This is a genomic window from Sphingopyxis sp. HIX, assembly GCF_001468285.1.
Taxonomy (GTDB): Bacteria; Pseudomonadota; Alphaproteobacteria; order Sphingomonadales; family Sphingomonadaceae; genus Sphingopyxis.
The window spans coordinates 1-54724 of the sequence record NZ_LNSB01000018.1; the positions used below are offsets into that span (position 1 = coordinate 1).

The window sequence follows — 54724 nt, forward strand, 5'->3', positions numbered from 1 at the left end:
GTACATCGTCTACTTCGACTGGGATCAGTCGAACATCACGCCCGAAGCGGCGTCGACGCTGGACAACGCCATCAGCGCCTACAACCGTGGTTGCACCGGCACGCAGGTGTGGCTCGCCGGTCACGCTGACCGCTCGGGCTCGGCGACCTACAACGTTGGCCTGTCGAACCGTCGTAACGACGCCGTTCGCAGCTATCTCACCGCTCGCGGTATCTCGGATAGCTCGATCAGCGCCGAAGGCTTCGGTGAGAGCCGTCCGGCCGTTGCAACCGCCGATGGCGTCCGCAACGACCAGAACCGCCGCGTGGAAATCAAGTACGGTCCGGGTTCGGGCATGTAAGATTTCCCCGTCCGGTTTCGGACAGAGAAAAGAGGGGCGGTACCGAAAGGTGCCGCCCTTTCTTTTTGCGTATGGGGCAGAGGGCGACCGGCGTCGGCACGCTTTTTATTTGCGCTATCGGAATAATGTTATACCATAACAATTGGATCGGTGATCGCTTGCGAGCGGCGCGAGGGGGCCGGTCCGCGGTGCGGCGCCGGCGGCTGCGATCGACGCGCTGGCGGTGCCGTATCCCGCGAGAGGGAGAGAGACGATGCGCCGACGCAGCCAGTTCCATCGCAGCATTTTCCGCGCCGACCCGAGCGGCGATCCCGACATCAACACCACCCCACTGATCGACGTGATGCTGGTCATGCTGGTGATGTTCATCATCACCATCCCGCCGCCGACGCACAGCGTCGATATCACGCTGCCCGGCATCGATGGCGGGGTGCCGAAGGTGGTCGACAAGAATCATGTTACCATCGGGACCGACGACGTCATCCGCTGGAACGCCGAGCCGATCGATCTCGCGCAGCTGGGCGTGCTGGTCAAAGCGGCGTCGGAGCGGACCGAACCCGCGACGATCCTGTTCGAGCCCGACGCGCGGGCGCGCTATCTGCGCGTCGACCAGGCGATCGGCGCGATCCGCCGCAACGGCGGGACGAGCCTGGCCTTTCCGGGGATCCAGCAATATGGCGGGCTGATTTAGGGCAAATTCGGGCCGAGCGGACCGCGCCTGCGGCGGGGATGGACGGAATCCCCGCCGCATCCGGTCCGCAAGATCCTCCGCATCAGCGGTTATAGTCGGGTTTGGGGAGCAGGATCGGCGCCGGGTTGCGCGCAACCCACGCGACGGCGAGGCGGCATAGCCCGGCGGTGTCGCCGCCGCGGCTGCTCATTTCGGCGACGGTCTTGCGGGCGGTTTCGACGTCGGGTGCGGGCAGGGGCTCGGCCGAGCCGAGATGGATGAGGAGGGCTTTCGCCATCTTGCGATAGTCGCCATCCCAATTGATGCCGCCATTGCGCTCGAGCTCGTCGTGGATACGGCCCGAGAGGCGGATGACCTCGCCCTGCACGGTCGCGGCCGCGCCGCTGGAGGGGACGAGCAGGTCCCACAGATGTTGATGCTGGTCTTCCCAGCGACCGGGACCGACGGCGATCGGCGCCTTTTTATCATGCAGTACACGGCGTGGGACCGGAGCGACGGCGAATAGCGCGTAGAGGCGGTCGAGCGCAGCGCTTGCTTCATCGACGCTCTTGGGATTGTAGCCCGCGCGGTGAAATTCGAACCTGGTACCGATCTCCCGGACGAGCTGTTGCATAACAGGCGTGATGCGCGGCACGGGCGTGGCGCCTCCCAGCAGGCGCGCGAAGAAGGAGCGGGGCTTCTCGCGTTCGTCGGGTAGGGCGTCGAGCAGCAACTCGGCCATCGGCGTCACGCGGGCGATGTCGGCGTTGCCGCAGCGGCGGAGCATGGAAATCAGCGCGGTGTCGCCATCGCGGTTTGCCGCATCGGCGCGCGCCCCAGCGTCGAGCAGCGCCCGCGCGGCACGCAGATTGCCGGTGGTCGCGGCGCGGTGGAGCGGGGTGGCGCGGCCGCCCGCGCCGTGGTTCGGATCGGCGCCGAGTTCGATGAGCAGTTCGACACACCCCTTCCAATGGCCGGCGCGCGAATGGAGCGGCGTCTCGCCATAGGCATCGCCGGCCGCGAGGTCCGCGCCCTGTGCAACGAGCCATCGGGTCAGTTCGTCGGGGCATTCGACAAAGGCCAGCGCCGTCTGTTTGAACACGCCGCCGCGGGCATCGAGGTTGCACGCGTCGAACACCGCTTTGAGTGCGTCGAGATCGCCCGCCGCGAGCAGGGCCTCGAAATCCTTGGGCAGGGTCTTGCGCTTGGTCTTGCCCATGACGGCGATCAGCCCGCCGGCGCCGTCCCGGGGCGCAGATATTGCATCATGTAGCTGACATAGTCGGCCTTGCCGAGCGGGACGCCCATGTGGCGGAGCACGCCGTAAGCGGCGACGAGGTGGAAGTAATATTGCGGCTGCGCCCAGTCGCGGACATAAGTGGCAGCGGTCATGTCGAAGGCCATGCCGTTGGGCAGGTCGAAGCCGACCGCGCGGCCGGGGTCGGTGTCGATCGTCGCGGCATCGACGCTGCCCAGCCAGGCCAGCGTTTCTGCAATCTGCGCCTGCAGGCCGGCGAAGTCGGTCGCGTCCTCGGCAAAGGCGGGGGCGCCGGTCGCGCCGAGGCGGGTCGGGGCCTGAATCGCCTGGAGGCACGAGAAGCGGACCTGCGAGGCGAGCGGGAACATATCGGGGGCCAGCCGCGCGGCGATGAACTGGAGCTCGCCGACGCCATTGTCCGCGCCCCAGGCGAGCGCCTTGTCGAGCTGGGCCGAGAGGGCCTTGAGGCCGTTGGCATAGGCGGGCACGGTCATGTCGTAGAGCATCGTCGCATCCTTCGTAGGGGTGAGCGGGCCGCGGTCAGGCGGCGGCGAGATTGTCCTGGAACTGGAGCCGCGCGAGGCGCGCATAGAGGCCGTCGGCGGCGACGAGCGCGTCGTGCCTGCCCTCCTCGACGATGCGGCCCTCGTCCATCACGACGATGCGGTCGGCGGCGCGCACGGTGGCGAGGCGGTGCGCGATGACGATCGTCGTGCGGTCGTGCATCAGCGTGTCGAGCGCGTCCTGGACGAGCTTTTCGGACTCGGCGTCGAGTGCCGAGGTTGCCTCGTCGAGCAGCAGCAGGGGGGCGCGGCGGAGCAAGGTACGCGCGATCGCGACGCGCTGGCGCTGGCCGCCCGAGAGGCGCGCGCCGCCCTCGCCCATGAAGGTATCGAGGCCGTCGGGCAGCTTGGCGAGAAACTCCTCGGCGTTGGCGGCGCGCGCGGCGTCCCAGAGTTCCTCGTCGGTGGCGGCCCAATTGCCGTAGCGCAGATTGTCGCGCGCCGAGGCGGCGAAGATCACCGTTTCCTGCGGCACCATCGCGATGCGGGCGCGGATGTCGGCGGGGTCGGCGTCGACCAGTGGGATGCCGTCGAGCAATATGCTGCCACCCTGCGGATCGTAGAAGCGCTCGGCGAGCTGGAACAAAGTCGACTTGCCCGCACCCGAAGGGCCGACGATCGCGACGGTCTCGCGCGGGGCGATGGCGAGGCTGAAATCGTGGAGCGCGGCGGCATCGGGGCGCGTCGGGTAGTGGAATTCGACGTTCCGGAATTCGAGCGTGCCGTGCGGCGGGTCGGGGAAGCGGCGCGCGTTGGCGGGCGGCGCGATGCTCGGTTCGGCGTGGAGCAGTTCGGAGAGGCGCTCGGCGGCGCCGGCGGCGCGGAGCAGGTCGCCATAGACTTCGGTGAGCGCGCCGAAGGCGCCCGCGACGAGTCCGCCGGTGAGCACGAAGGCGGCGATGGTGCCGCCGGTGATCGTCCCCGCCGCGACGCCGGCGGCGCCGTACCAGAGCAAAGTGGTGATCGCCCCGAAGAGCAGCCCGATGACGATCGCGGTCATGATCGCGCGCAGACGGATGCGGCGCTTGGCGGTCGCGAAATTGCTCTCGACCGCTTGCGTGAAGCGCTCGGCCTCGCGGCGTTCCTGCCCGAAGGCCTGGACGATCTTCATCGCGCCCAATTGCTCGGCGGTGGTGGCGCCGATGTCGGCGACGCGGTCCTGGCTCGAACGCGAGACATTCTGGAGGCGGCGGCCGAGCAGCACGATCGGCAGGATGATCACCGGGATGCCGAGGAGGATGCCGCCGGTGAGCCCCGGCGAGAGCGAGAAGAGATAGACGATGCCGCCGATGCCCATCACGGTATTGCGGAGCGCAACCGAGACGGTGGTGCCGACGACCTGTTCGATCACCGTGGTGTCCGACGTCATGCGCGAGGCGATTTCGGAGGGCCGGTTTTCCTCGAAGAAGCCGGGGGCGAGGCGCAGCAGATTCTGCTGCACCGCCTGGCGGATGTCGGCGACGGTGCGCTCGCCGAGCCAGCTCACGAAATAGAAGCGCAGCGCGGTGGCGAGCGCGAGCGCGATGACGATCAGGTAGAAGAGGCGGAAATGCGGCGCGACGTCGCCGCCGCCGGCGACGAAGCCGCTGTCGATCATTTCCTTGAACTGCCAGGGGATCGCCAGCGTCGCGAGCGCCGCGACGCCGAGCGCGACCGCGGCGACCAGGATTTGCAGCGGATAGCGGCTGGCGTAGCGCCAGATCATCCGGAGGCTGCCGAGCTTGCGGGGTCGCTTGTCCTGCGGGTCAGCGGTGGCCGTCTGGTCTGATCTTGTCGCCATGTGTCGGCCCTAGCAGCGGCGAAGGCGGCGCTCAACGGCGCAGAGTGGTGCGCTGGCTTCATGCATTATGAAGCCAGCGCGCATGATCGTGCCTAACGGTTATCGAGCTGCGCCCGCACCGCGCGCAGGCCCGCCTGGGTGATGCGGTACGGCGCGCCGCCGAGCGAGGCGATGAAGCCGCGGCGGCGGAGGCGCTGGAAGAGCGGCAGGCTCATATTGGCGAGCACGAAACCCTCGCGGGTGAAGCAAAGCGCCTCGACGATATGGCCCGCGTGGTCGCGGCGGTGGCGAATCGCACCGCCCTGCGCCAGCGCGTGAAGCACGCGCTGTTCGTTTTTCGAAATATTCATGCGGTAAGGTCCGGAAAATGGGCATGGCAACGGGCGCGCCGGCCCGAGGCCAGCGGCGTTCAGGACATCACACCTTGCGGGGATGTCAGCGGTTGCCCGCAATCTCCGGCATATTCACTCCATCGCGGCATGGTGCGCCGCGCGGGCAGAATATTCGCATATGAAGCGTCCCGCAACGGTTTTGATGCATTGCACAATGAGACGGAGCGCCTAGACTGGTCGGGACAGAAGCGCGCCGCAGAGCGCCGCCGGGGCTACGCAAGGAACATAGGAACATGCTGTATCACGCTTTCGACATGCAGAAGAGCTGGCTCGCGGGGGCCAGCGCGCTCGCGACCGCGGGGGCGCAGGTGATCCAGCATCCCGCCAACCCGCTCGGCTATTTCGGCGGCAGCCCGATGTTCGCCTCGGCGCTCGAGGTCTTCGCGCACGCCGCGGCACCGCGCGGCAAGCCGGGGTTCGAGCTGTATGAGACCGTCGTCGACGGCGAGACGGTGCGCGTGACCGAGAAGGTCGAGGCGCGCAAGCCCTTCGGTCAGCTCAAGCATTTCACCCACAAGGCGTCGAAGGGCGCGCCGAAGCTGCTGATCGTCGCGCCGATGTCGGGCCATTATGCGACTTTGCTGCGCGGCACCGTCGAGCGCATGCTGCCCGGGCACGACGTGTGGATCACCGACTGGCGCGACGCGCGCAACGCGCCGCTGTCGGCGGGCAAGTTCGACCTCGACGATTATGTCGACTATCTGATTTCGTGGCTCGAACATATCGGACCGGGCGCGCATATGCTGGCGGTGTGCCAGCCGTCGGTGCCGAGCCTCGCCGCCGCGGCAGTGATGGCGGCGAACAAGCACAAGTGCCGGCCGAAGACGCTGACGATGATGGGCGGCCCGATCGACACGCGCAAGGCGCCGACCGCGGTCAACGAACATGCGATGACGCGCCCGCACGCCTGGTTCCAGGAAAATGTCATCGTCACCGTGCCCGCCTGGTATCCGGGCGCCGGGCGCCGCGTCTATCCGGGCTTCCTACAGCTTGCGGGCTTCATGTCGATGAACCTCGGCAACCACATGATGAGCCATTGGGAGATGTTCAAACATCTGGTCGACGGCGACGGCGAGAGCGCGGACAAGACCAAGGAATTCTACGACGAATATCGCGCAGTGTGCGACATGACCGCCGAATTCTATCTCCAGACCGTCGACGTCGTGTTCCAGCGCCATTTGCTGCCCAAGGGCGAGATGCTGCATCGCGGGCAAAAGGTCGACCTCAATGCCATCGAGGATATCGCGATCCTGGCGATCGAGGGCGAGCGCGACGACATCTCGGGCATCGGCCAGACCAAGGCGGCGCTGACGCTGGCGAAGTCGTTGCCGGCGGAGAAAAAGAAATATCTGATGGCCAAGGCCGTCGGCCATTATGGCATCTTCAATGGCCGAAAATGGCGCGAGGAGATCGCGCCGGTGGTCGAGGGGTGGATCCGCAGCAACGGATAGGCGCGTCGTAATCGCAGACGTGGAGCGGTAGCTGAGCCGGCCTCTAAATCCCGTTCGTGTCGAGCGAAGTCGAGACACGCAGAGTTCGCGCACGCCTTCAGGTCTCGACCACGCTCGACACGAACGGGGAGGGAAAGCGCTGTTACAACGCCACCTCGGCGTGCTTGCCGAGATCGCCGTCCCTCATCGTCAGCCCGGTCGCCATCTTGAACAGGCCCTTGATGCCGGGATCGGCGGTCCAGATCTCGGCATTGTCGAGATCGAAGCGCAGCAGCACCAGCTTGGGGTCGCTCTTGCCGCCCTCGTACCAAGCCTCGATGCTGTTGTTCCACAGCCGGTCGAGCACCGCGCGGTCGGTCTCGGTGCGCAGCGTGCCCGAGATGCAGGCGAACAGGTCGTGGCCCTTCGACGCGAATTGCGCCATCGCGGGGCCGCCGGCCGAGAGACGGTTGTCGGTCGCGGTGAAGAACCAGAAGGCGCTGTTCGCGTCCTTGTCGAGCTGCGCGTTCATCGGGATGTGATGGTCGCGCTCGCCGGTTAGCCCGACCATCACGAAAGGACTGGCGTCGAGCGCCTTCCAGAATGATTTCTTGATATCCTCGCTCATGGGGAAACTCCTGATTTCCCCCTCGAATATGGGCACAACGCGGCAAGCCCGCGCGCGTTGCCCGGTTCAGCGCAGGCGCGGCTCATTATAGCTGACGACCTCATATTCGATGCCGTCGGGATCGAGGAAATAGAAGCGGCGGCCGGGGTCGTAGTCTCCATGGTTGAAGGGAGTGAGCCCGACCGCCTTCACGCGCATCTCGATCGTGTCGAGGTCCTCGACCTGGACGCCGAGATGGTTGAGCGGCTCGCCCTTGGGGTAGGCGATGTCGGCGTGCTCGCCGTCGGGGCCGGTGTAGAGCGCGACATAGGCGGCATCGCTGCCGAGGTGGATCGTGCGCCCGCCATCGCGCGCGGGGCCGCGCCAGCGCTCGTGCCAGCCGAAGATCGCCGACAATATGCCGGCGGTGCGGTCGGGGTCGCTGACGGTCAGATTCACATGTTCGATGAAGGGGTGCGTCATGGTCTGGCTTTCGTGATTCGGGTTGACGCCGCGACTTATGAAAGCTCAACTGAGGTTTAGATCAAGAGGAAAGACGAAGGAGCGCCAATGCACCGCACCGACCTCATCGCGATCGGCGAACTCGCCGCGCGCACCGGCGTCGCGGTGTCGGCGATCCGCTTCTATGAGGCCAGGGGCCTGCTCGAGGCGCTGCGCACCGGCGGGGGGCAGCGGCGCTTCCTGCGCGCCGACATCCGCCGCGTCTCCTTCATCCTGATCGCGCAGCAGATGGGATTGAGCCTCGAGGAAATCGCCGCCGAGCTCGCGCGGCTGCCCGCCGGACGGACGCCGAACGGCGCCGACTGGACGCGGATCAGCACGGGCCTTCGCGCGCGGATCGACGCGCAGATGGCGGCGCTGATGCGCACGCGCGACCTGCTCGACCAATGCATCGGCTGCGGCTGCCTGAGCCTCAAGAAATGCGGGCTCTACAACGCGAGGGACAAGGCGGCGCAGCGCGGCGCGGGGCCGCGCTATCTGATCGGCGACCGCGCGGGCGAGATCGCCGAGGTCGACGCGGACGAACCCTTTTCACGCGCGTAAAAGGAGGAGCGTCAGCGGCAGGCGGCGCCCAGCCATTTGCCGCTGCTCGCGGTGACGACCTTTAGCGGGCGGCCGTTGCGGGTCCCGGTCGTGACGCTGCGGGTGGTGTAGCCTTTGGCGTTGTACGTGCCCGTCGTGACGGTCTTCACCGGCGTCGGCAGGTCCTTGATCCGGCACAGCGACTGGCCGCGAATCTTGCCGGCTGCCAGTGTGTAGCTGCGCGATGAGCAGGTCGCGCCCGGCGCGTGGAGCAGGATCTGCGGCGTATCGGCCGCCTGCTTCGCGGTCAGGCAGCTGGTGCGCGGCGCGCGCGTGTCGGCGGCGCGGATCAGCGTTTCGGGGACGCCGGGGATGTCGGCGCTGACCAGCTGGGTCACATGCGTCCACTTGCCCGCCTGCGGGCCCGGCGCACTCGCCGCCGCGGCGCCCGCGAAGGCGAGCGGGATGAGGAGGGCCGCGCCGTGCATAGGGGTCAGACCGCGGGCAGGCTCTCGATCTCGGGCGCGCCGGCGAGGCACGGGCCGAGCTTGGCGCCGAGGGTGCGGAAATGGTCCGACGCGCGGTGCGCTTGGACCGCCGCGTCATCGTCATAACATTCGAGCACCTTGTAGACGCCCGTCTCGTTGGTGCGGAACAGCTTGTAATAGCTGTTGCCGGGCTCGTTCGCGCGGACCGCGGGGGCGAGCTCGGCGAAGACGCCCTCGAATTCGGCTTCCTTGCCGGGCTGGACGCGCAAGGTCGCGATGACGCCGATGCCGCTCATGTCTTTTCTCCTTCGATCAGGTTTGTGAGGCCGCCTAGTCTACCAAGACGCCAGAACTTTCCCTTTTCAATCCGTCGGCAGCACATTGGGAAAGGCGCGACATTGCATCTTTCGAACCCGCCAACGGGAATGATCGCAGTTTTAGGCCATCGGCGTCGACCGAGAAACCGCTCGTCGATGACCAACTCGACAGGAAATTCGCGATATGCTCCTTGTTCCAACGAGCGACGATCAGCGAAACACCCACGTCTTCGACGTGATTAATGACTGCATTCTCGCTGGACCAACGATTATGCTTGCCATTTCCTTGGAGTTTGAGGGCGAGATCAACCCTTGCGCCGTCCGGTTTTGCCAATCTTATCCAGCTTGGATCGAACAGAAACAACGAAATTTGGTCGGTTTTCCAGTTGAGCACGACGTGGACTGCGGCGTCGCCATCATAGTTGGTCGAAGCGACGCAAAATCCATCGTCCGGCACAACCGACCACAACACTCTGGGTCCAATCTGCGGCTGTGCCGAGATGGCGACAGGCCGCAGAAGGGATAGAGCCGCGAACAGAATGATCACCGCACGCCAAGCCTTTGGAATCCAACGGCCGCCTGCTGTGGTCATCAGAGGACCTCGAACAGCCCTGCCGCGCCCTGGCCGCCGCCGATGCACATGGTGACGACGACATATTTGGCGCCGCGGCGCTTGCCCTCGATCAGCGCGTGGCCGGTGCAGCGCGCACCGGTCATGCCGAAGGGGTGGCCGATCGAGATCGAACCGCCGTTGACGTTGAGCAGCTCGTTCGGGATGCCGAGCTTGTCGCGGCAGTAGAGCACCTGGACAGCAAACGCCTCATTGAGTTCCCACAGGCCGATGTCGTCCATCTTGAGCTCGAAGCGCTCGAGCAGCTTGGGGATGGCGAAGACCGGGCCGATACCCATTTCATCGGGTTCGGTGCCCGCGACCGCCATGCCGACATAGCGGCCGAGCGGGGTCAGGCCGCGCTTCTCGGCGAGCTTGGCTTCCATCACGACGCACGCCGACGAGCCGTCCGACAGTTGGCTCGCGTTGCCCGCGGTGATCGTATTGCCTTCGCCCATGACGGGCTTGAGCGACGCGAGGCCTTCGAGCGTGGTGTCGGGGCGGTTGCAGTCGTCGCGGTCGGCGGTGACTTCCTTGAACGAGACTTCCTTGGTCTCCTTGTCGACGATCGCCATCGTCGCGGTGCAGGGCACGATCTCGTCGTCGAACTTGCCCGCCGCCTGCGCCGCGGCGGTGCGCTGCTGCGACTGGAGCGAATATTCGTCCTGATATTCGCGGCTGATGTTGTAGCGCTTGGCGACGACCTCGGCGGTGCCGATCATCGGCATATAGGTCGCCGGGTGCATTTCGAGCAGCGTCGGATCGGTCTCGATGAACAGCTTGTCGCCGCGGATCTTGCTGATCGATTCGACGCCGCCGGCGACGACCACGTCCATGCGGTCGACGATGACCTGCTTCGCCGCGGTGGCGATGGTCATCAGCCCCGACGAGCACTGGCGGTCGATCGACATGCCGGGGACGGTGACGGGCAGGCCGGCGCGCAGCGCGATCAGGCGCGCGACGTTGGGCGACTGCGACCCCTGCTGCATCGCCGCGCCGAAGACGACGTCGTCGATCTCGGCCGGGTCGACCCCGGCGCGCTCGACCGCGGCCTTGACCGAATAGGCGCCGAGCGTCGGCGAGGGGGTGTTGTTGAACGCCCCGCGGCCGGCCTTGACCAGCGGCGTGCGGGCGGTGGAAACGATGACGGCGTCACGCATGTCGATATTCCTTCTGCTTGGATCCGGTTGTCTTTTCGGGGGAGGTCGGCCGGATTATCCTGTCAAACGAAGAACTGGCTGATCCATTCGGCGATCAGCGCGGGCTTGTCCTCGCCCTCGATCTCGATCGTCACCTCGTTGGTCTGCTGCCACTGACCGGGGCGCTTTTCGTCGAGTTCGAGCAATTTGATGTGGCTGCGCACGCGCTTGCCCGAGCGGACGGGGGCGAGGAAGCGAACCTTGTTGCCGCCATAGTTGACGCCCATCTTGACGCCCGCAATCTTCGGGCCGTCGGTCTTCTGACCGAGCATCGGGATCAGCGACAGGGTGAGGAAGCCGTGCGCGATGGTGCCGCCGAAGGGGGTGAGCTTGGCCTTTTCCTCGTCGATATGGATGAACTGATGATCGCCCGTTGCGTCGGCGAACTTGTTGATCATGTCCTGGTCGACGAGCACCCATTCCGACGTGCCGATCGTTTCACCGACCCTGGTCTGCAGTTCCTGCGGCGTGATCGAGGCCATAGCCATCCCCTCCATTGCTGTTCGGGGCGCGTTCTAGGCCTGTCTTGCGGCCTTGCACAAGGGCCAAGCCCTGTGCCCGCGCCGCCGTAGCGTCAGGATGCCGCACCGCCGCGCGGTGCGCGCGCCTTGGGCTTGGGGGACTCGGGATAGGGCATAACCGGCGTGCCGTCGGGGGCGGCGGTGAAGCTGGTCTGGGTCGGATAGGCGAAGTCGTAACCCGCCTTGGTCATCGCGTCGAAGACGCGGATCGCGACGTCGGTGCGCGCCGCGGTGACGACCTCATAATCCTCGCTGAACACGTCGAAGAGCAGCTCGAAATCGAGGCTCGACGCGTTGAACATGACGAAGCTCGACCGTATGAATTCGTGCCCCGCGGCCTCGACCTGTTCGTGGAGCAGGTCGGGCAGCGCGCGCAGCTTCTCGGGCGCCGTCTGATAGACGACGCCCAGCATGAAGGTGACGCGGCGGCGCTGGAGATGCGCAAAATTGGTGATCTCCTTCGCCAGCAAATTGGTGTTGGAGATGATCAACTGTTCGCCGTTGACCGAGCGCAGGCGCGTGCTCTTGAGCCCGATGCGCTCGACCGTCGCGGTGCTGGTGTCGTATTTGATCGTCTGCCCGACGCGGAACGGACGGTCGAAGATGATCGAGAGCGAGGCGAAGAGGTCGGAGAAGATGCCCTGCGCGGCAAGGCCGATCGCTATGCCCCCGATGCCGAGGCCCGCGATCAGGCCGGTGACATTGACCCCCATATTGTCGAGGATGACGATGCCCGCGATCGCGAACAATGCGACGCTGATCAGCAGGCGGATGATGCCCATCGCGTTCGACAGCGTCTCGTTATTGCCCTCGGCGGCGCGGCGCTGGATCAGGCCGAGCACGATCTCGCGCGCCCAGATCGCGACCTGCATCACCACCGCGATGGTGAAGACGAACTGGATGATCTGCAGGATCAGCGCGGGCGGATTGGCATAGCCCGCGACGAGGCGGATCGCGACGATCGCGATCACGAAGGACTTGGTCTTGTGGATCACGCGGCCGGCGATGTGGCTGATCGTGAACTCGCCATCGGCCGACTGCGCGTGGCGCAGCGCGATGCCGCGCAGCAGCGACAGCAGAAAATAGATGATGAGGCCCGCGCCCACCGCGATGCCGATCTGCAGCCAGTGGCTGTTGATCCACGCGATGCTGGCGTCCCACCAGTAGCGCAAATCGTCGAGCGGGTTGGTCGCGGCGGCTTCGGTCGCGGGGGCCGCCTTGGTGGCAGCGCTCTTGGCGGCGGTCATCAGGGAGAAGGTCACGTCTATCCTTTTGGTCGGTCAGGCGGAGCGGAGCAGTTCGGCCGCGTCGGGCGTCTGCTCCAGATAGGCGAGGAATCCGCGTTCGACACGCGAAAGATATCGGGTCGCGCGCGGCAACTGGCCGATGGCCTCGGCAAAGTCGCCGCGCTCCTGCGCCGCGGCGATCATCGCGGGGTGGACATAGGCCTTGCGCGCGATCGCGGGGGTGTTGCCGAGATGGTCGGCGACATGCTGGAGCAATTGCTTGAGCGTTGGGGGCTCCTTGGCGTCGTAGAGAAAGGCGAAGGCCTCGACGCTCGCCGACCAGGTGCGGAAATGCTTGGCGCTGAAGGCGTCGCCCATCGCATCGCGGATATAGGCGTTCACCTCGTCCGACCCCACCGCGCAATAATCGCCATCGTCCTCATACTGGAAGAGATGCTGGCCGGGCAGGTCCTGCAGCCGGCGGACGAGCGTGGTCAGGCTGCGGTCGCTGATCACCACCTCGCGCTTCGCGCCGCCCTTGGCGCGATAGTTGAGGCGGAGCGACTTGCCCGTCAGCCTGGCGTGGCGGCGGCGCAGGGTGGTCGCGCCGAAGCTGTTGTTCGCCGCGGCATATTCCTCGTTGCCGACGCGCAGCGCGGCGAGGTCGAGCAGGCGCACCACCGCGCCGACGACGCGTTCCTGACAGAGCGTGCGGCGGCCGAGATCCTCCTCGAGCCGCGCGCGGAGCAGGGGCAGCGCATGGCCGAAGGCCGCGCAGCGGTCATATTTGTCGGCCTCCTGCGCGAGGCGGAAGTCGGGGTGATAGCGATATTGCTTGCGCCCGCGCGCATCGTAGCCGGTCGCGAGGATATGACCGTTGGGCGCGGGGCAATACCAGGCGTCTTCGTACGCCGGGGGCAGGGCGATGGCGTTGAGGCGCCGGATTTCGGCAGCGTCGCGGATGAGCTTGCCCTTGGCGTCGCGGTAGCGCCAGCCGTCGCCCGTGCGCTCGCGGCCGATGCCGGGCAGGCTGTCGTCGACATGGATGAGGCGGGCTGCGGTCATGGGGGCATAAAGTTTCGGGGGGCGGGATGGTTCCCCCCGCCCGTCATCCCGGCGAAGGCCGGGATCTCGCCGTGGCGTCCTTGTTTGCCGATGAGATCCCGGCCTTCGCCGGGATGACGATCAGCTTAAGACGGCGTGCCAGCTATCGCCGGATGCCGCGCGGGGACCTGCGCCGGGCGCGCGGTGAGCGGGCGCCAGCCGGCCTCGCGCTCGCGGCGGCGCACGTAAGTGGAAAGGCCCATCTGCAGCGCGAGCATCATGTAGATGAAGGGCTGGAAGGCTATGCCGACGAAGAGCGAGCCGATGAGATAGGTGATATGTCCGTGCTGGAGCGCGGTCGCGAGCGGGGCGATCCATTGCTCCTCGGCGCGGCGCGTCTTGAGATAGCGGCGCCGCAGCCGCTCCATCTGGATCAGGCCGGTGAGGTGGAGCAGCAGCCAGAGCGTCAGCCCCGGGTAGCCCTGTTCGCCGAGCATCTCGAAATAGCTCGAATGATAGGCGCGCGATTTTTCCTCATAGACCGTCGGCACGGCTTCCTGCGGCTTGTTCGGGTCATAGGCGCTCGCCGCCTTTTCGACGCGGACATGGTTCTGGATATAGGCCTCGAACCCGCCGCCGAAGGGATTTTCCTTCGCATATTCCCAGGTCCACGCCCACACCGCGACGCGCGTCGAGGCCGACTGGTCGGCCTTATGGTCGCGGATCGTCTCCATGCGCTCGGTGAAGCTCTGCGGCAGGAAGGGGATCGACGCGATGGCGAGCAGCCCCGCGCCCGCCATATAGAGGAAGCGGTGCTTGACCGCACGCAGCGACAGCACCGCGAGCACCGCGATGCAGACGAGCCCGGTGCGCGCCTGCGTGCCGATCGGCAGCAGCGCACAGGCGAAGACGAGCGCGAAGCAGAAGATCGAGACGCGCCAGTCGGGCGGGAAGATCGTGCCGTGGTTGCGATACCAGAGGATCAGCGGGATGATCGAGATGCCCACCGCCGACATGATCGAGCCTTCGTAGAGGCCGTAATTTTCGTTGAGCAGCAGCTGGAGCGTGCCGTAGCCGCCGCCGCCCGCCGCTGTCTTGATCCCGCCCGCGATCGCGATCGCCGCGGCCGAGAGCAGCATGGTGACGATGAGCGCCTCGATGCGCAGCTTGGTACGCAGCGTCAGCGGCAGGAAGATCGCCCAGACGAGCGCCTTCCACACCCAGCTCCATTTGTCCGCCGCCTCGACCGGGAAATCGGCGTTCACCGTCGTCATCCAGCAATAGAGCAACAGCGCGACGAGCAGGAATTGCCGGCTCGACCACCTGGTATCGCGCTTGTCGTCGACCGCGAGCCAGCCGACGATCGCCAGCCCGAAGACGATCAGCGAGATCGGGATCGAGTTGATCAGGAAGTAGGAGAGCCGCTGCGGCGCGACGATGTCGATGTAGCAGAAGCAGAGCACGAACAGGAACGGCTTGCGAAAGCCGATCCCGATGAAGGCAAAGAGAAAGGCGACAAAGGCGATGTCACGCATCGCCCTGTTCCTTTTTGGCCGCTTCCTCCTGGCGCCGCTGCCACAGCATGCGCGGGCTGACCTCGCGGTCGAGGTCGTCGCGGTAAAGCAGGCGCCACAGGGCGATCGCCAGCAGCACGTGCGTGAGCCCGATGGAGAAATTGTCGACCATGGGCAGGGGCCTAGCCTATCGGGGTTGACGGCGCGTTAAGGCTTGTGTGCCATATGCGCACAGGCCATGACCCGCATTCTCCACGTCCTCGACCACAGCCTGCCCACGCACAGCGGCTATACCTTCCGCACCCGCGCGCTGATGAAGGCGCAGGTCGCGAAGGGCTGGCAGGTCGCCGGCGTCACCGGGGTGCGCCACCCCGAAGCGGGCCCGGACGGCGAGATCGTCGACGGCCTCACCTTCTATCGCACCCCGCCGATCGCACCCGCGCGATCGCCGATCCGCGAGTGGCGCGAGATCGGCGCGCTCGCGGCGCGGATCGAGGCGCTGGTGAAGGACTGGCAGCCCGACCTGCTCCACGCGCATTCGCCGGTGCTCGACGCGATGGCGGCGCTGCGCGTCGGCAAGCGGCTCGGCATTCCGGTGCTCTACGAGATCCGCGCCTTCTGGGAGGATGCGGCGGTCGGCAACGGCACGGGGCGCGAGGGGAGCGCCAAATATTTCCTGACGCGCCAGCTCGAGACGCATGCGGTCAAGTCGGCCGATGCGGTCGCGGTGATCTGCGAGGGGCTGCGCGGCGACCTGATCACGCGCGGGGTCGATCCCGCCAAGATCGTCGTCTCGCCCAACGGCGTCGACCTCGAGCTGTTCGGCGATCCGCCGCCGCGCGACGCGGCGCTGGCGGCACAGCTCGGCCTGCAAGACGGTGATGCGGTGATCGGCTTCATCGGCAGCTATTATGACTATGAGGGCATCGACGACCTGATCGCCGCGATGCCCGCGCTGGTCGCGGCGCAGCCCGCGGCGCAGCTGCTGCTTGTCGGCGGCGGGCCGATGGAGGCGGCGCTCAAGGCACAGGCCGCGGCCTCGCCCGTCGCGCCCCGCATCCATTTCGTCGGCCGTGTGCCGCACAGCCAGGTCGAGCGCTATTATTCGCTGATCGATATCCTCGCCTATCCGCGCAAGAAGATGCGGCTGACCGACCTCGTCACGCCGCTGAAGCCGCTGGAAGCGATGGCGCAGGGCAAGCTGGTCGCGGCGTCGGACGTCGGCGGGCACCGCGAGCTGATCGAGGACGGCGTCACCGGCACCTTGTTCGCGCCCGACGACCCCGCGGCGATCGCCGCCGCGCTCGCGAAATTGCTCGGCGAACGCGACATGTGGAGCGAACGTCGCCGGACCGCACGTATTTTCGTCGAAAAACATCGTAACTGGTCGTCAAACATTTTACGTTACGAACCCGTTTACCAGCGACTGCTCGGCAGCGACCCCGGGTCGCTCGCCGCCTGACGCGACAGGTTTGGACGATATGGACGAGACACGCGAAAAATCGGTACGGGATGTCGCTGCGGCGCTGTGGCGCGGGCTGCGCCCGGCGGTGCCGGCGGTGATCGGCGCTGCGGCGCTGACCTTCCTCTTCGCCGCGGTGATGCCGCTCGCCTGGGTCGCCGCGATCAGCTGGAACCTCTATCTCGACCGCCTGTCCGACCTGTTCGTGCCGCCGGTCGGCAATGGCGGGCGGCTCGCGCTCGCGATCGGCATGACGGCGGTCGCCGCGCTGCTTGCGGGGCTGATCGCGCTCGTGCTTGCCAAGCCCGCCGTGAAGGGCAATGGCGCGATGAACCGCCGCGTCGCCGCGCGGGCCAAGAAACAGGCCGACGCCGAAGCCGCGCTGCCGCGCCGCCGCGCCGACATGCACCCCGACGATGCGCCGCGCCCGCCGATCCGCGCCGGCCGCGACCTGCCCGAAGGCGGGCTCGGGCCGCTGGTGGCGCCGGCGACGATCGACGCCGGCGACGAACTCGACCTGGCCGAAATGGGCATGGCGATCGCCGACGACGAAGCCGACGAGCTGGTGCTCGCCGACCTCGCGCCGGTCGATTTTGAAGAGGGCAGCGCCGACGCCCCCTGGCTCCAGCCCGCCGAGCTGTCGGGGCCGGTCATGCCCGATCCCGCCGACAACAGCCTCGGCGCCATGGTCGCGCGCTTCGAGGCGGGGCTCGCGCAGCGCCGCCGCACGGCGGCCGCGGCGCCCGCGACCCCGGCGCTGCCGACCGCCGTTCCCGCGAACGAGGACAGCGAGCCCGCGATCGACTTCGCGCTCGAAGCGGCGCTGAGCACGCTGCAGCGCATGACGCACCGCGCGGTGGGTTAATCCTCGACCGTCAGCACTTCGATCCTGAGCCCGCCTTCGTCCGCCGCCTCGACGACGAGGTCGGCGACGATATGCCCCGGCAATCGCCATTCGATCGTCTCGAGCCGCGCCTGCAGCAGCGGGCGCAGCGCCCCGGGATCATCGTCCGCGAGCGTGCACGGGAACATATGCCGCGCGCCGACGAAATTGGCGCTCGCCCAGGGCCGCAGCGTCGACGGTTCGAGCAGTACACCGTGCGGCAGCTCACGTGCCAGCAGGCGGCGCAGGCGCCCGTGCGGACAGCCGGGGCGCGGCGGCGCGGCGGGGGACCAGCGCATCATGCCTGCTCTCCCGCGCGGACGCTGTGCTTGCGGCGGTCGCCGCGCGGCCTGACGCGGCCCGCGCGATAGTCGGCGCGCCATTTGTTCATGAAATGTTCCACGCGGCAGGTCATGCGAAATCCGGCGATGCGACCCTCGCGCAGGTCGGCGACGAGCTTTGGGTCGCGCACCGCGTCGCGCCCGAAGACGCTCTGCGGGATCGCCGATTCGACGAGGAAGGCCTCGACCCGTTGCAACAGCGTCTGTTTCATAAATCCTCCCTGGTCGATCCGGTTTCCGGGCGACTCGCCCGATAGGATATTTCCTATTTGAGGATGATTTTCCTACTTGTCTAGGATAAATCCTATTGCTAGATACGAAATAGGAAGGACCGGCCCCGTGGCAGATTTTGGAGATGATCCGCGCGCCGCGCTCGACCGGCTGCTCACCGAGCGGGGCGTCGATTATGCGCAGCTATCGGCGCGCATCGGGCGCAACCCCGCCTATATCCAGCAATATATCAAGCGCGGCTCACCGCGGCGCTTGGCCGAAGAAGACCGCGCGCGCATCGCCGCCTATCTGGGGGTGCCCGAGGCGATGCTGGGCGGGCCGGTGCAGCGCGTCGCCGCGTCGGCGCGGCCGGGCGGGGCGGCGATGGTGCTGGTGCCCAAGCTCGCGATCGGCGCCTCGGCGGGCGCGGGGCGGACGATCGACGGCGAGCCGGTCGAGGGCGCGGTCGCCTTCGACCCCAAATGGCTGCGCGAGCTCGGCGCCGATGCGCGCGCGCTCAGCATCATCCGCGTCGAGGGCGATTCGATGGCGCCGACGCTGAACGACGGCGACGATATTTTGGTCGACGGCGGCGACGCGGCGACGCGGCTGCGCGACGGCATCTATGTGCTGCGCATGGACGACGCGCTGATGGTGAAGCGCATCGCGCGCGCGCCGGGACCGGGGCGGATCTCGGTGATCAGCGACAATGCGCAATACCGCAGCTGGGACGATCTGCCGATGAGCGCGGTACAACTCGTGGGCCGCGTCGTGTGGACCGGACGGCGAGTGCGGTGACCGCTAATCCTCCCTGTCGCGAAGCGATGGGGAGGGGGACCATGCGAAGCATGGTGGAGGGGTGGTGGCCTCAATCCACGGCCTATCGCATCGACCCCTCCACCACCCTGCGGGTGGTCCCCCTCCCCACGGCTACGCCGCAGGGAGGATTAGGAAGGGCCTCTCCTCACGCCAGCATCCACCCATCTCAATAAGGCGTCGCCATCTCCGCCTCGATCTCATGCTCGAGCACTTCCGCCCGCTGGCATTGCTCCTCATTGCCGTCGCGGCATTTTTCGGTCGCCTTGTCGCGCTGGCGCGACAGCTTGCCCAGCCGTTCCTCGCGTTCGCGCAGCTGGCGGCCGCGATTGCGGTCGGCTTCGTCCTGGCTGGTGGTCGACCAGTCGGCGACCTTGCCCACTGCCTTGACCGGCGCGGTGACGACGGTCTTGACCGCGCTCACGCAGCCGCCGAGCAGCGGCACCGCCAGCATGACGAGGAATATCGCGCGCATGTTTTGTCCTTTCGACCCGGGCGGTTTTCTTCGCATATCGCGGCGCGGCTGAACAGGAGGTTGCGTTAACCTGCGCCGCCGATCAGCCATCGTGTCATATCACTGAAACAAATGGTTAAATTGCTATTTACCATCGCGCTCTAGGTCGTGCTGGCCCGCCACACCAAACCGAAGAGCGCCATGACCCCCGCCGACCTCGCCCTTGCCCCGACCGCCGGACATTCGGCCGCGGTTCGTACCGATGCGCATCTGTCGGAGGTGATCGACCTGTTCCGGCATCATCCGCACCTGCGCATCCTGGCGGTGCTCGATGCCGATCGGCGGCCCGTCGGGATCGTCCGCGAGCGGAAGGTCCGCGAACTGCTCTTTTGCCCTTATTGGTTCTCGCTGATGCAGAATCCGACCATCGGCGGTTCGATCGCGAGCATGGTCGAGCCGTGCCTGACCGCCGATATCGGCGAGACGACCGCGGCGCTGCTGGTGATCGTGTCGCGCGCGGCAGGCGCCGAAGGGCTGGTCCTCGTTCGCGAGGGGCGCTTCGTCGAGACGCTCGACAGCGGCCAACTCGCCAGGCTCGCGATGCTGCGCGAGGTCGAGCTGGCGCAGGAACGCAGCGCCCGCGCCGCGCGGGTCGACGAGGCGGGCGACCGCTTCCACGAGGATATCGCGGGACTGACCGCGGCGCTGTCGGACACCGCGCGGCAGGTCGAGCGCGTCGCGGGCGACCTCGCCGAGCGCGCGCAGCACACCGGCCGCGACGCGGTGTCGGTCGCGGGCGCGACGGCGCAGACGCTGGCGGGGCTTGGGGAACTGGGCGATCGCGGCCATGCGCTGGCGGCGGCGATGCGGCGGATCGTCGACGACGGCACGCATGCGCGCGCGGTGCGCAGCGACGCCCACCGCAAGGTGAAGGCCGCGAGCGAACGCGCCGCGGCGCTCAAGGCCGCCAGCCAGTCGATCGAGCAGATGCTGGCGCTGATCATCGACATGGCGAGCCGCACCAACATGCTCGCGCTCAACGCCGGGATCGAGGCGGCGCATGCCGGCGACGCCGGGCGCGGCTTCGCGGTGGTTGCGACCGAGGTCAAGGCGCTGGCCAAACAGACGCGCGCCGCCGCGGGCGACATCGCGCAGCATATCGACCGGATCCGAGACATCGTGGGGCAGGTCAACGAGGGGTTCGAGGAGGTCGAGCGGGCGATCGTCGCCAACAACGGCTTTTCCGACGCGGTCGACCAGGCGGTCGACGGGCAGAGCGCGACGACGCTGATGATCGCGACCTACGTCGAGCAGGCGGTCGCCGCGGGGCGCGAGATCGATACCCGCGTCCAGCATATCGGCCGCGGCGCGAGCGCGGTCGGTGAGGATGCGCAGTCGCTCGGCCGCCTGTCCGCGGGGCTGACGCGCGCCGCGCAATCGCTGAACCAGCGCGCACGGCACTTCGTCGAGGCGGTCGCCGCGGCGTGATTCGCGCGCGGGTCCCAAGGGCTTGCCGCCCCGCGCGACTCTGATAATCTCTCCTCCGCGCCAGCGGCGCGATGGCCGCCGGCGGGGAGGAGGGTCATATGAGTAACATGCAAAAGGGTCTGGCCGAGTTCATCGGCACCTTCTGGCTCGTGTTCGGCGGCTGCGGCAGCGCGGTGCTGGCGGCGGCGTTTCCCGAGGTCGGGATCGGCCTGCTCGGCGTGTCGCTCGCCTTTGGTCTCACGGTCGTCACCATGGCCTATGCGATCGGGCATATTTCGGGCTGCCACCTCAACCCGGCGGTGACCGTGGGGCTGTGGGCCGGCGGGCGCTTCGACGCGCGCGACATCCCGCTCTATGTCGTCGCGCAGGTGCTCGGCGCGATCGTCGCCGCCTTCCTGCTCTGGCATGTCGCGGCGGGCAGCACCGCCTTCGATCTCGCGACCAAGGGGCTCGCGGCGAACGGCTATGGCGCGGGTGGCGGGTCGCCGGGCGGCTATGACCTCACCTCGGCGCTGATCATCGAGATTTTGCTCACCGCCTTCTTCCTGTGGATCATCATGGGCTCGACCGACGGCCGTGCACCCGCGGGCTTCGCACCGCTCGCGATCGGGCTCGCGCTGACGCTGATCCACCTGATCTCGATCCCGGTGACCAACACTTCGGTTAACCCGGCGCGCAGCACCGGCCCGGCGCTCGTCGTCGGCGGGCTCGCGCTACAGCAATTGTGGCTGTTCTGGGTCGCGCCGCTGGTCGGCGGGCTCGTCGGCGGCTGGCTTTACCGCACGGTCGGCGCCGACGCTTTCCCCAAGCCCAATATCGAGGGCAATTGACGCAGGGTCGGCGGGCGCTTCGGTTCCCGCCGGATCCTATTTGAGCAGGTCGAGCGCGAAGGCGCGCACGTCGCCGGCGATATCGGGGCGTTCGAGCGCGACCGCCAGATTGGCCTGGATATAGCCTGCCTTCGACCCGCAGTCGTAGCGCGCGCCGTCGAAGGTGACCGCGTGGAACGCCTGGCTGCCGATCATCTCGGCCATCGCGTCGGTGAGCTGAATCTCACCGCCCGCGCCCTTTTCCTGGCGCTGGAGCACGCGCATCACTTCGGGCTGCAGGATATAGCGCCCCGACACGATCAGGTTCGACGGCGCCTCCTCGACCTTCGGCTTTTCGACGAGGCCGCGCACTTCGGTAAGCGCACCATCCTGCGCGCCGGGCGTGATCACGCCGTAGCTCGACACCTGCTCGTGCGGCACTTCGAGCACCGAGATCAGGTTGCCGCCGACCTTGTGATACGCGTCGACCATCTGCTTCATGCAGCCGGGCGTGCCGTGCATGAATTCGTCGGGCAGGAAGATCGCGAAGGGCTCATCGCCGACGATGTCGCGCGCGCACCAGATGGCGTGGCCGAGACCGAGCGGCTCCTGTTGCCGGACATAGGCGCAATTGCCCGGGCCAAGCCGCGTCGGCTCGAGCACCGACAGGTCCTTGCCGCGCTCGGACATCGTCTTTTCGAGTTCGAAGGCGATGTCGAAATGATCCTCGATCGCGCTCTTGCCGCGCCCGGTGACGAAGATCATCTGCTCGATCCCCGCCTCGCGCGCCTCGTCAACCGCATATTGGATCAGCGGGCGATCGACGACCGGCAGCATCTCCTTTGGGATCGCCTTGGTCGCGGGGAGGAAGCGGGTGCCGAGGCCGGCGACGGGAAAGACGGCTTTGCGGATCGGTTTCATGCGCGCGGGCTTAGCGGCGAACACTGCCCGTGAAAAGCCGCGCTATTGCGGCGTGACGATCACGACGACGCGGCGGTTGTCCTGCCGCCCTTCGGGCGTGGCGTTGCTCGACAGCGGCAGCGTCTCGCCGCGGCCGATCACCTGGTCGGGGGGCATTACCATGCCGTTGGTGCGCATCGCGTCCGCCACGACGTCGGCGCGCGCCTGCGACAGCTTGAGGTTATAGGCGCTGGTCCCCGTCGAATCGGTGTGCCCCTCGACGCGCGCCGAGCCGATGCCGACGCTGGCGAGGCCGCGTGCGACCTGCGAGATGGCGTCAATCTGCTCGGGCTTCAGATTGGCATCGTCGGTCGCGAACAGCAGGCGTTCGGGCAGCGTCAGCTGCCAGCCTTCCCCGCTTTCGACGAAACCCTGCGACTTGAGCATCGCAACCTGTTCCGGACTGAACCCCTTGGGCGCCGGCAGGCTCTGGCACGCGGCGAGCAGCGCGGCGGCGGCGAGGGTGAAGAGGGTCTTGAAGGCGGGGGGCATCGCTTCGCGCTTTCGTCAGCTTCGGGTGCGGTTGGACAATTTGTCGGCATACATCGCGGCATCGGCGGCGGTGAGCAGTTCGGCGGCGCCGTCGGCCTGGAAGGGAAAGACCGCAAAGCCGATGCTGGCGGTGGGGCGATAGAGCTCGCCGCCCGGCAACATCAGCGGCTGGGCGATGGCGGCGCGCAGCCGGTCGGCGATCGCCTGCGGTTCGACCGCGGCGTCGAGCGGGTCGACGAGCACGGTGAATTCGTCGCCGCCGATGCGCGCCGCAAAATCGCCGCTGCGCAGCGTCTCGCGGATCCGGCTCGACAGCGCGACCAGCACGGCGTCGCCCGCGGCGTGGCCGAAGGCGTCATTGGCCTCCTTGAAATTGTCGGCGTCGATGAAGAGCAGGACGAAGCGCCCTCCGCGCTGGCGCGCCGCAGCGATGCGTAGTGCCAGCTGTTCGTCGAAGGCGGCGCGGTTGGGCAGCGCGGTCAGCGCGTCGTGCGATGCGCGATGCGCGAGCATCGCCTTTTCGCTTTCCATCGACCCCTGCCAGCCCTGCAATTCGTCGAGCAGCGCGTTGATATCGCCGCCCAGCCGGTCGAGTTCGGCGATACCGAGCGGCTGGACGCGTTTTTCGAAGCGGCGATGCAGGCGGACGTCGTGCGCGACGGTGGCGATGGCGTTCAATGGCTTGACCAGCTCATATTCGAAGCGCCGCGCCATGACGATCGCGCCGAGCGCGGTGACGATCAGGCAGGCGAGCCCGGCGAGCAGCCCGATCCGCACATAGTCGATCAGCGTCGACGAATCGCCCCACACCTGGATCGTGCCGATCGCCGACCCGTTGCGGCGGATTGTCACGGCATAGGGCTTGGGAAAGAAGGCGCGGGTCAGGAGCGGCGCGGGGTCGGGCGTCGGCGAGGCCCATTCGGTGAGCGGCTGGCCGCGGTCGTCGAGCACGCGCAGCTTGGCGATGCCGGGGATGCGCATCAGCGGGGCGAGCCCCTCGCGCGCCGCCGCGGCGTCGTTGAACACCAGCGCGGGTTCGACGCCATAGGCGCCGAGCTGTGCCGCGAGCTCGATATTACGGTCGGCATAGCCCCGCATCGCGGTGATGCCCGCGAGCAGGATCGTCAGCCCCGACAGCGCCACTGCGAACAGCGTGATGCCGAAGTGGAAGCGCGAAAGCAGTTTCTGCAAGCTGGTGCGCGGGGGCGACTTGGCGCTCATGCGGCGCCTCCGTCGCTCTGCCCGATCTTGAGCACGCGCGGATCGACGCGCAGCGGCCCGCGCCCGATCGCGTCGAGATTGACCGAGAAGCTGAGGCCGTCGGCCTTGCGCGCGAGGCAGAACATCGCGCCATAAAGGCAGGCGGGGTCGTCGTCGCTGATCGTGAGCACCGCGCGGCCGCGGACCCAGCCGATCAGCCGCTGGCGATCGTCGGCGGGCATGCGGCCGAGGAAAAGGATGTCGCAATCGCTGCCGCCGGTCACCGCCGCGGCGGTCAAACGCCGCACCGCGATCGCGGGGCCGCCGCCGGGTATGCCGGGAGTGATGCGGTCGGTCAGCCGCGGCGCGCCGACGAGGCAGAGGGTGCGGCTGCTCTGCTCGGCGCCGGGCCAGCGGACATAGCTGATGATGCCGCCGAGCATGCGATTGACCGCGCGGGTTAGCCCGTCGACGCCATCGTCGATGATCGTCTGGCTGGCCGCCTGCACCGACATCTGCGGCGTCGACAACAGCGCGCCGATCAGGAACAATGATGCCAGCACCCGCTTTGCGACCCCCACCGCACCTGGGCACGCTGCCCCAAGTTGGCGGCGTCCGCTAGCCTAAAGCGCGGGCAAGTCAACGATAAGCGACGTCATATCGCCATTTCGCAATAGCGCTACGCGAAGCGCCGGATTTGGGTAAGGATATTGCTATATCCTGATCTATATTAGTCCACGACCGGCCTTATCCGCGCAGCCGCTCGGCGAATCCCTTGCGCAGCTTGGCGAGCTTCGGCGGGATCACCGCCATGCAATAGGGATTGCGCTGGCCTTCGCCCTCCCAATAGGACTGGTGATAATCCTCGGCGGGATACCAGGTCGCGGGCGGCTCGATCGTGGTGACGATCGGCGCCGACTGGTCGGCCTGCGCGCGTTCGATGCCTGCGCGCGCGGCGTCGCCCTGCGCGGCATCGAGGGGGAAGAGCGCGCTGCGATACTGGGTGCCGATGTCGTTGCCCTGACGGTTGAGCGTCGTCGGATCGTGCGTCGCGAAATGGACGTCGAGCAGATCGTCATAGGAAATGACCGCGGGGTCGAAGGTGATGCGGATCGCCTCGGCATGCCCGGTGTCACCGCCGCACACCTGCTTGTAGGTGGGGTTGGCGACGCTGCCGCCGATATAGCCGCTCTCGACCGTGTCGACGCCGGCGAGCGACTGGAACACCGCTTCGGTGCACCAGAAGCAGCCTCCGGCAAAAATGGCGGTTTCCTGGGTCATGGGTCGATCCTTGCTGGGGAAGTGGGGTTGCGCTCAAAATAGGAAGCCGCGCGCCTATTCCAAGGGTGCGAGCGCCGCGACGAGCGGCGGGCGTGCGGCGGGGTCGGCGGATCGCGCGGCCGTCATCGCCTCGATCTCGGCCGCGATTGCAGCGATCCGCTCGCGGCGCGGCGGATGAGTCGTGGCGCGGATCAGCGGCTTCTTGTGCCGCTCCCAGAAGCGGATCGCGGCGCGGGGATCATATCCCGCGTCGGCGAGCAGCCACACCGACAGCCGGTCGGCCTCGATCTCGGTCCGGCGGACGAGGTCCGTCGAACGGCTCGCCGCGAGCTGGGCGGGGTGGCGGAGGACATTGTGAGCCAGCTCGTGCGCGACCACCGCGGCGAGCTCGTCGTCGGCGACTACCGACGCGGCGAGGCGCAGTGCCAAGCGTACCAGCTTGCCGTTCGCAGCCGCCTGTTTCCCGCTGCGTTCGATCCGGAAGCCGCTCGCGCAGCCGGCCGACGCGCCGAGTTCGTAGCGCCGGCCGCCAGCATCGGTGACGGTCAGGGGCGCAGAGGGTTCGCGCGCCGCGAGCATCACCTGCACCGCGTCGATCCGCACCGTCGGTCCGTCGCCGAACGTCGGGACCGGCTGGCCGTCGATCGCCGCGATGGCAGTGCCGCGCACCAGCCCCGCGCGATCGGCGGGCGAGCCGGGCGCCATCGCCGCGACGAAGGGGCCGTCACCGCTTGTGCCATAGGCAAGCTTCGCCGCCGCGCGCTGGCGCTTGTCGAAGCGCCGCAGGTCGCCGAGGATCCAGCCGGGCTGCGGCGTCACTTCGGGGCACCAGCGCGCGCCGCCGCTGGTCAGCCGCCAGCCGATGGTGGCGAGCCGCGCCTCCTGCCGCGCGATTCCGGCGGGATCGGCCGCGGCGGCGCTGGCTGGGGCCAGCACAGCAGCGACCAGCAGGAAGTGGAGGAGGTGAGGGCGCATTGCGTCCCTTATCGAGGCGGATGGCGTGGTTTGCAAATCGGCGTTGGGCGGCGGGTTTCGGGCGTTATTTGCGTCCCAGATCCTCCCCACGCGCAGCGATGGGGAGGCGGCAGCGCGAAGCGCTGACGGAGGGGTCGACGCCGTCAGAGGGCGGTGCAAGGCCAGACCCCTCCACCACCGCTTCGCGGCGGTCCCCCTCCCCATGGCTGCGCCAAGGGGAGGATCTTTACGGCAGCTCCCCACCCCAAAACCGTCAAGATCGCGATCGCGCCAAAAACGCTTCCGGGGGGCGGGGCCTTTCGGCCGCTCCGCCCCCCGTCTGCTTCGGGGGCAAGTGGGGATGTCCCAGGTGGGGGCAGGGGGTATCAGGGACCAGACTGATACCCCCCACCGCTCCTTTGAGCGGAACACTCGGGAACATCCGATACCATACAAGGCCCGTGCCAGTTTCGGCACCTCGCGGTTTTCGGCGGGGAACGCTGGTTAGCGATTCCTTACCGCAATGCGGGGGTGTCAAAATTTCCGACAACCCGATCCTCCCGATCGCAAATCCATGGGGAGGATATCCGGCCGTTCAGCTTCGTTCAGCAAGCGTTCAGCCGATTGACTACATCTGTAGTCGTATTGCAGATGAGGCTGAAGGGAGGGGTTCCGCGATGGCCGAGCGCGCTAGCGAATCCGAGATGCAGGTGCTGTCGGCGCTGTGGGACGAATCCCCGCAGACCGCGGCCGACCTTGCCGAGACCGTCGGCACCGCGAACGGCTGGACGCTCGCGACGGTGAAGACCCTGCTCGCGCGCCTCGTCCAGAAGGGCGCGGTGACCGCCGAGGCCGAGGGCCGCCGTTATCTCTATCGCCCCGCGGTCGACCGCGCCGACGCCGTCGGCGACGAATCGCAGCGCTTCGTCGACCGCCTCTTCGGCGGCCGCGTCAGCCCGCTGATCGCGCACCTCGCCGAGCGTGAGGCGCTTTCCGACACCGATATCGCCGAGATCGAGGCCCTGCTGCGGAGGCTGAAATCATGAACGCCGACATGTTCTTCCAGGCTTGGGGCGACACGCTCGTCACCACAGCCGTGCTCGTGCTGATGATCCTCGTCATCCGCAAGCCCTTCGCGCGTCATTTCGGGCCGGGGCTCACCTATGCCTTGTGGGCGGTGCCCGCGCTGCGGCTGATGCTGCCGCCCTTGCCCTTCGCCGATCCGGTGGCCGCGCCCGTCGCGGCCGTGGTCCCGGCCGGCGCCGCGCCGATGGGCGAGCTGATCCTGATCGATGCGGTCGATACCGTCGGCGCCGCACCTGCCGCGCCCGCGCTGCCGCTCTGGTCCTTCGCCGACCTGCTGCCCTTGCTCTTTGCGATCTGGGCGGCGGGGATGGTCGGTGTGCTCGCCGCCGCGATGCTGTCGCACCGCCGCTTCCGGCGCGAGGTGCTGACGGGCGCCGTCGAGCTCGAACCGATCGGCAGCATCCGGCTGGTGATGACCGGCGCCGTCGACGGCCCCGTCGCCTTCGGCCTCTGGCGCCGCTTCGTCGCGGTGCCGCAGGATTTCTTCGCGCGCTACGTCGCGGAGGAACGCGCGCTCGCGATCGATCACGAGCTGGCGCATCACCGCCACGGCGACCTCTGGGCCAATGCCGCGGCGCTGCTGCTGCTCGCGGTGCAATGGTTCAACCCGCTCGCGTGGCGCGCGATCCGCGCCTTCCGGTTCGACCAGGAGGCCGCGTGCGACGCGCGCGTGCTCACCATGGTGGGTTCGGGGACCGACAACGCGCCGCGCAATGTGCGCACCGCGCGCTACGCCACCGCGATCGCCAAGGCGGCAGTCGGCTCGCGGCTGTCGCTCGCCGCACCGATGGCGGTCCACGACAATCTACAGGAGAGACTGACGATGCTGATGCAGGATGACATTTCCAAGAAACGCGGGCTGGTCGGCCGGCTGCTCGTCGGCGGCACGACGCTGGCGGTGCTCGCGACGACCGCGACGCTGGTTCCCGCGGGGATCGCGAGCGCCACCGCGCAGAGCGATATGCCCGCGCCCCCGGCGCCGCCCGAGGCGCCCGATGCGCCGCTGGCCCCCGACGCCCCGATGCCGCCCGAAGCGCCGGAAGTGATCACCGACGCGCACCGCGTGATGATCTTCACCAGCGACGAGGATGGCGAGGGCGCCAAGGCCGACGACGGCAAGAAGAAGCGCGAAGTGCACCGCATCATGATCCGCAACGGCGAGGTCAAGGACGGCGAGGGCAATGTCATGACCTGGGCGCCCGGCGACGCCAAGGTGAAGCGCTTCGAAATGCGCATGCCGGGCGCGCTGTCGCGCGACGATATCCTCGCGACGCTGAACGAGCAGGGCATCACCGGCAGTCAGGCCGACGCGATCGCCGACAAGCTGGAGGCCAAGCGCAAGAAGCAGTTCGCCTTTGCCCCGATGCCGCCGATGGCGCCGCTGCCTCCGATGCCGCCCATGCCCCCGATGAACTGGCAGTCGGTCGACGGCAAATCCTTCGGCTTCGCGCATTGCGGCAAGGGCCAGGCGCCGATGCCGCTGGTCAACCGCGACGACAAGGACGGCAAGAAGCACAGCCGCGTAATGATGGTCCGCTGCGGCACCCCGGGCGACAAGGCGGCGCAGCTGTCGGCGCTCAAAAAGGCGCGCGATCAGTTCGCCGAGGGCCGCGGGTCGAAGGCGATGTCCGACGAGATTCGCGCCAAGGTCGCCGCCGACCTCGACAAGGCGATCGCCGAGCTCGAGAAAAGCCCGGACTGAGACTTTACGGCTTTTGACGCGGGCGCCTTCTCCCCGGTGGGCGCCCGCGGCAGGGGCGGGGAAAGGGAGCGGGCAACCGCTCCCTTTTTTCATGGGTCGAGCGACCGATCGACGCTCCGCCACCAGCGCTCAAGCGCTTCCCGGATTTCCGTTTCCGGATCGCCTTCGCGCTTGAAGGCCCACCAGATGAGCGTGCCCTGCCAGACCGCGAGCATCTGCCAGCCGATCTGATCGTCGGCGGTGGCTTGCAAGGGCAGGCGCCGTCCCAGCGCCTTCGCCAGATATTCGCCCCAGGCGCGCCCGCGTGCGCGCAGCAGGGGATTGCGGACATCCTCGCGCAGCAGCAGCAGGCCTTCGGTCATGGCATGCGCGGCCGTGCCGCCGGGCATCAGGCGGAGCAGCAACGCGATGGCGCCGGCAGGGGTCGACGGCGTGTCGGCGGCGGCGGCGGCCGTCAGCGCGTCGAGGCGATCCCAGGCATGGAGCAATACCGCCTCGACCATCGCGTCGCGGGTCCCGAAACGCTGCACCAGCGTTGCCGCAGAAAGCCCCGTCGCCGCCGATGCGCGGGCAAAAGTCAGTCCATCGGGACCCGCCGCCTCCACAGCATCCAGCAAGGCCTCCAGCGCCGCTTCATCGGAAATTCGCTTGCTTCGCCCCATCGCGTAAATTTATAAATGAATATTCGGTTATATTCAAGGATGATTCGGAATGGCAAAGATCAGGGGATATATCGCAGCGAGCCTCGACGGCTTTATCGCGGCCGCGGACGACAGCCTCGACTGGCTGTTCGCCTATGACGGCCTCGACCTCGGCAAGCACGACTATCGCCATTTCCTGGCCGGTATTCGGACGGTGGTGATGGGGCGCGCAACCTATGATTTTCTGGACCGCGACGGCTCGCCCTGGGCCTATGGCGACCAGCGCGTGCTGGTGGTCACCTCGCGCCCGATCGCCGATCCGAAGGGGCCGCTCGAAACGCGCGGCGATATCGACGCCCTGATCGCCGAACTGCGCGTGCTGGGCGACGGCGACGTCTGGATGCTGGGCGGCGGGCAGTTGCAGATGGCGTTCATCGAACGCGGGGCGCTCGACGAGATCGAGATCTATGTGATGCCCGAACTGCTCGGCGGCGGGAAACCGCTGTTTCCTTCGACGGGCGTCCGCGAGCGGCTGCGCCTGATCGAAGCGGGTGCGCTCGATCGCGGGTGCGTGCGTCTCCATTATGCCTTCGACGGGCCCGCCGGCGGCAAGTGATCCGGTCGAGCCGGGGATCGGCGCTTTTATCCGCCGCCCCCTTTTGCTCGGCGTCCCGCAATGCCACATAGGCCGCATGAGCGACGACAAGGCCTGGCCCGACAGCATCCATGCCGGCGAGTGCGAGCAGCACGAGCCGCTGGTGCGCCGCGTGCTCGCGCCCAATCCCTCGCCCTACACCTTCACCGGCACGCAGACCTGGCTGGTCGGCGCGGGCAGCGACGTCGCGGTGATCGATCCCGGCCCGACCGGCAGCGGGATGAGCATCGGCGATCCGCCCGACGCCAACGGGCAGGGGCATGTCGATGCGATCCTGCGCGCGGTCGAGGGCCAGCGCGTCGCCGCGATCCTCTGCACGCACACGCACCGCGACCATAGCCCCGCCGCCGCGCCGCTGCGCGAGGCGACCGGGGCGCCGGTCATCGGCTGCGCCCCGCTCGCGCTCCGCGACGACGGCCCGCGCGCCGATTCGGCCTTCGACCCCGATTATGCCCCCGACCGCGTGCTGGCGGACGGCGAGCGGATTTCGGGCGACGGCTGGACGATCGAGGCGGTCGCGACCCCCGGCCACACCTCGAACCATCTCTGCTTCGCGCTCGTCGAAACGGGGGCGCTGTTCACCGGCGACCATGTCATGGCCTGGTCGACCAGCGTCGTCAGCCCGCCCGACGGCGACATGGCGGCCTATATGGCCAGCCTGTCGAAGCTCTACGAGCGCGGCGACCGCGTCTATTATCCCGCGCACGGCCCCGCGGTGACCAAGCCGCGCCAGCTGGTGCGCGGCATGCTCGGCCACAGGAAGCAGCGCGAGCGCCAGATCCTGCGCGAACTCGAAAAGGGCACGCGCGTCATCCCCGACATGGTGACGCATATGTACAAGGGGCTCGACCCGCGGCTGACCGGCGCCGCAGGCCGCTCGGTGCTCGCGCATCTGCTCGACCTCAAGACCCGCGGCGTCGTGCACAATGCCGACGATGTCTGGACGCTTGTCTAGATGCTGCTCCCGCTCCTGATCGCCGCGGCGGCGCCCGATCCGGTCGTGATTGCGCTCGTCGCCGACGAGGCGGGGCGGCAGTGCCTGCCCGACCGCAGCCTCTGCCTCGAAATCCCGCTCGACGCGGAGTCGGGCGAGTCGGGCCATCTGCGCCTGTCGGCCCCCGGCGCCGAAAGCGCGGCCGACAGCAGCTTCGCGCTCCCTTATGCGGGCGACGATGGCCAGTCGCTGGCGCTCTGGCCGCACCTGATCGCGGTGCCGCCATATGCCGAAGCCGCGCCCGACGCCCGCCAATATCTGATGGGCGTCGTCACCGGTACCAGCACCATGTATTCGGGCGGCGGCGGCAACGGCAGCCGGCTCCACCTGCTGCGCCTCGACACCACGCCGACCTCGACGCGCCTCGGCGACGAGGTGCTCGATGTTGTCTGGGACAGCTCGCTGATGATCCGTGCCTGCTTCTCGGAAGCCGATATGAAGGACCGCCGCGAGGCGTGCCACGACGAATATGGCTTCACCGCGTCGCTGACCGCCGCGCCGTCTGACGGCGCCGAACTGCCCGCGCTGACCTATCGCGCCGCCGCGAGCACTTATCCGCGAGGGGTGCGGCGTTCGGCCGACAATGGCGCCCTGAAGCTCGCGCCCGCCGACCTCGTCCGCGCGCCCGATCCCGAATGCAGCTATGCGCGCGTGCTGCACTACAACCCCGCGACGGCGCGCTACGAGATGGACCGGCCCGCGCCCGACTGTTCGGACTATACCACGCCATGACCGCGCCTTCGTCCTTCGCGCGCCTCTTACCGCGGCTGATCACGCTCGCCGCCGCGGCCTTGCTCGCGCTCGCCGCCTGGTGGGCCTATTCGGCGTGGCGCGACTGGCAGCGCGGTTACGATCCCGAAACCGTCGTCGCGGCGAGCCTGCAGGGGCTGCAGGAGCAGAATATCCTCGTGCCCTTCACCGCGCGCTACGTCGCGGTGGTCACTTCAACGCAGAGCCGGCTGGGGCTGGAGGCGAAGAAGACGCTGATCATGCCGGGAACGGTGCGCTACGAGCTCGACCTCGCCAAGCTCAAGCAATCCGATCTCGACTGGGATGCGGCGACCGGCGCGTTGACGGTGACGCTGCCGCCGCTGCGGCTCGCGGGTCCCGAGATCGACCTCAATGCGATCAGCGAGTTTCGCGACGGCACGATCCTGCTGACGCTGACCGACGCCGAAAAGACGCTCGACGCCGCGAACAGCAAGGCCGCGCAGGCCGAACTGATCAAGCAGGCGAAGGGCGCGACCCCGATGCGCCTCGCCGAGGGTGCGGCGCGGAACGCGGTCGAACAGAGCTTCGCGATGCCGCTCAAGGCCGCGGGGATCGACGCCAAGGTGATCGCGCGCTTTGCGGGCGAGGACGCGTCGTGATTGCCCCGCCGCGGGGCGACGTGTAGAGGGCGCGCAAGGCAAAAGCCGCATAAGGAAACGCCATGACTGCTCCCGTCCGCGAAAATCTCACCGGCCTCGACCTGCGTGCCGAAATCGATCGCCTCCGCAAGGAGCGCAACGCCGTCATCCTCGCGCATTATTACCAGAAGCCCGAGATCCAGGATCTCGCCGATTTCGTCGGCGACAGCCTCGAACTGTCGCGCAAGGCGGCCGACACCGACGCCGACGTCATCGCCTTTTGCGGCGTCAAGTTCATGGCGGAGACCGCCAAGATCCTGAGCCCCGAGAAGATCGTCATCCTGCCCGACATGGATGCCGGCTGCAGCCTCGAGGACAGCTGCCCGCCCGAGCAGTTCGCGCGCTTCCGTGCCAAGCACCCCGACCATATCGCGCTGACCTACATCAATTGCTCGGCGGCGGTGAAGGCACTCAGCGACATCATCGTCACCTCGTCGAGCGCCGAGACGATCATCAGCCAGATCCCCGAGGACCAGCCGATCATCTTCGGCCCCGACCGCCACCTCGGCGGTTATCTCAACCGCAAGTTCGGGCGCGAGATGCTGCTGTGGCCGGGCGTGTGCATCGTGCACGAGGCGTTCAGCGAGACCGAGCTGTTGAAGCTCAAGGCACAGCATCCGGGCGCGCCGATCGCGGCGCACCCCGAATGCCCGCCGCACATCGTCGACCACGCCGATTATGTCGGCTCGACCAGCGGCATCTTGCAGTTCGCCAAGACCTTCCCCGGCGACACGTTGATCGTCGCGACCGAGCCGCACATCATCCACCAGATGGAGCTCGCGCTGCCCGAAAAGACGTTCATCGGGGCGCCGGGGGCCGACGGCAACTGCAACTGCAACATCTGCCCTTATATGGCGCTCAACACGATGGAGAAGCTCTACATCGCGCTCCGCGACCTCCAGCCGCGGATCGAGATGGACGAGGAGCTTCGATTGGCGGCGCGCAAGAGCCTCGACCGGATGCTCGACATGGCATCGGGCACGGTGGGCAAGGGCGACCTCGGCCGCGCCTGATCGGGTCGCACGCGAGTCGCTTGTTCGAAGCGGCGAGTCGCATCGTGAGTCGGGTAGCGCTGTGCGCTGGATCGAATCCGAAAATGCTGCACTCGTGTTACAAAAATGCTGCGGCGAATCCGCTAATTGCTAATGCCGGACTTATCCACAGTCGGCCGCGCAATCGCCGGGCTTTCGCTGCAATTTTTGTTGGCGGCCCCGGCGAGTCATGTCAGCTTCCAATCATCGGACGACGGAGACGACGGACCGCCGGGACAGGAAGGCAGGTTGCAAGACCAGCCGGAGAAGAACGGGCCGGATCGACGAGGAAGTGGACCGATACCTGGTCACGGAACGCCGCGATTCCCACGAGTTGAGGCGGACCCGAGCAGGGTAGGAAATGCAGTCCATCGCTTGGACGGCGACTGCTTCGGCAGACGCGAGAAGAGATGATGAAGGGCTTTCCAGGTGCGGCCGGCCCCCGAAAGGGGGCCGACCAAACCATCGCCGGATAGCTCCGGACCGCGCCGCGAGCGTCGTTTTGCGGGCCGCCGATCGCAAGAGAGGCGGACCGGGATGAGGCAAGCGGGCAGCGACCGGAAGGATACCGGATAGTGGGGGTTGGCAGCGATGCCGGCCCCCATTTCGTTTGCGCGCGATGCGGAGAGGCGTCGGCTGTGCGGGAATGGCCGTTATCGGGCATTAGCGGTCATTCGCAGGGTTATGCTCTCTCCCCTTGAGGGGAGAGATACGCAGGCTTGGTAGCTTGCTGCCTAGCCGGAGTTGAAAGGGGCTTCCGAACCTTGGAGGGCTAGGCCCCTCTCCAAGCTTCGCTAGCTTCCGGCGGCTTTATGTCCCTTCCCCACCCCAAAACCACCCTCCAAACAACCCACCCCAAAAAATCTTCGGCCTGTGATGCGTGTCACACCGCGGTCGCATGTGGCTGTTTATGCCCGACTTGCGACCCGGAGCAGTTCCCCGATCGGAACTGATCCCACTTTCCCGGCCGCGCCCCGACGGGCCGGCCGGGAACCTTTTTGCTCCCGCTCGCATTGTCCCGACACAAAGCACGACAAGCTTGGGGCGCGGCATCGCGGCGCCGAAAAACGGGCCTGCGCGCTCCGCAGGTCCGGCAACGAGGGAGGTCGCACCATGATCGGGATTATCGTCACGCTGATCGTCGGCGGGATCATCGGCTGGCTCGCCAGCGTGGTGATGCGCACCGACGCGCAGCAGGGGATCATCCTCAATGTGGTCGTGGGCATCATCGGCGCCTTCCTCGGCAATATCCTCGGCGGGCTGTTCGGCATGGGTGCCACGCTCAGCAGCTTCAGCCCGATCGGGCTGCTCTGGTCGTTCATCGGCGCGATCCTATTGCTCGGGCTGCTCAATCTGGTCAGCCGCGGGCGCGTGCGTTGATGCTCACGGAACGGCGATCGCGGGCGCCGCCATAGCGCTAGGCGGTTCGCACTATTTGAGTTACCATCCTGATTGCCCGAAGAAATATGGGCATCCATAACGATCGTAGGGGGTCATCTTATGCTTACGTGGATTATCGCAATCATCATGGGCGGCGTCATCGGCTGGCTGGCCAGCATCGTGATGCGCACCGACGCGCAACAGGGCATTTTCCTGAATATCGTCGTCGGCTGTATCGGGTCGATCCTTGGCCGCTTCCTGTTCGGCAGCTTTCTCGGCGGCGGGCATTTGCGCGGCGATGCCTTCGATCCGATGACGCTGCTCACCGCCTTCCTCGGTGCGATATTGCTGCTCGCCATCGTCAATCTGGTGAAGCGCGGGCGCGTGCGCTGATCGCGCGCGAATAAGGGGCCCGCGGCCCCGTCCGAAAAAGGCGGTCGGCACCAGCCGGCCGCCTTTTTTCATGCCTCTATGCTCTGGAAACCTGCGATAAGCGGGCGTAAGACACGCCGCGCCGGCGAAGCGGCGCGGTCGCGTTTCTCCCCCTTGTCAGGGGTGATTTAATTGGGTAATACACCGTGAAACAGGCCGAGGGTCCGGCGTGCATCGGCGTGCCGCGGAACCGAGGGCCCCTCGCATGCGATGGCCGGGGGCGGGACAGAGGAAATTGACGTGAACTACGAGCGGAAAGTGGACGCGATGGACAGCCTGGCGGGGTATCATGACGAGATCGACAACCGGCGTCGCCGGACGCGGCTGATCATCGCGGTCGTGCTGATCGTCGTCGCGCTGGCCGCAGCCTGGTTCTTCTTTTCGTCGGGCAAGGACGACGGTGCAGCGACCGCCGCCGGCGGCGCGCCCGCGGCGGCGGGCAAGGGCGGCGAAAGCGCCCCGAACGTCACCGTGGTGATCCCCGGCCGCCAGTCGGTGCAGGCGACGATTTCGGCCAATGGCACGATCGCCGCGCGCCGCGAGATGCCGATCGGCATCGCCGGCGAGGGCGGGCAGGTCGTGCGCGTGCTCGTCGAACCCGGCCAGTGGGTGGGCGCCGGTCAGACGCTCGCGGTGATCGACCGCGCGGTCCAGACGCAGCAGGCGTCGGCGCTCGCCGCGTCGATCCGCGTCGCGCAGGCCGACGCCAGCCTGGCGCAGGCCGAGCTCGAGCGCGCCGAGGCGCTGGTCTCGCGCGGCTTCATTTCCAAGGCCGACATGGACCGCAAGCGCGCCACCCGCGATGCCGCCAACGCGCGCGTCCGCGTCGCGCAGGCGCAGCATGCCGAGGCGCAGGCGCGCAACAGCCGGCTCAACATCGTCGCGCCCGCCGCGGGGCTGGTCCTGACGCGTCAGGTCGAACCCGGCCAAGTCGTCGGTGCGGGCAGCGGCGTGCTCTTCCGCATGGCGAAGGGCGGCGAGATGGAGATGATGGCGCAGCTCGCCGAGGCCGACCTGCAGCGCGTCCCCGTCGGAACGCGCGCGACGGTGACGCCCGTCGGCACGGCGCTCAATATCGCGGGGCAAGTGTGGCAGCAGTCGCCGGTGATCAACCCCGATACGCGCCAGGGCATGGTCCGCATCTCGATCCCCTACAGCAATGCGCTGCGTCCCGGCGGGTTCGCCGACGCGCGGCTGATCGCGGGCTCCGCCGAGGCGCCGCTGCTCCCCGAAAGCGCGGTGCAGAGCGGTCCCGAGGGCAATTTCGTGCTGGTCGTCGGCAAGGACAACAAGATCGAGCGCAAGCCGGTCAAGGTCGGCGCGGTCAGCGACGACGGCGTATCGATCGCGTCGGGGCTCACCGGCAACGAGCGCGTGGTCGTGCTCGCCGGTGCCTTCCTGAACGTCGGCGACATCGTGAAACCCGTGCTGCAGAAATCGTCGCAATAAGAGCCAACCGGCAGGCACCCCGCACAAAGGCGTTTGAGTCATGAGTTTCCGCAACATTTCCGCCTGGTGCATCCGCAATCCGGTGCCGCCGATCGTGATGTTCGTCCTGCTGCTGCTGGCGGGCCTCGTCAGCTTCAACCGCATGGACGTCAACGACAATCCCGACGTCGAATTCCCCGCGGTTCAGGTCGTGGTCGTACAGCCCGGCGCCGCACCGACCGAGCTGGAGACGCAGGTCACGCAGCGCGTCGAGGCGGCGGTGCGCGGGGTCAGCGGGGTCGACGAAATGTCCTCCTATGTCAGCGAGGGCAACAGCCGCACCTTCGTGCAATTCGCGATCGGCACGCCGATCGACCGCGCCTATAACGACGTCAACCAGGCGGTGCAGCAGATCCGCAGCGACCTTCCCGACGGCATCCTCGAGCCGCAGGTCGTGCGCGTCGACATCGCCGGCGGTCCGATCACCTATTTCGCGGTCGAGGCAACCGACATGACGCTCGAGCAGCTGTCGTGGTTCGTCGACAATACGGTGGCCAAGGAACTGCTCTCGATCCCCGGCATGAGCCAGGTCCGCCGCTCGGGCGGCGTCGACCGCGAGATCCGCGTCATCCTCGATCCCGCGCGCATGCAGAGCTATGGCCTGACCGCGAGCCAGGTGAACCAGCAGCTGCGCCAGGTGAACGTCAACGCCGCGGGCGGGCGTACCGAGATCGCGGGCAGCGAACAGGCGGTGCGTGTGCTCGGCAACGCCGGCAGCGCCTTCCAGCTCGGCGAGACGCGCATCTCGATCGGCAGCGGCCGCACGATCCGCCTGTCGGACGTCGCCAAGGTCACCGACGGCTATGCCGAACAGCGCAACCTCGCCAAGATCCAGGGCAAGCAGGTGCTGAGCTTCTCGATCGAGAAGGCGAAGGGCGCCTCCGACGTCACCGTCCACGACGAGACGATGAAGAAGCTCGCCGAGATCAAGAAGAACAACCCCAAGGTCAATTTCAAGATCCTCTTCACGCGCACCGAATATACCAAGGAGCAATATCGCAGCTCGATGGCCGCGATGATCGAGGGCGCGGTGCTCGCCGTCGTCGTCGTCTTCCTGTTCCTGCGCGACTGGCGCGCGACCTTGATCTCGGCGCTCGCGATCCCGCTGTCGGCGATCCCGACCTTCTGGTTCATGGAACTGATGGGCTTCTCGCTCAACGGCTTGTCGCTGCTCGCCTTGAGCCTGGTGGCCGGCGTGCTCGTCGACGATGCGATCGTCGAGATCGAGAATATCGTCAGGCATATGCGAATGGGCAAGACCGCCTATCAGGCGTCGATCGACGCCGCCGACGAGATCGGGCTCGCGGTCGTCGCGACGACGATGTCGATCGTCGCGGTGTTCCTGCCCGTCGCGCTGATGCCCGGCGTGTCGGGGCAGTTCTTCATCCAGTTCGGCATGACCGTGGTCTTCGCCGTGCTCGTCAGCCTGGCGGTCGCGCGCATGATTACCCCGATGATTGCGGCCTATTTCCTGTCGGCACAGGGCGAGCAGGACCATGCCTCCGGGCCATGGGTCGACCGCTACGAGAATGTCCTGCGCTGGACGCTCGACGACAGCAAGCACAAGGCGAAGCGCGCGGGTTACACCCCCATGCCGACGCGACTGGGTTTCCTCTGGGCGCCGCTCGCAGCTGCGGCGGTCGTGCTGGTCGCGATGGTGGCGCAATATTACCAGCCGGTGCCGGTCGGACAGGATGCGCCCAATCCGGCGATGCACTTCCTGCTCGCGACGCCGTTCAGCATGATTGCCGCGTTCTTGCTCGTCAGCCTGCTGGGCATCCTGTTCGGCGCGATCGCTTATGCGATGGGCGCGCGCGGGTTCGATTTCACGAACTGGGCGAAGTTCATGGCCCAGCGTTTTTGGGCGCGCCTGCACGACCACCGCGTGTGGATCGTCGGGATCGGTGTGGCAGCCTTCGCGTCGAGCATCCTGTTGTTCATCGTTCTGCCGAAGCAGTTCCAGCCGACGACCAACAGCGATTACAGCCAGATCAGCTACGAACTGCCGCCCGGATCGACGCTGGCGCAGAGCGAGGTGATCGCGAACCAGATCAACACGATCCTCATGGCGAACAACGTCGTCGACAACGCCTTCTTCGACGTCAATGTCGGCGGCGGCAGCGTCTATATCACGCTCAAGAAGGAGCGCCCCACGACCAGCGTCGAATGGGAACGCGGCTTGCAGCCCAAGATGGCGGCGATCCCCGACGCGCGCGTGTCGTTCCAGAGCCAGTCGGGTGGCTTTTCGGGCCGCGACATCACCTTCATCGTCGGCGGCGACGACCCCGTCGCGCTCGAGAACCACGCGCGCCGGATCGTCCGCGAGATGAGCGCGCTCAAGGAACTGCGCGCGGTGCGCATCGAGGGCGACATTCCGCGGCCCGAGATCATCGTCAATCCGCGCATGGACCTCGCCGCCGAACTCGGCGTGACCACCGCGGCGCTCAGCCAGACGATCCGCATCGCGACGCTGGGCGACATCGACCAGAATGCGGCGAAATTCTCGCTGTCGGATCGGCAGATCCCGATCCGTGTGCTTCTGTCCGAAGACTCGCGCCGCAGCCTTGCGACGATCGAGAATCTGCCCGTCCCGACCGCGCGCGGCGGCACCGTACCGCTGAAATCGGTCGCCGAGATCGGCTTCGGCGCCGGCCCGACCGAGCTGCGCCGGTACAACCAGACGCGGCGCATCGTCATCGGTGCCGACCTGGCGCCGGGGCTGGTGACCGGCGATGCGCAGACCAAGATCGACAAATTGCCGTCGATCGCCAGCATGCCGCAGGGCATCCGCAAGGTGATCCAGGGCGACGCCAAGTGGCAGGCGGAGATGATGCAGAACTTCCTCGTCGCCGTGATCGCGGGCCTGCTGCTCGTCTTCGCGACGCTGGTGCTGCTCTATCGCCGCTTCCTCTCGCCGCTGGTCAACATGTCGTCGCTGCTGCTCGCGCCGCTCGGCGGGCTGCTCGGTCTTGCGGTGACCGGCATGGAAATCTCGATGCCCGTGTTCATCGGCCTGCTGATGCTGCTCGGCATCGTCGCCAAAAACTCGATCCTGCTCGTCGATTTCGCGATCGAGGAGATGGATCACGGCGTCGAGAAGTCGGCGGCGCTGATGGACGCGGGGCGCAAGCGCGCGCAGCCGATCGTCATGACCACGGTCGCGATGGTCGCGGGCATGGTGCCGACCGCGATCTCGCTGTCGGGCGATGGCGCGTGGCGCGCGCCGATGGGCGTGGTCGTGATCGGCGGACTGATCCTGTCGACTTTGCTGACGCTGCTGATCGTGCCCGCGGGCTTCAGCCTGGCCGACAGCATCGAAAAGCGCCTCGGCCGCTTCTTCTCGCGCAACTTGCTGACCTATCGCAAGGGCGACGACGGCAAGCCGCATCTGGAGGCCGAACCGCAGCCGGCCGAATGATGCCGGCGACGGTCCGGGCGCGGCGACGGTTGCAACCTTCGCTGCGCTTCGCCATTTGACCCGCATGACCGACCGTGCGCTCTCCCGGCCGATTGGTGTCGCCATCGCGGCGAAGCCGTCCAGCATCCGCGTCGTCGCGACGGGCATGCTCGTCGCGATGGCGGCGATCTTCATCGCGGCGAAATATTATCAGGATGTCCATCCGGCGGTCGGCTTCATCCGCGCCTTTGCCGAGGCGGCGATGGTCGGCGGGCTCGCCGACTGGTTCGCGGTCACCGCACTGTTCCGCCACCCGATGGGGCTGCCTATTCCCCATACGGCTATCGTACCGCGCAACAAGAATCGCATCGGCGACACGCTCGCGCGCTTCCTGCTCACCAATTTCCTGCTGCCGCGGCTGATCGCGCGCAAGATGCAGAATGTCGACATCGCGGGCGCGGTTGGCAAATTCCTGTCGCAGCCCGCCGAGGGTGGCGGCCGGCTCAAGCTCGGCGCCTCGCGCGTCATCGCCGATGCACTCGGCGCGCTCGACCAGCAGCGCCTCGGCGGCATGGTCAAGTCGGCGATCGCCGATCGCTTACGCGAACTCGATGTCGCGCCGCTCTTGGGGCAAGCATTGCAGGCGGCGCTCGCCGAGGGGCGGCATCAGCCGCTGCTCGATGCGATGGTAAAATGGGGGTCAAAGACGCTCGACCTCAACGCGCATCTGATCCACCAGATGGTGCACGACAATAGCAACGCGATCGTGCGCTTCACCGGGCTCGACGAGAGCATCTCGAACCGCATCGTCGCGGGGCTGGGCAAACTCTTGAGCGAGATGGCGGTCGAGCCCGATCATCCGCTGCGTATCCGCGTGGAGGAAGGGCTCGCCAAGATGGCGCTCGACCTCCAGCACGATCCCGAGGTGCAGGCCAAGGTCGCCAAGGTCCGCGACGAACTGCTCGAGAACAAGGCGGTCAAGCGCTGGCTCGACGGGCTATGGGAACAGGGTCGCGGCGCGCTGCTCAAGGCGGCGCGCAACCCCGACACGATGCTCGCGGGGCGGATCGGCGAACTGGTCACACAATTCGGCACGATGCTGGGCGAGGATCCGCATATCAAGCGCACGCTCAACCGCTATGCGCGGCGCGCGGTGGTCGGCGCGGTCGACAGCTATGGCGAGACCGCGCTCAAGCTGGTGTCGGACACGATCCGCGGCTGGGACGCCAAGACGATCACCGACCGGCTGGAAAATGCCGTGGGCGACGACCTGCAATATATCCGCATCAACGGGACGCTGGTCGGCGGGCTGGTCGGCGTGTTGATCCACACGGTGGATGTGCTGCTTTAACGGCAGGCCGCCAGCCCCTCGCGAAAGCTCGGATAGCGCGGCGTCCAGCCGAGCAGGCGTTTCGCCCGGCCGTTCGCGACGCGGCGGTTCTCGGCGTAGAAGGCGCGTGCGGCGGGCGAAAGGCCCGCTTCGTCGAGCGTCTGGAGCGGCGGCAACGGCGCGCCGAGCATCGCGCAGCCCCATTCGACGAGGCTGTTCTGATGGCAGGGCTCGTCGTCGGCGAGGTTGTACACGCCAACCGGTCCGCGGAACGACGCGAGGATGCCGCCGGCGATGTCGTCGACATGCACGCGGCTGAAGACCTGCTCGGGCAGGTCGATCCGATGCGCGCGGCCTTCGCTTATGCGGTCGAGGATCGAACGGCCCGGGCCATAGATGCCGGGCAGGCGGAAGACGCGCACATCGCCGCGCAGCGCCTGCCACGCCGCATCGGCGGCGTTGCGGTCGGCGCGGCGGCCCTTGACCGGGGCGCTCTCGTCGACCCACGCACCGCCCGCATCGCCATAGACGCCGGTCGAGGACAGACAGCCGACCCATGCGGCGGGGGCGAGCGCGATGGCGTCGCCATAGGCGGCGAGCACGGGGTCGGCGCCGGCGGCCGGCGGCACCGACGACAGGATATGCGTCGCCGAACGCAGCGCCGCATGCACCGCCGCGCTATCGCCGAATGCGATCGACCCGCCGCGGCCGTTCCGCGTCGTGCCGGTCACGTCCCAGCCGCGCGCGGTCAGCCGCTCCGCCAGATGGCCCGCGGCATAGCCGAGCCCGAAAATCAGCATAGGTCCCATACCGCGCCTTATTGCGCAGCCCGCGGGCCAAGCCTAGACCCGCCTTTATGACCGATGCCTCCTCGACGCCCGCCATCCCCGTTACCATCCACCGCGGCGACTATCGCCCGCCCGAGTGGCAGGTTCCCGACATCGCGCTCGATTTTGCGCTGGGTATCGCGGAGACGAAGGTGTCGGCTAGCCTCTCAGTCACGCGCCATGCCGACGCGCCGGTGCCGCTGGTGCTGCGCGGCGACGGGCTGACCGCGGAGGAAGTGCGCGTCGATGGCGCGGTGTGGAACGACTGGCGCATGGACGGCCCCGACCTGGTGGTCGACCTCGGCGACCGCGGCGCGGCGACGGTCGAGGTCGACACGGTGATCGATCCGAGCGCGAACACCCAGCTGATGGGGCTTTACGCCTCGAATGACATGCTCTGCACCCAGTGCGAGGCGGAGGGTTTCCGCCGCATCACCTTCCACCCCGATCGTCCCGACGTGCTGAGCCGCTATCGGGTGCGCATGACGGGGGACAAGGCGAAATTCCCGATCCTGCTGTCGAACGGCAATTGCATCGAGCAGGGCGAGGGTGCCGACGGCACGCATTGGGCGCTGTGGGAAGATCCGTGGCCGAAACCCTCCTATCTCTTCGCGCTCGTCGCCGGCGACCTGGTGGTCAACCGCGACAGCTTCACGACGATGTCGGGACGCAAGGTCGAGCTCGGCATCTGGGTGCGCGAAGGCGATGTCGAGCGCACCGGCCACGCGATGCAGGCGCTCAAGGACAGCATGGCGTGGGACGAGCGCGTCTATGGCCGCGAGTACGACCTCGACCTGTTCAACATCGTCGCGGTCAGCGATTTCAACATGGGAGCGATGGAGAACAAGGGGCTCAACGTCTTCAACACCCGCTACATCCTCGCCGACCCCGACACCGCGACCGACGTGGACTATGACGGGGTGCAGGGCGTCGTCGCGCACGAATATTTCCACAATTGGTCGGGCAACCGCGTCACCTGCCGCGACTGGTTCCAGCTCAGCCTGAAAGAGGGCTTCACCGTCTTTCGCGACCAGAGCTTTTCGGCCGATATGGGCTCGTCCCCGGTCAAAAGGATCGAGGACGTCCGCCTGCTGCGCGCCGCGCAATTCCCCGAGGATGCGGGGCCGCTCGCGCACCCGATCCGGCCCGACTCCTATCAGGAGATCAGCAACTTCTACACCGCGACGGTCTATAACAAGGGCGCCGAGATCATCCGGATGATGGCGACGCTGCTGGGGCCCGAGCGCTTCCGCGCGGGCACCGACCTCTATTTCGACCGCCACGACGGCGAAGCCGCGACCTGCGAGGACTTCGTCCGCGCGATGGAGGTGGGCGGCGACATCGACCTTGGCCAGTTCCGCCGCTGGTACGAACAGGCGGGGACGCCGCGGCTGACTTTGTCGCTCGCCGAGGAAGGCGGGGAGTGGGTCGTGAACATCGCGCAGACGGTGCCGGCGACCCCGGGCCAGCCCGACAAGCGCCCGATGATGATGCCGCTGCGCCTCGCGGCCTTTGCGATGGGCGGCAACGGGGCGGCGATGCCCGATACGCTGGTGACCTTGACCGGCGACAATCAGCGGGTAGCGCTCGGCAAGTTCGATGCGCGCCCCGCGCTGTCGATCAACCGCGGTTTCTCGGCGCCGGTGATCGTCGACTATGTCCGCGCGCCGGGCGAACTCGCCTGGCTCGCTGCGCACGACGACGATCCTTTCGCGCGCTACGAAGCGTTGCAGCAGCTGATGCTCGACACTTTGGTGGCGGCCGTGTCGGGCGAGACCGCCGACCATCAGGCGGTGATTGACGCGGTCGCAGGAACGCTCGCCGGACGCGGCGGCGATCCGGCCTTCGTCGCCGAGGCGGTGTTGCTACCGAGCGAAGCCTTCATCGGCGACCAGATGGTGACGGTCGACCCCGACGCGATCCGCCGCGAGCGGCTGGCGCTGCAGGCGGCGATCGGCCGCGCGCTCGAGGGCGAATGGCGCGATATCCTCGCGGGCGCGTGCCCGCCCGCGACCGACCTGTCGCCCAAGGCCAAGGGCGGCCGCCGCCTGCGCGGCGTCGCGATCGCCTATCTCGCCGCCACCGGCATCGCCGATGTGCCGGCGCTGGTGTTCGACATCTTCTCGAACGCCGATGGCATGACCGAACGCCAGGCCGCGCTCGCGACCTTGGCCCACGGCGACAGCGACGAGCGGACGCACGCGCTGGACATCTTCTACCAGCGCTACCGCGACAATCCGCTGGTGCTCGACAAATGGTTCCAGGTGCAGGCCTGGTCGCTGCGCCCCGATACGGTCGATGCGGTGCAGGAGCTGGCGAGGCACCCCGACTTCACGCTGGCGAACCCCAATCGCGTGCGCTCGCTCTACGGCGCACTGACGGGCAACCAGGCGGCGTTCCACCAGGCCGACGGCGCGGGTTACAAGCTGATCGCCGACTTGGTGATCGCGCTCGACCCCAAGAACCCGCAGACTGCGGCGCGGATGATCCCGCCGCTGGGACGCTGGAAACGCTTCGACGAGGGGAGGGCGGCGATGATGCGGGCCGAGCTCGAGCGCATCCTGGCGCAGCCGGGGCTGTCGAGGGACACGACGGAGCAGGCTTCGAAGAGCCTACTCGGCTGACAAAGGCTTTGAGGTGGGGAGCGGACGTCTTGTTTCGCCCGTAGCCCGCCGCCTCAGCTTGCCGAAAACAGCTTCGTCCCCGCCACGCCGATCACGATCAGCGCCATGAAGCCCATCTGCGCCGCGCCGACGCGTTCGTCGAACAGGAGGATGCCGCCGATGATCACCCCGACCGCGCCGAGGCCGGTCCAGATCGCATAGGCCGTGCCCGCGGAAATGTCGCGCATCGCAAAGGCGAGCAGCGCCATGTTGAGGAAGCTCAGCGAAACGGGAACCAGCGAGGCCTGCCACGACCCGATGGTCGCGGCCCATTTCAGGCTGAGCGCCCAGCAGATTTCGGTGAAGACGGCGATGGCAAGGATGAACCATCCCATGGGGGATTCCCTTCGAGGTTGCGGGCTCGAAGGACGCGCGATGCCGGAAACCCGAAAGAGGCAGCGCGAAGCGGCAGTAGCTGCCGCGCGCGGCGTCCCTAGCGGGGGCGCGGCGTCATGGCAAGGCGGCTAGCCCCCCAGCCACCCCGCGACATCGACCGCCACCTTGTTCGCCGCGCGTGTCAGCGCCTCGCCCACGGGCTTGGCTTCGACCACGCCGCCCAGGCTTTCGCGTGCTTCGAAGCGGCGCTGGGTGACGTTCTTGCCGCCGGCTGCGACCAGCATCGCCTGATAGACGACGACTGCCTCGCCGGTGCGGGCATCGACGCCGAATTCCATCAGCTGGCCTGCGAGCTGTTCGCCCGGCGCGGTCAGATACTGGCCTTCGTCGAGGACGACCCGGCCCGAGCGTGCGGCGACGGTTTCGCTGATCAGCCGCTGGAACAGGCGCTGCGGCGCCTCGACCCATTGCGCGTCCTTGACGTAAGCGACGCTGGCGCCGTCCTGCTGCACCGGGATGCGCTGCGTGCGCAATTTCTGCGGCGCGGTGGGGATGAGGATGGTGAGCGTCGCGGCCTCGGCCGCGGTGCGCGCGGCGCCCGCGGGCGGGGCGGCATCGGCGTCGAGCGTGAGCAGGAAGGGCGGCGGCTTGCCGCCCAAGCTGAAGCAGCCGGATAGGGTGAGCGTGGCGCCGAGCATCAGGGGCGCGAGCAGCAGCGGGGTGCGAAGGGTGCGGATCATGCGGCTGGTCCTCATTGCTTGTAGTCGGGCAGCTTGCTGCCGCTGATGACGGCGCCCGCGCCCTGCTGGTCGAGCTTGTCGGTGAGGCTGGAGAGCGAGGCCGAGGTGCGGCGGAGGTCGCGGATCAGCGCGTTCGCTTCGGGGATCGTCGTTTCGCTGAAGGTCTTGAGCCCCGGCCGCGCATCAGCGATCGCGCCTTCCAATGTCTTCATCGAATTGTTCGCCGAGGCGAGCGTGTCGCGCAGATTGCGCATCGCGGGGTCGACGTTGCGGTCGATCGTCCCCTGCGTCGTCGCGGCGAGATTGCCGATCTGCTCCGCGGCAAGCCCTGTCTGCTGGATCGCGATGCGCGTGTCGGCGAGCGCACGTTCGAGCGCCGGGCCGTTGCGCGCGAGGATCGCGGTCGACGCTTCGACGTTGTTGAGGATGCCGCGCAGGCTCGCCTGATTCTCGTCGTCGGCGAGTTCGGCGAGGCGTTCGGTGAGCGTCGAGAGGCGCTGGAGCAATTGCGGCGCGGTGTTGAGCAGTTCGCCGAGACCGCCGACGCGTACCGGGATCGTCGGCTTGCCGTCCGGCCCCTTGTCGGTGATCGGCGGCGCGCCCTTGACCCCGCCCGTCAGCGAAATCTGCGACACGCCAGTGAAGCCGACGCCTTCGAGCGCAGCGGTGGTGCCCTGGACGATCGGGACGCCCTCGTTGACCTCGATGCGGACGCGGACGAATTGCGGATCGTTGGGGAGCAGCGCGATCTCCTTGACCTGACCCACGGGCACGCCCGAATATTGGACCTGCGCGCCCTTGTTCAGCCCGTCGACCGACTGTTTGAAATAGACGTCATATTCGCGCTTGTCGCCGCCGCTGTCATTGGCGAGCCAGACGACGAAGATCGCGAGCGCCGCGGTGAAGAGAAGGACGAAGGCGCCGACGAGGACGTTGTTCGAGCGAGTTTCCATCAGTCGTTCCTATCGACGCCAAAGACGGGCGATTTTGCGGTTTGGTTCCCGCCCGCCGCCGCGCGGCCGCGCGGTCCGTTGAAATAATCCTGTATCCACGGATGCTCGGTGGCAAGCAGTTCCGGGATGGTGCCGATCGCGATCACCTTCTTTTCGGCGAGCACCGCGACGCGGTCGCAGGTCGCATAGAGCGAGTCGAGGTCGTGGGTGATCAGGAAGACGGTGAGTCCCATCGTGTCGGCGAGCTCGCGGATGAGTTCGTCGAACTTGGCGGCGCCGATCGGGTCGAGCCCCGCGGTCGGCTCGTCGAGGAAGAGCAGGGCAGGGTCGAGCGCGAGCGCGCGCGCGAGGCCGGCGCGCTTGACCATGCCGCCCGACAGCTCGGCGGGATATTTGGGGCCCGCATCGGAGGGCAGCCCAACCATCGCCACCTTGTAGGCGGCGATCTCGTCGAGCAGTTTCTGGTCGAGCCGTGGATAATATTCGCGCAGCGGGACCTGGATATTCTCGGCGACGCTCAGCGTCGAGAAGAGCGCCCCGCCCTGGAACATCACGCCCCAGCGGCGGCGCAGGTCGCGCGATTCCTCTTCGTCGGCGATTTCGCTCAGGGTCTTGCCATAGACTTCGATCTCGCCCGCGTCGGGGGTCTGGAGGCCGATGATCGAGCGCATCAGCACCGATTTGCCGGTGCCCGACCCGCCCACGACGCCCAAGATTTCGCCCGAGCGGACGTCGAGATCGAGCCCGTCGTGGATCACCGCATCGCCGAATTTGTTGACGAGGCCGCGGATGCAGATCGCCTTGTCGAACTGCTCGGGCCGCACCGCGTCGGCGGCGGCGATCTCTTCCTTGAGCTGCTGTTCTTCGAGTTCGTCGGCCATCAATTCCATCCGATCGACGAGAAGAAGACCGCGAAAAAGGCGTCGAGCACGATCACGAGGAAGATCGCCGCGACCACCGCCGAGGTGGTGCGCTGGCCGACTTCCTCGGCATTCTGGCGCACCTGCATGCCTTCGTAGCAGCCGGTGACGCCGATCAGCACGCCGAACACCGGCGCCTTGATCAGCATCGCCCAGAAATCGGTCATCGGGATGATGTCGCGCAGCAGCTGGATATAGGTGAGCGGCGGGATTTCGAGGCCGATCCAGCAGAAGACGCCGCCGCCGATGATCGCGCAGATGCTGGCATAGAAGCCGAGCAGCGGCATCAATATCGTAGCGGCTGCGACGCGCGGCAGCACGATCGCTTCCATCGGCGAGACGCCGATCGTGCGCATCGCGTCGATTTCCTCGGTCAGCTTCATCGTGCCGATCTGCGCGGCAAAGGCGCTGCCCGAGCGGCCCGCGACCATGATCGCGGTCATGAGCAAGCCGAGCTCGCGGATCGAGGCGCGGCCGACGAGGTTGATCGTGAACACCTCGAGCCCGAACTGGCGCAGCTGCACCGCGCCCTGCTGCGCGACGACGATGCCGATCAGGAAGGTCATCAGCCCGATGATGGGGAGGGCGTCGACGCCGACGGTCTGGAATCGCGTGACGATCGCGTGCCAGCGGAGGCGGCGGCGCGCGCGGAGCTGCGTGCCGAGCGCCATGAGCATCGCGCCGAAGAAACCGATGATGCCGAGCAGTTCGTTCCACACCGCGGTGCTCGCGATGCCGACCTGTTCGAGCATGCGGTGGATCGCGGAACGGCGGTCGCGGTGGACGCGATAGTCGCTCTTGTCGCTGGCGAGCGCGTCGAGCAGCCGCTTCGCCTCCTCGCTGGCGCCGGTGATCTGCGATCCATGCTCGCGTGCTGTGCGCGTGACGATCCACGCGCCGACGGTGTCGACGCGTTCGACGGCCGAGAGGTCGAGCGAGGCGATAGGGCCGAGCGCGTCGAGCCGGGCGGGCAGGTCGCCGAGCCGCGCGAGCGTCAGCCGCCCGGTGAAACGGACATCGGCGCCGCCGGCGCCATCGCTTGTTTCGAAGTCCGCCCGGGCCACCATCGCGCACGACCTTGTATTATTTGGACAATGACGGCAAGCGAATCCCGCCGCCCGCCCCGGCCTTGGCCGCGCCGCCGAACGCGGCTAAGAGGCTCAAATGGATGATTTATCCGTCCCCGTCGTGCCCGACTATGCGCATCGCGTCGCGATGTACGACATGGACCGCACGATCACGCGCGCGGGCACCTACAGCGGATTCCTGATGCATGTGGTGCGGCGGCGCCAGCAATGGCGGATGCTGCTGACCCCGCTCGTGGGGCTCGCGGGCGCGGCTTACACGCTAGGGCTGATCGACCGCTCGCGGCTGAAGGCGATCAATCTGCGGCTGCTGATCGGCCCGCGCTTCCGCCGCGACGAGATCGCGCCGCTCGCCGAAAGCTATGCCGACAAGGTGGTCGCGCGCGGGCTGCACGGTGCGGCACTCGCACAGCTCGAGGCCGACCGCGCGGCGGGCTACCGCGTGCTGCTCGCGACCGCTTCCTTCCACCTCTATGTCGATGCGATCGCCCGGCGGCTGGGGATCGAGGATGTGCTCGCGACGCGGCTCGACGAACCCGACGGCGCCGACCATGTCCATGCGCGCCTGTCGGGCGACAATTGTTACGGCGAGGCGAAATTCGCGCGCATCTCCGACTGGATGGCGGCGAATGCGATCACGCGCGACGCCGCGCATATCCGCGCCTATTCGGACCATGTGTCCGACCACCCGATGCTGCACTTCGCCGACGAGGCGGTCGCGACGACGCCGTCGCGGAAGCTGAGGAAGCTGGCGCCGCGCATGGGGTGGACGGTGGTCGACTGGCGGGCGCGGAAGTAGAATCCACTCCCGCAAGCGGGAGGGGCAGCGAGACTTACGAGCTTGCTCGTTAGTCGCAGCGGGGTGGGCCGACGCGACGTCGATAGCTCGCTATGCTCGCGCCCACCCCTAACCCCTCCCGCCTGCGGGAGGGGAAAATCAAACCGCGTCCAATGCCTGCGCGAAGTCGGCGATCAGATCGTCGGCGTCCTCGATGCCGATCGATACGCGTACCAGATTGTCGGTGATGCCGAGCGCGGCCTTGCGTGCGTCGGGGACCGAGAGATGCGTCATCGCGGCGGGGTGGCTGGCGAGGGTTTCGGTGCCGCCGAGGCTGACCGCGAGCTTGGCGATCTTGAGTGCGTCGAGGAAGCGGAAGCTTTCCGCCTCGCCGCCCTTGATGAACAGCGAGAAGGTCGAGCCGGCGCCGGTGCAGTGGCGCTCGAAGATGTCCTTCTGCGATCCTTCGGGCAGGAAGCCCAAATAGCCGAGCCCCTCGACCTTCGGATGATCGCGGAGGAAAGCGCAGACCTTTTCGGCATTTTCGCCGGCGCGGCTCATGCGGAGTTCGATCGTCTCGAGGCTGCGGAGCAGCATCCACGCGGTGTTGGGGTCGCAGATCGTGCCGATGGTGTTGCGCATCATGCGGATCGGGCCGAGCCAATGCTTCGAGCCGACGACGCCGCCGGCGACGAGGTCGCTGTGGCCACCGGCATATTTGGTGAGGCTGTAGAGGGTGATGTCGGCGCCGTGCGCGAGCGGTTTCGACCAGAGCGGCCCGAGGAACGTATTGTCGATCGCGATCGGCGGCCGTGCGCCCTCGGCGAAGGCGGCGTCGGTCGCGGCGCGGATCGCCTGGACGTCGACGAGCGCGTTGGTCGGGTTGGCGGGGCTTTCGAGATAGACCATCGCGACCTTGCCGCCCTGCGCCGCGGCCATATCCTTGGCGCGCGCGAGGATCGCGTCCATTTCTTCGCGCGAGGCTTGGGCGGGGAAATCGACATAGGTGGCGCCGAAGCGCGAAAGGATGCGCGCGATCAGCGTCTCGGTCGCGGCGTAGAGCGGGCCCGAATGGATGATGACGTCGTTCATGCTGACATGCGCGAGGAGCAGCGTCGCGATCGCCGACATGCCCGACGAGAAGACGAGCGCATCCTCGGCCTTTTCCCAGACGCCGAGGCGCGCCTCGAGGATTTCCTGGTTCGGGCCGTTGAAGCGCGAATAGACGAGGCCGTCGGCGCCGCCGGGGCGCTTGCCGGTGATCCCCTCGAAATGGCGCTTGCCCGCGGCGGCGCTTTCGAAGGCGAAGGTCGAGGTGAGGAAGACCGGCGGCTTCAGCGAGCCTTCCGACAGCATCGGATCATAGCCATAGCCCATCATCAAGGTCGAGGGCGACAGCTCGCGCCCGCCGATTTCGGTGACGTCCTTCTTGGGCGCGCGGCGCGGCGTGGTGCCGGTGAGGTCGCTGTTGTCGATGGGGGGCATGCGAAAAGACTCCTGCGCAATATAGTTTCAGGCGCAACTAGCGCGATTCCCGGCCCGGGTCACCCCAGCATCGCGATTCCCCAGATCACCCCGATCAGCAGCGGCACGCCGATGATGTCGAGCGCGAGCCCCGCCTTCAGCATCCGCGGCAGCGCGATATGGTCGGTTGCCCAGGCGAGCGCGTTGGGCCCGGTGCCCGAGGGCAGCATGAAGCCCCAGCTCGCCGCCATCGCGACGGGCAGCGCGAGCAGGATCGGATCGACCCCCGTGGCGGCGATCAGCGCCGCGAGCACGGGCATGACACCGCTGGCGGTCGCGACATTGCTCGCGAATTCGGTGATCAGGATGGTGAGTGCGACGATGACAGCGGCGAGCAGGATCGTCGGGATGCTGCCGAGCGGGGCGAGCACTGTGCCGAGCCACGCGGCGAGGCCGCTTTCGGTGATCGCGGCGGCGAGCGCGAGGCCGCCGCCGAACATCATGATGACGCCCCATGGCGCGCGGTCGGCTTCCTTCCAGACGAGCAGGGGCCGGCCGGTGCCGTCGGGGAGGACGAAGAGCAAGAGGCTGCCCGCGACCGCGATGGTGCCGTCGGTGAGCGCGCCCTTGGGGAGGTAAGGTTCGAGCCAGGGCTGCGCGATCCACGCGGCGAGGACGAGCAGGAAGACGGGGACGACGCGGCGCTCGGCGGTCGACCAGATCGCCTGATTGCCGAGCGCGGCGGCGGCGGCCTGGCCGTCGAAGGGATGCGCCGACAATCGCTGCACGCGCGCGACGATGAGCATCGCGGCGGGTGTGGCGAGCAGCACGACGGGCACGCCGTAGATTGCCCAGTCGAGGAAGGATATGCGCAGCCCCAGCGCCTTTTCGATCAGCCCCGCGGCGATGGCGTTGGTCGGGCTGCCGACGAGCGTGCCGAGCCCGCCGATCGACGCGGCGAAGGCGATGCCCATCATCACCGCGCCGGCGAAACCCTCGCGTTCGCCGTCGAGCACCCCGCCCGCGCGGACGACGGCGAGCGCGATCGGGATCATGATGAGCGTGGTCGAGGTGTTCGAGATGAACATGCTGAGTAGCGCGGTCGCGGCCATGAAGGCGAAGAGCAGTCCGGTCGCGGTGGGTGAGGCGCGCTTCAGCAGCGCGAGCGCGAGGCGGCGGTGGAGCCCGACGCGCTCGATCGCGAGCGCGAGGAAGGCGCCGCCGAGGATCAGGAACAGGATCGGCGAATAATATTCCTTGGCGATGGCATTGGCGTCCATCACCCCGAAGGCGGGCGCGGCGAGGAAGGGGAGCAGCGCGGTGACGGTCAGCGGCAGCGCCTCGGTCATCCACCAGATCGCCATCAGTACGGTGAGCGCGGCGATGTGCCAGGCGGTCGCCTCCATGCCCGCGGGGGCGGGGAGGGCGAGCATGACGACGAAAGTCAGGAGGCCGCCGATCAGCCCGAACCAGCGTGTCCTTGTCATCGCGTCCCGTTCCTCCCCCGCCCGCCGGTCAGGCGAGGCCGATCACCGACAATTGGCGGCCATAGCTGTTTTCGCTTTTGTGGCACGCGCGGCGGTAGCTGAAATAGTCGTCCGCCTCGGCATAGGTGTCCTGCCCGCCGATGGCAATTCGGCCGAGCCCCGCGGCGGCGAGGCGCGCGGCGACATAGGCGGCGATGTCGAACATCGCGTGGCCGGGCTTGCCCGCGGCGAAGAAGCGTTCGTTGGCGGCATCGTCGGCCACGAAGGTCGCGACGAAGCCGTCGTCGACCTCGTAGGAAGCGCGGCCGATGCACGGCCCGATCGCGGCGGCGATGTTGGCGCGGGTCGCGCCGAGGCTTTCCATCGCGGAGAGCGTGGCGTCGGTGACCCCGGCGATCGCGCCCTTCCAGCCGGCGTGCGCGGCGGCGACGACGCCGGCGCTGCGGTCGGCAAAGAGGACGGGGACGCAGTCGGCGGTGAGGATGCCGAGGAGGATGCCTGGGGTGCGCGTGGCGAGCGCATCGGCTTCGGGGCGGGCGGCGAGGTCGCTGGTTTCGTCGATCACGACGCAGCACCTGCCATGGACCTGGTAGAGGCCGGTCAGCGCCGCGCCGGGGAGGACGGCGTCGGCGACGCGGCGGCGATTCTCGGCGATCAGCGCGGGATCGTCGTTCGAGCCGAGCCCGCAGTTGAGCGAGGCGAGGTCGCCGCTCGACACCCCGCCGCGGCGGCCGAAGAAGCCATGCGCGATGCCCTCCAGCGGCGCGGCGGTGACGAAGGGCGCGCTCACAGGTCGAGCCGGAAGAAACGGTCTTCGTCGACATGGTTGCCGACACGGAAGCCGTTGCGGCCGACGTCATAGAAACCGTAGCGGCGGTACACCGCCTGCGCGCGCGGATTGTCGGTAAAGACCGAGAGGTAGAGGATCGACGCGCGTTCGCGCGCCCAGGCGATGCCCCAGTCCATCAGCCGGGCGGCAAGGCCGGTACCCTTGGCGGCCTCGGCGAGGTAGATCTGGTGGAGTTCGACCGCATCGCCGGTCGGCTGGCCGGGGGGCAGGTCGAAATCGAGCGGGCCCATCTTGATATAGCCGAGGATTGCGCCATCGGCGCCGGGGACAAGCCGGATCGCCCAGTCGGGGTCGGCGATCTGCGTGCGCAATTTGTCGGGCGGGTTCCAGTCCGAAAGGAAGAGCGCGAGGTCGGCGGGGTCATAGATATGGCCGAAGGTCGCGGTGAAGGTCTCTGCGGCGAAACGCGACAGCGGCTCGGCATCGGCGTCGGTGGCGGGGATGAGGGTGGTCATGCGGCAAATCCTGCGGGCTCCGGCCAGCCGGGGGCGGCGAAGGCCATGACTTTGAAGAGGGCGCCCATCGCATCGGCCTCGACGAGGCGGTCGCGCTGGGTCTTGAGGTCGGCGGCGCGGTCGGGCGCGGCGGCGCTCAGCGCCTGCAGCCGCGCGTCGATGCCGAGGCGGCGGAGCCAGTCGCCTTGGGTGGCGAGCGGCGTGACCGCCACTTTCGCGGGCTGTCCGGCGCCCGCGAGCGCGGTGAAATCGACATGCGCGGTGAGGT

General features: G+C 67.6%; 59 protein-coding genes (1 of these 59 cut by a window edge). 23 read left to right on the top strand and 36 right to left on the bottom strand.

The window, feature by feature from the left end; translation table 11 throughout:
* The coding region (locus ATE62_RS10145; RefSeq protein ID WP_156422279.1) for an OmpA family protein at positions 1-340 on the top strand (340 nt) is incomplete at its 5' end.
* A 253-nt stretch (positions 341-593) separates the two neighbouring features.
* Complete coding sequence (locus tag ATE62_RS10150; protein WP_058810176.1) at positions 594-1031, top strand: ExbD/TolR family protein; 438 nt, start codon at positions 594-596, stop codon at positions 1029-1031.
* Between the two features lie 82 nt (positions 1032-1113).
* On the opposite strand, the gene ATE62_RS10155 is transcribed toward ATE62_RS10150, so the two are convergent.
* The 4 genes from ATE62_RS10155 to ATE62_RS10170 form a co-directional block, all read right to left on the bottom strand.
* Positions 1114-2229, bottom strand: coding sequence for an ankyrin repeat domain-containing protein (locus ATE62_RS10155; protein ID WP_058810175.1), 1116 nt, complete (start codon positions 2227-2229; stop codon positions 1114-1116).
* 8 nt (positions 2230-2237) lie between these two features.
* Positions 2238-2774, bottom strand: a complete 537-nt coding sequence (locus tag ATE62_RS10160; protein WP_058810174.1) for a DUF1993 domain-containing protein — start codon at positions 2772-2774, stop codon at positions 2238-2240.
* A gap of 34 nt (positions 2775-2808) precedes the next feature.
* Positions 2809-4611 carry an ABC transporter transmembrane domain-containing protein gene (locus tag ATE62_RS10165; protein ID WP_058810173.1) on the bottom strand — a complete coding sequence of 601 codons (1803 nt, stop codon included), beginning with the start codon at positions 4609-4611 and terminating at the stop codon, positions 2809-2811.
* Between the two features lie 92 nt (positions 4612-4703).
* A complete protein-coding gene (locus ATE62_RS10170) occupies positions 4704-4961 on the bottom strand; it encodes a YjhX family toxin (protein WP_058810172.1) in 258 nt (85 codons plus the stop codon).
* A gap of 275 nt (positions 4962-5236) precedes the next feature.
* Between ATE62_RS10170 and ATE62_RS10175 the strand changes: the two genes are divergently transcribed.
* Positions 5237-6454, top strand: a complete 1218-nt coding sequence (locus ATE62_RS10175) for a polyhydroxyalkanoate depolymerase (protein WP_058810171.1) — start codon at positions 5237-5239, stop codon at positions 6452-6454.
* A 142-nt stretch (positions 6455-6596) separates the two neighbouring features.
* Here the strand turns inward: ATE62_RS10175 and ATE62_RS10180 are convergent, their stop codons facing one another.
* A complete protein-coding gene (locus ATE62_RS10180; RefSeq protein WP_058810170.1) occupies positions 6597-7061 on the bottom strand; it encodes a pyridoxamine 5'-phosphate oxidase family protein in 465 nt (154 codons plus the stop codon).
* A 66-nt stretch (positions 7062-7127) separates the two neighbouring features.
* Complete coding sequence (locus ATE62_RS10185) at positions 7128-7523, bottom strand: VOC family protein (protein WP_058810169.1); 396 nt, start codon at positions 7521-7523, stop codon at positions 7128-7130.
* 87 nt (positions 7524-7610) lie between these two features.
* Here ATE62_RS10185 and soxR point away from each other — a divergent pair, with 87 nt between their 5' ends.
* Complete coding sequence (soxR, locus tag ATE62_RS10190) at positions 7611-8105, top strand: redox-sensitive transcriptional activator SoxR (RefSeq protein WP_058810168.1); 495 nt, start codon at positions 7611-7613, stop codon at positions 8103-8105.
* Positions 8106-8116: 11 nt separating this feature from the next.
* On the opposite strand, the gene ATE62_RS10195 is transcribed toward soxR, so the two are convergent.
* The 9 genes from ATE62_RS10195 to ATE62_RS23605 form a co-directional block, all read right to left on the bottom strand.
* Entirely contained in the window at positions 8117-8572 is a 456-nt protein-coding gene (locus ATE62_RS10195) for a DUF3617 domain-containing protein (protein ID WP_058810167.1), read from the bottom strand.
* 5 nt (positions 8573-8577) lie between these two features.
* Entirely contained in the window at positions 8578-8868 is a 291-nt protein-coding gene (locus ATE62_RS10200; RefSeq protein WP_058810166.1) for a putative quinol monooxygenase, read from the bottom strand.
* Positions 8869-8902: 34 nt separating this feature from the next.
* On the bottom strand, positions 8903-9481 hold the full coding sequence (locus tag ATE62_RS23280) for a hypothetical protein (protein ID WP_156420668.1): 579 nt from the start codon (positions 9479-9481) through the stop codon (positions 8903-8905).
* Positions 9481-10659 (bottom strand): acetyl-CoA C-acyltransferase, encoded by a 1179-nt coding sequence (locus ATE62_RS10205; RefSeq protein WP_058810165.1) that lies wholly within the window; start codon positions 10657-10659, stop codon positions 9481-9483. Before ATE62_RS10205 ends, ATE62_RS23280 begins: the two co-directional genes overlap by 1 nt.
* 62 nt (positions 10660-10721) lie before the next feature.
* The gene (locus ATE62_RS10210) at positions 10722-11180 is read right to left on the bottom strand and encodes a MaoC family dehydratase (RefSeq protein WP_058810164.1); all 459 of its coding nucleotides are present in this window, start codon (positions 11178-11180) and stop codon (positions 10722-10724) included.
* Between the two features lie 92 nt (positions 11181-11272).
* On the bottom strand, positions 11273-12466 hold the full coding sequence (locus ATE62_RS10215; RefSeq protein WP_082662723.1) for a mechanosensitive ion channel domain-containing protein: 1194 nt from the start codon (positions 12464-12466) through the stop codon (positions 11273-11275).
* A 33-nt stretch (positions 12467-12499) separates the two neighbouring features.
* Entirely contained in the window at positions 12500-13510 is a 1011-nt protein-coding gene (locus ATE62_RS10220) for a DNA topoisomerase IB (protein WP_058810163.1), read from the bottom strand.
* Between the two features lie 125 nt (positions 13511-13635).
* The gene (locus tag ATE62_RS10225) at positions 13636-15024 is read right to left on the bottom strand and encodes a putative O-glycosylation ligase, exosortase A system-associated (protein WP_058810162.1); all 1389 of its coding nucleotides are present in this window, start codon (positions 15022-15024) and stop codon (positions 13636-13638) included.
* Positions 15017-15175, bottom strand: a complete 159-nt coding sequence (locus tag ATE62_RS23605) for a hypothetical protein (protein ID WP_197411762.1) — start codon at positions 15173-15175, stop codon at positions 15017-15019. Before ATE62_RS23605 ends, ATE62_RS10225 begins: the two co-directional genes overlap by 8 nt.
* Positions 15176-15241: 66 nt before the next feature.
* Here ATE62_RS23605 and ATE62_RS10230 point away from each other — a divergent pair, with 66 nt between their 5' ends.
* Together ATE62_RS10230 and ATE62_RS10235 are read left to right on the top strand one after the other, a co-directional pair.
* Positions 15242-16465 carry a TIGR04063 family PEP-CTERM/XrtA system glycosyltransferase gene (locus tag ATE62_RS10230; protein WP_058810161.1) on the top strand — a complete coding sequence of 408 codons (1224 nt, stop codon included), beginning with the start codon at positions 15242-15244 and terminating at the stop codon, positions 16463-16465.
* 19 nt (positions 16466-16484) lie between these two features.
* The gene (locus ATE62_RS10235) at positions 16485-17330 is read left to right on the top strand and encodes a hypothetical protein (RefSeq protein WP_058818506.1); all 846 of its coding nucleotides are present in this window, start codon (positions 16485-16487) and stop codon (positions 17328-17330) included.
* On the opposite strand, the gene ATE62_RS10240 is transcribed toward ATE62_RS10235, so the two are convergent.
* Both ATE62_RS10240 and ATE62_RS10245 read right to left on the bottom strand, forming a co-directional pair.
* A complete protein-coding gene (locus ATE62_RS10240; protein WP_156420599.1) occupies positions 17327-17650 on the bottom strand; it encodes a hypothetical protein in 324 nt (107 codons plus the stop codon). The genes ATE62_RS10235 and ATE62_RS10240 overlap by 4 nt on opposite strands.
* A complete protein-coding gene (locus ATE62_RS10245) occupies positions 17647-17901 on the bottom strand; it encodes a hypothetical protein (RefSeq protein ID WP_058809075.1) in 255 nt (84 codons plus the stop codon). The genes ATE62_RS10240 and ATE62_RS10245 overlap by 4 nt, the downstream gene beginning before the upstream one ends.
* Before the next feature lie 127 nt (positions 17902-18028).
* Here ATE62_RS10245 and ATE62_RS10250 point away from each other — a divergent pair, with 127 nt between their 5' ends.
* Entirely contained in the window at positions 18029-18697 is a 669-nt protein-coding gene (locus tag ATE62_RS10250) for a S24 family peptidase (RefSeq protein ID WP_058809074.1), read from the top strand.
* A 187-nt stretch (positions 18698-18884) separates the two neighbouring features.
* Here the strand turns inward: ATE62_RS10250 and ATE62_RS10255 are convergent, their stop codons facing one another.
* Positions 18885-19190 (bottom strand): hypothetical protein, encoded by a 306-nt coding sequence (locus tag ATE62_RS10255; protein WP_058809073.1) that lies wholly within the window; start codon positions 19188-19190, stop codon positions 18885-18887.
* Positions 19191-19337: 147 nt separating this feature from the next.
* On the opposite strand from ATE62_RS10255, the gene ATE62_RS10260 reads away from it, so the two are divergent.
* Both ATE62_RS10260 and aqpZ read left to right on the top strand, forming a co-directional pair.
* Positions 19338-20657: a methyl-accepting chemotaxis protein gene (locus ATE62_RS10260; protein WP_231736236.1), complete on the top strand. Its 1320-nt coding sequence runs from the start codon at positions 19338-19340 to the stop codon at positions 20655-20657.
* A 98-nt stretch (positions 20658-20755) separates the two neighbouring features.
* Positions 20756-21487, top strand: a complete 732-nt coding sequence (aqpZ, locus tag ATE62_RS10265; RefSeq protein WP_058809080.1) for an aquaporin Z — start codon at positions 20756-20758, stop codon at positions 21485-21487.
* A gap of 36 nt (positions 21488-21523) precedes the next feature.
* On the opposite strand, the gene galU is transcribed toward aqpZ, so the two are convergent.
* The 6 genes from galU to ATE62_RS10295 form a co-directional block, all read right to left on the bottom strand.
* Positions 21524-22387 (bottom strand): UTP--glucose-1-phosphate uridylyltransferase GalU, encoded by an 864-nt coding sequence (gene galU / locus ATE62_RS10270; RefSeq protein WP_058809072.1) that lies wholly within the window; start codon positions 22385-22387, stop codon positions 21524-21526.
* Between the two features lie 42 nt (positions 22388-22429).
* The gene (locus tag ATE62_RS10275) at positions 22430-22918 is read right to left on the bottom strand and encodes an OmpA family protein (RefSeq protein ID WP_058809071.1); all 489 of its coding nucleotides are present in this window, start codon (positions 22916-22918) and stop codon (positions 22430-22432) included.
* Positions 22919-22933: 15 nt separating this feature from the next.
* Positions 22934-24139 carry a diguanylate cyclase domain-containing protein gene (locus ATE62_RS10280; RefSeq protein WP_058809070.1) on the bottom strand — a complete coding sequence of 402 codons (1206 nt, stop codon included), beginning with the start codon at positions 24137-24139 and terminating at the stop codon, positions 22934-22936.
* A complete protein-coding gene (locus ATE62_RS10285) occupies positions 24136-24681 on the bottom strand; it encodes a YfiR family protein (RefSeq protein ID WP_058809079.1) in 546 nt (181 codons plus the stop codon). Before ATE62_RS10285 ends, ATE62_RS10280 begins: the two co-directional genes overlap by 4 nt.
* A gap of 184 nt (positions 24682-24865) precedes the next feature.
* Positions 24866-25399, bottom strand: coding sequence for a peptide-methionine (S)-S-oxide reductase MsrA (gene msrA, locus ATE62_RS10290; RefSeq protein ID WP_058809069.1), 534 nt, complete (start codon positions 25397-25399; stop codon positions 24866-24868).
* Positions 25400-25453: 54 nt separating this feature from the next.
* The gene (locus tag ATE62_RS10295) at positions 25454-26374 is read right to left on the bottom strand and encodes a M48 family metalloprotease (protein ID WP_058809068.1); all 921 of its coding nucleotides are present in this window, start codon (positions 26372-26374) and stop codon (positions 25454-25456) included.
* Positions 26375-27030: 656 nt separating this feature from the next.
* On the opposite strand from ATE62_RS10295, the gene ATE62_RS10300 reads away from it, so the two are divergent.
* Both ATE62_RS10300 and ATE62_RS10305 read left to right on the top strand, forming a co-directional pair.
* Positions 27031-27399 (top strand): BlaI/MecI/CopY family transcriptional regulator, encoded by a 369-nt coding sequence (locus tag ATE62_RS10300; protein WP_058809067.1) that lies wholly within the window; start codon positions 27031-27033, stop codon positions 27397-27399.
* The gene (locus ATE62_RS10305) at positions 27396-29141 is read left to right on the top strand and encodes a M56 family metallopeptidase (protein ID WP_058809066.1); all 1746 of its coding nucleotides are present in this window, start codon (positions 27396-27398) and stop codon (positions 29139-29141) included. The genes ATE62_RS10300 and ATE62_RS10305 overlap by 4 nt, the downstream gene beginning before the upstream one ends.
* An 89-nt stretch (positions 29142-29230) precedes the next feature.
* On the opposite strand, the gene ATE62_RS10310 is transcribed toward ATE62_RS10305, so the two are convergent.
* Positions 29231-29803, bottom strand: a complete 573-nt coding sequence (locus tag ATE62_RS10310) for a TetR/AcrR family transcriptional regulator (RefSeq protein WP_058809065.1) — start codon at positions 29801-29803, stop codon at positions 29231-29233.
* Between the two features lie 49 nt (positions 29804-29852).
* Here ATE62_RS10310 and ATE62_RS10315 point away from each other — a divergent pair, with 49 nt between their 5' ends.
* The 10 genes from ATE62_RS10315 to ATE62_RS10360 all read left to right on the top strand — a co-directional run bounded on the left by ATE62_RS10315 (position 29853) and on the right by ATE62_RS10360 (position 41919).
* Complete coding sequence (locus ATE62_RS10315; protein WP_058809064.1) at positions 29853-30398, top strand: dihydrofolate reductase family protein; 546 nt, start codon at positions 29853-29855, stop codon at positions 30396-30398.
* A 76-nt stretch (positions 30399-30474) separates the two neighbouring features.
* Positions 30475-31392, top strand: a complete 918-nt coding sequence (locus ATE62_RS10320) for an MBL fold metallo-hydrolase (RefSeq protein ID WP_058809063.1) — start codon at positions 30475-30477, stop codon at positions 31390-31392.
* The gene (locus tag ATE62_RS10325) at positions 31393-32163 is read left to right on the top strand and encodes a hypothetical protein (protein ID WP_058809062.1); all 771 of its coding nucleotides are present in this window, start codon (positions 31393-31395) and stop codon (positions 32161-32163) included.
* The gene (locus ATE62_RS10330) at positions 32160-32801 is read left to right on the top strand and encodes a DUF4230 domain-containing protein (RefSeq protein WP_058809061.1); all 642 of its coding nucleotides are present in this window, start codon (positions 32160-32162) and stop codon (positions 32799-32801) included. The genes ATE62_RS10325 and ATE62_RS10330 overlap by 4 nt, the downstream gene beginning before the upstream one ends.
* A 62-nt stretch (positions 32802-32863) precedes the next feature.
* Positions 32864-33853: a quinolinate synthase NadA gene (gene nadA, locus ATE62_RS10335; protein ID WP_058809060.1), complete on the top strand. Its 990-nt coding sequence runs from the start codon at positions 32864-32866 to the stop codon at positions 33851-33853.
* A gap of 1131 nt (positions 33854-34984) precedes the next feature.
* Positions 34985-35251 carry a GlsB/YeaQ/YmgE family stress response membrane protein gene (locus ATE62_RS10340; protein ID WP_197411713.1) on the top strand — a complete coding sequence of 89 codons (267 nt, stop codon included), beginning with the start codon at positions 34985-34987 and terminating at the stop codon, positions 35249-35251.
* 120 nt (positions 35252-35371) lie between these two features.
* Positions 35372-35644: a GlsB/YeaQ/YmgE family stress response membrane protein gene (locus ATE62_RS10345; RefSeq protein WP_058809059.1), complete on the top strand. Its 273-nt coding sequence runs from the start codon at positions 35372-35374 to the stop codon at positions 35642-35644.
* A gap of 279 nt (positions 35645-35923) precedes the next feature.
* Entirely contained in the window at positions 35924-37132 is a 1209-nt protein-coding gene (locus ATE62_RS10350) for an efflux RND transporter periplasmic adaptor subunit (protein ID WP_058809058.1), read from the top strand.
* A gap of 40 nt (positions 37133-37172) precedes the next feature.
* A complete protein-coding gene (locus tag ATE62_RS10355) occupies positions 37173-40589 on the top strand; it encodes an efflux RND transporter permease subunit (protein WP_058809057.1) in 3417 nt (1138 codons plus the stop codon).
* Positions 40590-40653: 64 nt separating this feature from the next.
* Positions 40654-41919, top strand: coding sequence for a DUF445 domain-containing protein (locus tag ATE62_RS10360; RefSeq protein ID WP_058809056.1), 1266 nt, complete (start codon positions 40654-40656; stop codon positions 41917-41919).
* On the opposite strand, the gene ATE62_RS10365 is transcribed toward ATE62_RS10360, so the two are convergent.
* Positions 41916-42707 carry an NAD(P)-dependent oxidoreductase gene (locus ATE62_RS10365; RefSeq protein WP_058809055.1) on the bottom strand — a complete coding sequence of 264 codons (792 nt, stop codon included), beginning with the start codon at positions 42705-42707 and terminating at the stop codon, positions 41916-41918. The two genes, ATE62_RS10360 and ATE62_RS10365, sit on opposite strands and share 4 nt — an antisense overlap.
* A 47-nt stretch (positions 42708-42754) precedes the next feature.
* On the opposite strand from ATE62_RS10365, the gene pepN reads away from it, so the two are divergent.
* Complete coding sequence (gene pepN, locus ATE62_RS10370) at positions 42755-45349, top strand: aminopeptidase N (protein ID WP_058809054.1); 2595 nt, start codon at positions 42755-42757, stop codon at positions 45347-45349.
* Between the two features lie 53 nt (positions 45350-45402).
* On the opposite strand, the gene ATE62_RS10375 is transcribed toward pepN, so the two are convergent.
* The 5 genes from ATE62_RS10375 to ATE62_RS10395 all read right to left on the bottom strand — a co-directional run bounded on the left by ATE62_RS10375 (position 45403) and on the right by ATE62_RS10395 (position 49404).
* On the bottom strand, positions 45403-45723 hold the full coding sequence (locus ATE62_RS10375; protein ID WP_058809053.1) for a DMT family transporter: 321 nt from the start codon (positions 45721-45723) through the stop codon (positions 45403-45405).
* A gap of 129 nt (positions 45724-45852) precedes the next feature.
* Positions 45853-46464 (bottom strand): ABC-type transport auxiliary lipoprotein family protein, encoded by a 612-nt coding sequence (locus ATE62_RS10380; protein ID WP_058809052.1) that lies wholly within the window; start codon positions 46462-46464, stop codon positions 45853-45855.
* 11 nt (positions 46465-46475) lie between these two features.
* Positions 46476-47417, bottom strand: coding sequence for an MlaD family protein (locus ATE62_RS10385; RefSeq protein ID WP_058809051.1), 942 nt, complete (start codon positions 47415-47417; stop codon positions 46476-46478).
* Entirely contained in the window at positions 47417-48298 is an 882-nt protein-coding gene (locus ATE62_RS10390; RefSeq protein WP_058809050.1) for an ABC transporter ATP-binding protein, read from the bottom strand. The genes ATE62_RS10385 and ATE62_RS10390 overlap by 1 nt, the downstream gene beginning before the upstream one ends.
* Positions 48298-49404, bottom strand: a complete 1107-nt coding sequence (locus tag ATE62_RS10395; protein ID WP_058809049.1) for an ABC transporter permease — start codon at positions 49402-49404, stop codon at positions 48298-48300. The genes ATE62_RS10390 and ATE62_RS10395 overlap by 1 nt, the downstream gene beginning before the upstream one ends.
* Positions 49405-49501: 97 nt before the next feature.
* Here ATE62_RS10395 and ATE62_RS10400 point away from each other — a divergent pair, with 97 nt between their 5' ends.
* Entirely contained in the window at positions 49502-50221 is a 720-nt protein-coding gene (locus tag ATE62_RS10400; protein WP_197411712.1) for an HAD family hydrolase, read from the top strand.
* Positions 50222-50359: 138 nt separating this feature from the next.
* Here ATE62_RS10400 and ATE62_RS10405 read toward each other — a convergent pair whose 3' ends face one another.
* The 5 genes in view from ATE62_RS10405 to ATE62_RS10425 are tightly spaced (at most 59 nt apart) and all read right to left on the bottom strand, a layout consistent with a single transcriptional unit that may run on beyond the window.
* The gene (locus ATE62_RS10405) at positions 50360-51685 is read right to left on the bottom strand and encodes a cystathionine gamma-synthase family protein (protein ID WP_058809048.1); all 1326 of its coding nucleotides are present in this window, start codon (positions 51683-51685) and stop codon (positions 50360-50362) included.
* Between the two features lie 59 nt (positions 51686-51744).
* Positions 51745-53151, bottom strand: coding sequence for an SLC13 family permease (locus ATE62_RS10410; protein ID WP_058809047.1), 1407 nt, complete (start codon positions 53149-53151; stop codon positions 51745-51747).
* Between the two features lie 28 nt (positions 53152-53179).
* Positions 53180-53941 (bottom strand): peptidoglycan editing factor PgeF, encoded by a 762-nt coding sequence (gene pgeF, locus ATE62_RS10415; protein WP_058809046.1) that lies wholly within the window; start codon positions 53939-53941, stop codon positions 53180-53182.
* A complete protein-coding gene (locus ATE62_RS10420; protein WP_058809045.1) occupies positions 53938-54456 on the bottom strand; it encodes a GNAT family N-acetyltransferase in 519 nt (172 codons plus the stop codon). The genes pgeF and ATE62_RS10420 overlap by 4 nt, the downstream gene beginning before the upstream one ends.
* A protein-coding gene (locus ATE62_RS10425) for a class I SAM-dependent methyltransferase (RefSeq protein ID WP_058809044.1) crosses the window boundary here: on the bottom strand, positions 54453-54724 show its 3' portion. The gene runs 790 nt beyond the window's last position; only the last 272 of its 1062 coding nucleotides appear in the window; the start codon falls outside the window, past its right edge; its stop codon occupies positions 54453-54455. The genes ATE62_RS10420 and ATE62_RS10425 overlap by 4 nt, the downstream gene beginning before the upstream one ends.

Excerpts from the sequence above, each read along its gene's own strand:
- ATE62_RS10150 (WP_058810176.1), top strand. The coding sequence starts at position 594 with ATGCGCCGACGCAGCCAGTTCCATCGCAGCATTTTCCGCGCCGACCCG.
- ATE62_RS10155 (WP_058810175.1), bottom strand. The coding sequence starts at position 2,229 with ATGGGCAAGACCAAGCGCAAGACCCTGCCCAAGGATTTCGAGGCCCTG.
- ATE62_RS10160 (WP_058810174.1), bottom strand. The coding sequence starts at position 2,774 with ATGCTCTACGACATGACCGTGCCCGCCTATGCCAACGGCCTCAAGGCC.
- ATE62_RS10165 (WP_058810173.1), bottom strand. The coding sequence starts at position 4,611 with ATGGCGACAAGATCAGACCAGACGGCCACCGCTGACCCGCAGGACAAG.
- ATE62_RS10170 (WP_058810172.1), bottom strand. The coding sequence starts at position 4,961 with ATGAATATTTCGAAAAACGAACAGCGCGTGCTTCACGCGCTGGCGCAG.
- ATE62_RS10175 (WP_058810171.1), top strand. The coding sequence starts at position 5,237 with ATGCTGTATCACGCTTTCGACATGCAGAAGAGCTGGCTCGCGGGGGCC.
- ATE62_RS10180 (WP_058810170.1), bottom strand. The coding sequence starts at position 7,061 with ATGAGCGAGGATATCAAGAAATCATTCTGGAAGGCGCTCGACGCCAGT.
- ATE62_RS10185 (WP_058810169.1), bottom strand. The coding sequence starts at position 7,523 with ATGACGCACCCCTTCATCGAACATGTGAATCTGACCGTCAGCGACCCC.
- soxR (WP_058810168.1), top strand. The coding sequence starts at position 7,611 with ATGCACCGCACCGACCTCATCGCGATCGGCGAACTCGCCGCGCGCACC.
- ATE62_RS10195 (WP_058810167.1), bottom strand. The coding sequence starts at position 8,572 with ATGCACGGCGCGGCCCTCCTCATCCCGCTCGCCTTCGCGGGCGCCGCG.
- ATE62_RS10200 (WP_058810166.1), bottom strand. The coding sequence starts at position 8,868 with ATGAGCGGCATCGGCGTCATCGCGACCTTGCGCGTCCAGCCCGGCAAG.
- ATE62_RS23280 (WP_156420668.1), bottom strand. The coding sequence starts at position 9,481 with ATGACCACAGCAGGCGGCCGTTGGATTCCAAAGGCTTGGCGTGCGGTG.
- ATE62_RS10205 (WP_058810165.1), bottom strand. The coding sequence starts at position 10,659 with ATGCGTGACGCCGTCATCGTTTCCACCGCCCGCACGCCGCTGGTCAAG.
- ATE62_RS10210 (WP_058810164.1), bottom strand. The coding sequence starts at position 11,180 with ATGGCCTCGATCACGCCGCAGGAACTGCAGACCAGGGTCGGTGAAACG.
- ATE62_RS10215 (WP_082662723.1), bottom strand. The coding sequence starts at position 12,466 with ATGACCGCCGCCAAGAGCGCTGCCACCAAGGCGGCCCCCGCGACCGAA.
- ATE62_RS10220 (WP_058810163.1), bottom strand. The coding sequence starts at position 13,510 with ATGACCGCAGCCCGCCTCATCCATGTCGACGACAGCCTGCCCGGCATC.
- ATE62_RS10225 (WP_058810162.1), bottom strand. The coding sequence starts at position 15,024 with ATGCGTGACATCGCCTTTGTCGCCTTTCTCTTTGCCTTCATCGGGATC.
- ATE62_RS23605 (WP_197411762.1), bottom strand. The coding sequence starts at position 15,175 with ATGGTCGACAATTTCTCCATCGGGCTCACGCACGTGCTGCTGGCGATC.
- ATE62_RS10230 (WP_058810161.1), top strand. The coding sequence starts at position 15,242 with ATGACCCGCATTCTCCACGTCCTCGACCACAGCCTGCCCACGCACAGC.
- ATE62_RS10235 (WP_058818506.1), top strand. The coding sequence starts at position 16,485 with ATGGACGAGACACGCGAAAAATCGGTACGGGATGTCGCTGCGGCGCTG.
- ATE62_RS10240 (WP_156420599.1), bottom strand. The coding sequence starts at position 17,650 with ATGATGCGCTGGTCCCCCGCCGCGCCGCCGCGCCCCGGCTGTCCGCAC.
- ATE62_RS10245 (WP_058809075.1), bottom strand. The coding sequence starts at position 17,901 with ATGAAACAGACGCTGTTGCAACGGGTCGAGGCCTTCCTCGTCGAATCG.
- ATE62_RS10255 (WP_058809073.1), bottom strand. The coding sequence starts at position 19,190 with ATGCGCGCGATATTCCTCGTCATGCTGGCGGTGCCGCTGCTCGGCGGC.
- aqpZ (WP_058809080.1), top strand. The coding sequence starts at position 20,756 with ATGAGTAACATGCAAAAGGGTCTGGCCGAGTTCATCGGCACCTTCTGG.
- galU (WP_058809072.1), bottom strand. The coding sequence starts at position 22,387 with ATGAAACCGATCCGCAAAGCCGTCTTTCCCGTCGCCGGCCTCGGCACC.
- ATE62_RS10275 (WP_058809071.1), bottom strand. The coding sequence starts at position 22,918 with ATGCCCCCCGCCTTCAAGACCCTCTTCACCCTCGCCGCCGCCGCGCTG.
- ATE62_RS10280 (WP_058809070.1), bottom strand. The coding sequence starts at position 24,139 with ATGAGCGCCAAGTCGCCCCCGCGCACCAGCTTGCAGAAACTGCTTTCG.
- msrA (WP_058809069.1), bottom strand. The coding sequence starts at position 25,399 with ATGACCCAGGAAACCGCCATTTTTGCCGGAGGCTGCTTCTGGTGCACC.
- ATE62_RS10295 (WP_058809068.1), bottom strand. The coding sequence starts at position 26,374 with ATGCGCCCTCACCTCCTCCACTTCCTGCTGGTCGCTGCTGTGCTGGCC.
- ATE62_RS10300 (WP_058809067.1), top strand. The coding sequence starts at position 27,031 with ATGGCCGAGCGCGCTAGCGAATCCGAGATGCAGGTGCTGTCGGCGCTG.
- ATE62_RS10305 (WP_058809066.1), top strand. The coding sequence starts at position 27,396 with ATGAACGCCGACATGTTCTTCCAGGCTTGGGGCGACACGCTCGTCACC.
- ATE62_RS10310 (WP_058809065.1), bottom strand. The coding sequence starts at position 29,803 with ATGGGGCGAAGCAAGCGAATTTCCGATGAAGCGGCGCTGGAGGCCTTG.
- ATE62_RS10315 (WP_058809064.1), top strand. The coding sequence starts at position 29,853 with ATGGCAAAGATCAGGGGATATATCGCAGCGAGCCTCGACGGCTTTATC.
- ATE62_RS10320 (WP_058809063.1), top strand. The coding sequence starts at position 30,475 with ATGAGCGACGACAAGGCCTGGCCCGACAGCATCCATGCCGGCGAGTGC.
- ATE62_RS10325 (WP_058809062.1), top strand. The coding sequence starts at position 31,393 with ATGCTGCTCCCGCTCCTGATCGCCGCGGCGGCGCCCGATCCGGTCGTG.
- ATE62_RS10330 (WP_058809061.1), top strand. The coding sequence starts at position 32,160 with ATGACCGCGCCTTCGTCCTTCGCGCGCCTCTTACCGCGGCTGATCACG.
- nadA (WP_058809060.1), top strand. The coding sequence starts at position 32,864 with ATGACTGCTCCCGTCCGCGAAAATCTCACCGGCCTCGACCTGCGTGCC.
- ATE62_RS10340 (WP_197411713.1), top strand. The coding sequence starts at position 34,985 with ATGATCGGGATTATCGTCACGCTGATCGTCGGCGGGATCATCGGCTGG.
- ATE62_RS10345 (WP_058809059.1), top strand. The coding sequence starts at position 35,372 with ATGCTTACGTGGATTATCGCAATCATCATGGGCGGCGTCATCGGCTGG.
- ATE62_RS10355 (WP_058809057.1), top strand. The coding sequence starts at position 37,173 with ATGAGTTTCCGCAACATTTCCGCCTGGTGCATCCGCAATCCGGTGCCG.
- ATE62_RS10360 (WP_058809056.1), top strand. The coding sequence starts at position 40,654 with ATGACCGACCGTGCGCTCTCCCGGCCGATTGGTGTCGCCATCGCGGCG.
- ATE62_RS10365 (WP_058809055.1), bottom strand. The coding sequence starts at position 42,707 with ATGGGACCTATGCTGATTTTCGGGCTCGGCTATGCCGCGGGCCATCTG.
- pepN (WP_058809054.1), top strand. The coding sequence starts at position 42,755 with ATGACCGATGCCTCCTCGACGCCCGCCATCCCCGTTACCATCCACCGC.
- ATE62_RS10375 (WP_058809053.1), bottom strand. The coding sequence starts at position 45,723 with ATGGGATGGTTCATCCTTGCCATCGCCGTCTTCACCGAAATCTGCTGG.
- ATE62_RS10380 (WP_058809052.1), bottom strand. The coding sequence starts at position 46,464 with ATGATCCGCACCCTTCGCACCCCGCTGCTGCTCGCGCCCCTGATGCTC.
- ATE62_RS10385 (WP_058809051.1), bottom strand. The coding sequence starts at position 47,417 with ATGGAAACTCGCTCGAACAACGTCCTCGTCGGCGCCTTCGTCCTTCTC.
- ATE62_RS10390 (WP_058809050.1), bottom strand. The coding sequence starts at position 48,298 with ATGGCCGACGAACTCGAAGAACAGCAGCTCAAGGAAGAGATCGCCGCC.
- ATE62_RS10395 (WP_058809049.1), bottom strand. The coding sequence starts at position 49,404 with ATGGTGGCCCGGGCGGACTTCGAAACAAGCGATGGCGCCGGCGGCGCC.
- ATE62_RS10400 (WP_197411712.1), top strand. The coding sequence starts at position 49,502 with ATGGATGATTTATCCGTCCCCGTCGTGCCCGACTATGCGCATCGCGTC.
- ATE62_RS10405 (WP_058809048.1), bottom strand. The coding sequence starts at position 51,685 with ATGCCCCCCATCGACAACAGCGACCTCACCGGCACCACGCCGCGCCGC.
- ATE62_RS10410 (WP_058809047.1), bottom strand. The coding sequence starts at position 53,151 with ATGACAAGGACACGCTGGTTCGGGCTGATCGGCGGCCTCCTGACTTTC.
- ATE62_RS10420 (WP_058809045.1), bottom strand. The coding sequence starts at position 54,456 with ATGACCACCCTCATCCCCGCCACCGACGCCGATGCCGAGCCGCTGTCG.